50 protein-coding genes and 4 pseudogenes (1 of these 54 running past the window's edge) are annotated in these 55,922 nt (G+C 64.0%); 23 read left to right on the top strand and 31 right to left on the bottom strand.

Annotation, left to right across the window (positions count from 1 at the left end):
* On the top strand, positions 1-108 hold the 3' end of the coding sequence (locus tag IVB18_RS22305) for a peptide deformylase (RefSeq protein WP_247991098.1). 390 nt of this gene lie to the left of the window's left edge; 108 of the gene's 498 nt are visible here — the last part of the coding sequence; its start codon lies off the left edge, out of view; it ends in the stop codon at positions 106-108.
* A gap of 4 nt (positions 109-112) precedes the next feature.
* On the opposite strand, the gene IVB18_RS22300 is transcribed toward IVB18_RS22305, so the two are convergent.
* The 7 genes from IVB18_RS22300 to IVB18_RS22270 all read right to left on the bottom strand — a co-directional run bounded on the left by IVB18_RS22300 (position 113) and on the right by IVB18_RS22270 (position 8,752).
* Complete coding sequence (locus tag IVB18_RS22300; RefSeq protein ID WP_247991097.1) at positions 113-1,309, bottom strand: hypothetical protein; 1,197 nt, start codon at positions 1,307-1,309, stop codon at positions 113-115.
* A 215-nt stretch (positions 1,310-1,524) separates the two neighbouring features.
* Positions 1,525-2,403, bottom strand: coding sequence for an AraC family transcriptional regulator (locus IVB18_RS22295; RefSeq protein WP_247991096.1), 879 nt, complete (start codon positions 2,401-2,403; stop codon positions 1,525-1,527).
* A 262-nt stretch (positions 2,404-2,665) separates the two neighbouring features.
* On the bottom strand, positions 2,666-3,925 hold the full coding sequence (locus IVB18_RS22290) for a serine hydrolase (RefSeq protein ID WP_247991095.1): 1,260 nt from the start codon (positions 3,923-3,925) through the stop codon (positions 2,666-2,668).
* 195 nt (positions 3,926-4,120) lie between these two features.
* A complete protein-coding gene (locus IVB18_RS22285) occupies positions 4,121-6,625 on the bottom strand; it encodes a DEAD/DEAH box helicase (protein WP_247991094.1) in 2,505 nt (834 codons plus the stop codon).
* 71 nt (positions 6,626-6,696) lie between these two features.
* Positions 6,697-7,101, bottom strand: a complete 405-nt coding sequence (locus IVB18_RS22280) for a type II toxin-antitoxin system VapC family toxin (RefSeq protein WP_247991093.1) — start codon at positions 7,099-7,101, stop codon at positions 6,697-6,699.
* Positions 7,098-7,340, bottom strand: coding sequence for a ribbon-helix-helix domain-containing protein (locus tag IVB18_RS22275; RefSeq protein WP_247991092.1), 243 nt, complete (start codon positions 7,338-7,340; stop codon positions 7,098-7,100). The genes IVB18_RS22280 and IVB18_RS22275 overlap by 4 nt, the downstream gene beginning before the upstream one ends.
* A gap of 521 nt (positions 7,341-7,861) precedes the next feature.
* A complete protein-coding gene (locus IVB18_RS22270; protein ID WP_247991091.1) occupies positions 7,862-8,752 on the bottom strand; it encodes a LysR family transcriptional regulator in 891 nt (296 codons plus the stop codon).
* A gap of 276 nt (positions 8,753-9,028) precedes the next feature.
* Here IVB18_RS22270 and IVB18_RS22265 point away from each other — a divergent pair, with 276 nt between their 5' ends.
* On the top strand, positions 9,029-9,763 hold the full coding sequence (locus IVB18_RS22265; protein ID WP_247991699.1) for an SDR family oxidoreductase: 735 nt from the start codon (positions 9,029-9,031) through the stop codon (positions 9,761-9,763).
* 41 nt (positions 9,764-9,804) lie between these two features.
* Positions 9,805-10,404, top strand: coding sequence for an NAD(P)-binding domain-containing protein (locus IVB18_RS22260; protein ID WP_247991090.1), 600 nt, complete (start codon positions 9,805-9,807; stop codon positions 10,402-10,404).
* Between the two features lie 263 nt (positions 10,405-10,667).
* Here the strand turns inward: IVB18_RS22260 and IVB18_RS22255 are convergent.
* A pseudogene (locus IVB18_RS22255) lies at positions 10,668-10,991 on the bottom strand (GMP synthase (glutamine-hydrolyzing)); the annotation flags it as partial.
* 68 nt (positions 10,992-11,059) lie between these two features.
* Here IVB18_RS22255 and IVB18_RS22250 point away from each other — a divergent pair.
* Positions 11,060-11,173: pseudogene (locus IVB18_RS22250) on the top strand (DUF3363 domain-containing protein); the annotation flags it as partial.
* 4 nt (positions 11,174-11,177) lie between these two features.
* On the opposite strand, the gene IVB18_RS22245 reads toward IVB18_RS22250, so the two are convergent.
* Positions 11,178-12,092 carry a LysR family transcriptional regulator gene (locus IVB18_RS22245; RefSeq protein WP_247991089.1) on the bottom strand — a complete coding sequence of 305 codons (915 nt, stop codon included), beginning with the start codon at positions 12,090-12,092 and terminating at the stop codon, positions 11,178-11,180.
* 213 nt (positions 12,093-12,305) lie between these two features.
* Here IVB18_RS22245 and IVB18_RS22240 point away from each other — a divergent pair, with 213 nt between their 5' ends.
* Positions 12,306-13,526: a carboxymuconolactone decarboxylase family protein gene (locus IVB18_RS22240; protein ID WP_247991088.1), complete on the top strand. Its 1,221-nt coding sequence runs from the start codon at positions 12,306-12,308 to the stop codon at positions 13,524-13,526.
* Positions 13,527-13,540: 14 nt separating this feature from the next.
* Here the strand turns inward: IVB18_RS22240 and IVB18_RS22235 are convergent.
* The 3 genes and pseudogenes from IVB18_RS22235 to guaA form a co-directional block, all read right to left on the bottom strand.
* A pseudogene (locus tag IVB18_RS22235) lies at positions 13,541-14,382 on the bottom strand (IS5 family transposase).
* Between the two features lie 161 nt (positions 14,383-14,543).
* Complete coding sequence (locus tag IVB18_RS22230; protein ID WP_247991087.1) at positions 14,544-15,443, bottom strand: HNH endonuclease; 900 nt, start codon at positions 15,441-15,443, stop codon at positions 14,544-14,546.
* 74 nt (positions 15,444-15,517) lie between these two features.
* Complete coding sequence (gene guaA / locus IVB18_RS22225; RefSeq protein ID WP_247991086.1) at positions 15,518-17,116, bottom strand: glutamine-hydrolyzing GMP synthase; 1,599 nt, start codon at positions 17,114-17,116, stop codon at positions 15,518-15,520.
* A 173-nt stretch (positions 17,117-17,289) separates the two neighbouring features.
* Here guaA and IVB18_RS22220 point away from each other — a divergent pair, with 173 nt between their 5' ends.
* Both IVB18_RS22220 and IVB18_RS22215 read left to right on the top strand, forming a co-directional pair.
* The gene (locus IVB18_RS22220) at positions 17,290-17,622 is read left to right on the top strand and encodes a DHCW motif cupin fold protein (protein WP_247991085.1); all 333 of its coding nucleotides are present in this window, start codon (positions 17,290-17,292) and stop codon (positions 17,620-17,622) included.
* A 265-nt stretch (positions 17,623-17,887) separates the two neighbouring features.
* Positions 17,888-18,097 carry a cold-shock protein gene (locus IVB18_RS22215; protein ID WP_045000506.1) on the top strand — a complete coding sequence of 70 codons (210 nt, stop codon included), beginning with the start codon at positions 17,888-17,890 and terminating at the stop codon, positions 18,095-18,097.
* Positions 18,098-18,324: 227 nt separating this feature from the next.
* Here IVB18_RS22215 and IVB18_RS22210 read toward each other — a convergent pair whose 3' ends face one another.
* A complete protein-coding gene (locus IVB18_RS22210) occupies positions 18,325-19,626 on the bottom strand; it encodes an RsmB/NOP family class I SAM-dependent RNA methyltransferase (protein WP_247991084.1) in 1,302 nt (433 codons plus the stop codon).
* A 10-nt stretch (positions 19,627-19,636) separates the two neighbouring features.
* Positions 19,637-20,059 carry an MAPEG family protein gene (locus IVB18_RS22205; RefSeq protein ID WP_247991083.1) on the bottom strand — a complete coding sequence of 141 codons (423 nt, stop codon included), beginning with the start codon at positions 20,057-20,059 and terminating at the stop codon, positions 19,637-19,639.
* A 156-nt stretch (positions 20,060-20,215) separates the two neighbouring features.
* Here IVB18_RS22205 and IVB18_RS22200 point away from each other — a divergent pair, with 156 nt between their 5' ends.
* The 10 genes from IVB18_RS22200 (at position 20,216) to IVB18_RS22155 (ending at position 28,842) form a co-directional block, all read left to right on the top strand.
* Positions 20,216-20,839: an acriflavin resistance protein gene (locus IVB18_RS22200; protein WP_247991082.1), complete on the top strand. Its 624-nt coding sequence runs from the start codon at positions 20,216-20,218 to the stop codon at positions 20,837-20,839.
* Between the two features lie 42 nt (positions 20,840-20,881).
* Positions 20,882-21,721 carry a metallophosphoesterase gene (locus IVB18_RS22195; protein ID WP_247991081.1) on the top strand — a complete coding sequence of 280 codons (840 nt, stop codon included), beginning with the start codon at positions 20,882-20,884 and terminating at the stop codon, positions 21,719-21,721.
* 142 nt (positions 21,722-21,863) lie between these two features.
* Entirely contained in the window at positions 21,864-23,159 is a 1,296-nt protein-coding gene (locus tag IVB18_RS22190) for an amino acid deaminase (RefSeq protein WP_247991080.1), read from the top strand.
* 11 nt (positions 23,160-23,170) lie between these two features.
* The gene (locus tag IVB18_RS22185; RefSeq protein WP_247991079.1) at positions 23,171-23,830 is read left to right on the top strand and encodes an amino acid ABC transporter permease; all 660 of its coding nucleotides are present in this window, start codon (positions 23,171-23,173) and stop codon (positions 23,828-23,830) included.
* A gap of 11 nt (positions 23,831-23,841) precedes the next feature.
* Entirely contained in the window at positions 23,842-24,492 is a 651-nt protein-coding gene (locus IVB18_RS22180; protein ID WP_247991078.1) for an amino acid ABC transporter permease, read from the top strand.
* A complete protein-coding gene (locus IVB18_RS22175) occupies positions 24,479-25,207 on the top strand; it encodes an amino acid ABC transporter ATP-binding protein (protein WP_247991077.1) in 729 nt (242 codons plus the stop codon). Before IVB18_RS22180 ends, IVB18_RS22175 begins: the two co-directional genes overlap by 14 nt.
* A 35-nt stretch (positions 25,208-25,242) precedes the next feature.
* Positions 25,243-26,040 carry a transporter substrate-binding domain-containing protein gene (locus IVB18_RS22170; RefSeq protein WP_247991076.1) on the top strand — a complete coding sequence of 266 codons (798 nt, stop codon included), beginning with the start codon at positions 25,243-25,245 and terminating at the stop codon, positions 26,038-26,040.
* A gap of 54 nt (positions 26,041-26,094) precedes the next feature.
* A complete protein-coding gene (locus IVB18_RS22165; RefSeq protein WP_247991075.1) occupies positions 26,095-26,439 on the top strand; it encodes a RidA family protein in 345 nt (114 codons plus the stop codon).
* A gap of 62 nt (positions 26,440-26,501) precedes the next feature.
* On the top strand, positions 26,502-27,530 hold the full coding sequence (locus IVB18_RS22160; RefSeq protein ID WP_247991074.1) for a succinylglutamate desuccinylase/aspartoacylase family protein: 1,029 nt from the start codon (positions 26,502-26,504) through the stop codon (positions 27,528-27,530).
* Between the two features lie 247 nt (positions 27,531-27,777).
* The gene (locus tag IVB18_RS22155; RefSeq protein ID WP_247991073.1) at positions 27,778-28,842 is read left to right on the top strand and encodes a LacI family DNA-binding transcriptional regulator; all 1,065 of its coding nucleotides are present in this window, start codon (positions 27,778-27,780) and stop codon (positions 28,840-28,842) included.
* A 9-nt stretch (positions 28,843-28,851) separates the two neighbouring features.
* Here IVB18_RS22155 and IVB18_RS22150 read toward each other — a convergent pair whose 3' ends face one another.
* From IVB18_RS22150 to IVB18_RS22135, 4 genes are all read right to left on the bottom strand, one after another.
* The gene (locus IVB18_RS22150) at positions 28,852-29,118 is read right to left on the bottom strand and encodes a hypothetical protein (protein ID WP_247991072.1); all 267 of its coding nucleotides are present in this window, start codon (positions 29,116-29,118) and stop codon (positions 28,852-28,854) included.
* Positions 29,119-29,264: 146 nt separating this feature from the next.
* Positions 29,265-30,287, bottom strand: coding sequence for an NADP-dependent oxidoreductase (locus IVB18_RS22145; protein WP_247991071.1), 1,023 nt, complete (start codon positions 30,285-30,287; stop codon positions 29,265-29,267).
* A gap of 239 nt (positions 30,288-30,526) precedes the next feature.
* Positions 30,527-32,020, bottom strand: a complete 1,494-nt coding sequence (gene guaB, locus IVB18_RS22140) for an IMP dehydrogenase (RefSeq protein WP_247991070.1) — start codon at positions 32,018-32,020, stop codon at positions 30,527-30,529.
* Between the two features lie 187 nt (positions 32,021-32,207).
* On the bottom strand, positions 32,208-32,456 hold the full coding sequence (locus tag IVB18_RS22135) for a hypothetical protein (RefSeq protein WP_247991698.1): 249 nt from the start codon (positions 32,454-32,456) through the stop codon (positions 32,208-32,210).
* Between the two features lie 154 nt (positions 32,457-32,610).
* Between IVB18_RS22135 and IVB18_RS22130 the strand changes: the two genes are divergently transcribed.
* A complete protein-coding gene (locus IVB18_RS22130) occupies positions 32,611-34,101 on the top strand; it encodes an MFS transporter (RefSeq protein ID WP_247991069.1) in 1,491 nt (496 codons plus the stop codon).
* 12 nt (positions 34,102-34,113) lie between these two features.
* Here the strand turns inward: IVB18_RS22130 and IVB18_RS22125 are convergent, their stop codons facing one another.
* Together IVB18_RS22125 and IVB18_RS22120 are read right to left on the bottom strand one after the other, a co-directional pair.
* Positions 34,114-34,797 carry an RlmE family RNA methyltransferase gene (locus tag IVB18_RS22125; RefSeq protein ID WP_247991068.1) on the bottom strand — a complete coding sequence of 228 codons (684 nt, stop codon included), beginning with the start codon at positions 34,795-34,797 and terminating at the stop codon, positions 34,114-34,116.
* A gap of 1 nt (position 34,798) precedes the next feature.
* Positions 34,799-35,878, bottom strand: a complete 1,080-nt coding sequence (locus IVB18_RS22120) for a Ppx/GppA phosphatase family protein (protein WP_247991067.1) — start codon at positions 35,876-35,878, stop codon at positions 34,799-34,801.
* A 209-nt stretch (positions 35,879-36,087) separates the two neighbouring features.
* On the opposite strand from IVB18_RS22120, the gene IVB18_RS22115 reads away from it, so the two are divergent.
* Positions 36,088-38,457 (top strand): xanthine dehydrogenase family protein molybdopterin-binding subunit, encoded by a 2,370-nt coding sequence (locus IVB18_RS22115; protein ID WP_247991066.1) that lies wholly within the window; start codon positions 36,088-36,090, stop codon positions 38,455-38,457.
* 163 nt (positions 38,458-38,620) lie between these two features.
* Here IVB18_RS22115 and IVB18_RS22110 read toward each other — a convergent pair.
* A pseudogene (locus IVB18_RS22110) lies at positions 38,621-39,422 on the bottom strand (hypothetical protein).
* 106 nt (positions 39,423-39,528) lie between these two features.
* Here IVB18_RS22110 and IVB18_RS22105 point away from each other — a divergent pair.
* The 3 genes from IVB18_RS22105 (at position 39,529) to IVB18_RS22095 (ending at position 42,986) form a co-directional block, all read left to right on the top strand.
* Positions 39,529-40,026, top strand: a complete 498-nt coding sequence (locus IVB18_RS22105) for a YaiI/YqxD family protein (RefSeq protein ID WP_247991065.1) — start codon at positions 39,529-39,531, stop codon at positions 40,024-40,026.
* 2 nt (positions 40,027-40,028) lie between these two features.
* Positions 40,029-41,840, top strand: coding sequence for an ATP-binding cassette domain-containing protein (locus IVB18_RS22100; RefSeq protein WP_247991064.1), 1,812 nt, complete (start codon positions 40,029-40,031; stop codon positions 41,838-41,840).
* Positions 41,841-41,906: 66 nt separating this feature from the next.
* Positions 41,907-42,986: a D-TA family PLP-dependent enzyme gene (locus tag IVB18_RS22095; RefSeq protein ID WP_247991063.1), complete on the top strand. Its 1,080-nt coding sequence runs from the start codon at positions 41,907-41,909 to the stop codon at positions 42,984-42,986.
* Positions 42,987-42,992: 6 nt separating this feature from the next.
* On the opposite strand, the gene IVB18_RS22090 is transcribed toward IVB18_RS22095, so the two are convergent.
* From IVB18_RS22090 to IVB18_RS22045, 10 genes are all read right to left on the bottom strand, one after another.
* Positions 42,993-44,327: a hypothetical protein gene (locus IVB18_RS22090; protein ID WP_247991062.1), complete on the bottom strand. Its 1,335-nt coding sequence runs from the start codon at positions 44,325-44,327 to the stop codon at positions 42,993-42,995.
* 65 nt (positions 44,328-44,392) lie between these two features.
* On the bottom strand, positions 44,393-45,013 hold the full coding sequence (locus IVB18_RS22085; protein ID WP_247991061.1) for a hypothetical protein: 621 nt from the start codon (positions 45,011-45,013) through the stop codon (positions 44,393-44,395).
* A gap of 190 nt (positions 45,014-45,203) precedes the next feature.
* Positions 45,204-46,448 carry a TIGR03862 family flavoprotein gene (locus IVB18_RS22080; RefSeq protein ID WP_247991060.1) on the bottom strand — a complete coding sequence of 415 codons (1,245 nt, stop codon included), beginning with the start codon at positions 46,446-46,448 and terminating at the stop codon, positions 45,204-45,206.
* 149 nt (positions 46,449-46,597) lie between these two features.
* The gene (locus tag IVB18_RS22075) at positions 46,598-47,515 is read right to left on the bottom strand and encodes an SDR family NAD(P)-dependent oxidoreductase (RefSeq protein WP_247991059.1); all 918 of its coding nucleotides are present in this window, start codon (positions 47,513-47,515) and stop codon (positions 46,598-46,600) included.
* A 238-nt stretch (positions 47,516-47,753) separates the two neighbouring features.
* Positions 47,754-48,233, bottom strand: a complete 480-nt coding sequence (locus IVB18_RS22070; RefSeq protein ID WP_247991058.1) for a MaoC family dehydratase — start codon at positions 48,231-48,233, stop codon at positions 47,754-47,756.
* 161 nt (positions 48,234-48,394) lie between these two features.
* Positions 48,395-50,113, bottom strand: a complete 1,719-nt coding sequence (locus IVB18_RS22065) for an AMP-binding protein (protein ID WP_247991057.1) — start codon at positions 50,111-50,113, stop codon at positions 48,395-48,397.
* A gap of 52 nt (positions 50,114-50,165) precedes the next feature.
* The gene (mmsB, locus tag IVB18_RS22060) at positions 50,166-51,053 is read right to left on the bottom strand and encodes a 3-hydroxyisobutyrate dehydrogenase (RefSeq protein WP_247991056.1); all 888 of its coding nucleotides are present in this window, start codon (positions 51,051-51,053) and stop codon (positions 50,166-50,168) included.
* Positions 51,054-51,079: 26 nt separating this feature from the next.
* Complete coding sequence (locus tag IVB18_RS22055; protein ID WP_247991055.1) at positions 51,080-52,147, bottom strand: enoyl-CoA hydratase/isomerase family protein; 1,068 nt, start codon at positions 52,145-52,147, stop codon at positions 51,080-51,082.
* On the bottom strand, positions 52,147-53,289 hold the full coding sequence (locus IVB18_RS22050; protein ID WP_247991054.1) for an isobutyryl-CoA dehydrogenase: 1,143 nt from the start codon (positions 53,287-53,289) through the stop codon (positions 52,147-52,149). The genes IVB18_RS22055 and IVB18_RS22050 overlap by 1 nt, the downstream gene beginning before the upstream one ends.
* A 120-nt stretch (positions 53,290-53,409) precedes the next feature.
* Complete coding sequence (locus IVB18_RS22045) at positions 53,410-54,906, bottom strand: CoA-acylating methylmalonate-semialdehyde dehydrogenase (protein WP_247991053.1); 1,497 nt, start codon at positions 54,904-54,906, stop codon at positions 53,410-53,412.
* Between the two features lie 97 nt (positions 54,907-55,003).
* Between IVB18_RS22045 and IVB18_RS22040 the strand changes: the two genes are divergently transcribed.
* Positions 55,004-55,912 (top strand): LysR family transcriptional regulator, encoded by a 909-nt coding sequence (locus tag IVB18_RS22040; RefSeq protein WP_247991052.1) that lies wholly within the window; start codon positions 55,004-55,006, stop codon positions 55,910-55,912.
* Positions 55,913-55,922: the final 10 nt, after the last annotated feature.

Genomic DNA, 55,922 nt, shown 5'->3' with positions numbered 1-55,922 from the left:
CACCAGCACGAGATCGATCAGCTCGACGGAATGTTCTGGATCAACCGGCTGTCGCGGCTGAAGCGCGAGCGGCTGGTGAAGAAGTTCGAGAAGATGTCGCGGGGGTGACCGCTCACGGTGCGAGTAGCACGCCCCACATGAACGCGAATGTCTGCGATCCCGCCAGGACGGCCGAGATCGGCTTTCCCGTCGGATTGAACGGAAGCATGGGGGTGACGGTGGGTTTTCCCGCAGGCCCGAACGAGGCATAGGCGTGGCAGGTGATGCAGGACGATGCGGCGATCGTCCCGTTGCCCACGATGCCCTCGATCACCGAATTGCCCAGCACATAAGGCGTTCCGTCGGCCGTCGTGTAGTCGACCTGGGTCGATTTCAGGCAGTAGTTCTCCCAGACCGGCGACAGATGCGCGCCCGCCATCAACGCCTTCAGGGCCGGCGTCTTGAGACACGTACCATACTGCGAGTTGAACGCGGTCTTGTTGGGCAGGACGGCGGGAATCTCAGCGCCGAAACTGTCGAAACATCCCATGAAGTCGCAGCGGCCGGGATTGAGGTGGTGCTCGAACGTGCCCCAGACCCAGTTCGGATTCTGCCGGCTGCTGACATGTAGCGACACCAGCGCGTACTCGACGGAATCGACCGTCGCCGTGTGATAGAGTCTCGCGACGTTGCCGGCGCCGCCGATGCTCGGGATCCATTGCAGCAATGTCGGCACCGGAACCCAGTCGCCCTTCACCGCGATCGACTCCGGCGGCATTTCCACCTTGAACGATTTGGCGAATGCGTCGGCGAGCCCCGCCTGCGTGTTCAGACCGTTGGTGACGATGTAATCGAACATCGGCCGGTTTCGCTTGGTCTGCTCGCCGATGCAGGGTTTTGGGTTGCCACTGGTCGGGAAGCCGCCGACCGGCGCATTGCCGGGCGTGGCGCAGGGAACGTCAATTGGGAGATGAGCGTTCGCAGCATCCGGAGTCACCGCCTTGAAGGTGGCAAGCGCGCTCGCGTGCAGCCGCATCGGGGTGCCCGCTTCAGGCCAATGCGGCGTCTTCGAGAAGGTGTCGGCATCCGACGCCCAGGTTTCAAAGACGACGGGCGAGGCTTGCGTGCTTGAGACGGGCGCGGCGAATTGCGTGAGCAGGCGCCAGATGAACGCGTCGGAGTTCTCACTGACGCCATCGACCGCGCCGCCCCTGGCGGGCTCCGCGACGATAACCGGACTCTGCGCGTGGACTGATACCAACCCGAGAACAGCGACGGCAAGCTGGACGAGAACAACTGAAAACAATCTGGTCAGGCGACAGCCCTCCATGAGGACTCTAATTGAGTGCAGCAAGTCGCAATGAAGACCTGCCGGAGACGTGCTTTATTCTGACATATCACCCTGAAGTTGTAAACGACTTTCACTGACACGCGCGGTTTGAGCGCAGACCCTATAGGGCGGACTAGGGACGCTAATCCGCCATCTATCAGCGCGGCACGGCGAGAGAGGTGGCGGATTACGCCTTGCGGCTCATCCGCCCCACATCATTTCAGCGGCAAGAAAACGTCCGCGACCGCCTCATGCTCCGGCACCTCCGGGAACAAGCTCAGCCGCTGGCAATAGATCGGGAAGTCGCGGGCTTCCTCGCCGCTGGCCGGAAGCCAGTCGCGATAAAAGTAGAGCGCGGCGGGCTCCAGATTGTCGGTATTGCCGACGACGCGCAGCACCGCACAGCGTCCGCCAGGGATCTCGCCGGCCTTGATCTCGTCGCCGTTTGCCTCGATCGGCTGGTCGGTCCCAACGCAGAGGTCCGTGCTGTAATCGGCAGGCGATGCAGGGCGCCGCTCGGAACGCCAGACATTGAAGGTCGGACTTGTCCTGGGGTGCAGGCCAGCGGCCCTGCGCCAGGCGATGAATCGCTGAATGGTGGCGCCGAGCGTCGCAGGGCTCCCCCGATGCTCCATGATCGCGACCTTCGTGGGTGGCACATCGCGTATCGTCACGTCGTCAGTGGTAAACGTCTTCATGAGCTTGCTCCTCGCGTTGTCGAGAGGCCCGAAGGCCGCAAGCCACGGCTCCCAGTCGGGAGATTTCCGGAATGACGAAGGCGATTGCCCGAACCGTTGCCGAAAGGCGCGGGCGAAGGCGTCGGGTGCATCGTAACCGGCATCCATCGCTATGTCCGTGACGCTTTGGGCGTCACTGTAGGCCAGCCGGTGCGAAGCGCGCTTCAACCGGGCAAGCTGGACATCGCGATGCACTGACAACCCGAAGGTCGCCGTAAACTGCCGGTGGAAATGAAACTTCGAGAAGGCCGCAACACCGCTCACCGTTTCCAGGTCCAGATCACTGTCAAGATGCCGGTCGATATGGTCCAGCACCCGCCGCATCCTGTCCTGATAGTTTTGCAACGCCGCCTTCATCGTCCCCTCCGTGGCGGCTCCAGATAGTCGCGGACGGCGATAATTTGCTCGACCGATCTTGCGGTTTGGCATGGATCGACCACGACCGCTTTCAGGCATGTCTGTTTGCATCCATGCAGAATCCGTAGCCCGGATGGAGCATAGCGTAATCCGGGATTCGTACCACGCAGGCAGTTGCGCGATGCGGTTGGTCCGTCCCGGATTGCGCTGCGCTCCATCCGGGCTACGAGGATGCCAGGTGATCGCCGGGCACCCCACGCGTTTACCCGCCAGCCGTCAGCTCCCTCGCCAGCGCCATGTAGGCCGGCAACGTCACGGGGTCGTTGGCGGCGTTCCCGGCAACCGGATGCGAGGCGTAGCGTGCGATCACCATCTCGGCTTTGGGATCGACATAGATGCCCTGGCCATGAACGCCGCGCGCCATGTAGGCGCCGTGCGCATTGTGCGTGACCCACCATTGATTGCGGTAGGAGGCGCCGGGCAACGTGGTGTAGCCGGCCGGCTTGAACTTCTGGGGATCGCCGCCGCGCGCGATGTCCTCGACAACAGATGACGGCACGATCTGGCGGCCGTTGAACCGGCCGTGATTGCGCATCGTCTCGCCGAAGCGGGCAAGATCGCGCAAGCTGGTGGACAGGCCGCCACCGCCGCTTTCGGTGCCGATGCGGTCGACATGATAATGCGCGTCCTCCTCCGCACCCATCGGGGCCCAGATGCGTTCCGAGAGAAGGTCGGACAGCGTCATCCCGCTCGCGCGCCGGCAGATCCAGGCAAGCACGTCGGTGTTGACGGTCTTGTAGGCAAAGGCCTTGCCGTGCTCGCCCTGCTTCGTCTGCGCCATGAGGAAATCGAAGATGGTGGTCGGGCCGTCATAATCAGGCGGAATCGGCGCCATGCCATTGGCACGCCGCAGGCCCCACACGTGCGAGTTCTTGTCGGTGTAGACTTCGGTGTATTCGAGCCCCGTAGTCATATCCATGACCTCGTGCACGCGCGCATCGCCGAACGCGCTGGCCTTCAGCTCCGGCACATAGTCCGCCACCTGTGCCTGCGGATCGATCCTGCCCTCCGTAACCAGAATGCCGGCGAGCACGCCGGTGAAGGATTTCGTGACCGACATCGCGATATGCGGCTTGTGCGGCTTCAGCGCACCGAAATAGCGTTCGTAGATCAGCTTGCCCCGATGCAGCACGGCGATGCCGTCCGCATAGGTCTCCTCCAGCATTTTCGCGAACGTCATGGGACGGCCATCCATGGTGATCGAGGCCGACGCGCCGATGTCATGGTCTTCACGCTGCAGCACCGACGCGGGCCCTGCCCCGCGCCAAACGTTCACGGTCGGCACCAGCTGGCGGATGTTGCTCCAGGCCCAGCGCAACTCGGGGAAGCTGCGGAAGGAGCCGTTCTGGAAGGTGATGGTGCGATCGGGTGCCGGGGGGAAGCCCCTCATCCAACCAAGCGCTTCCGGATCGGTCTCGGTGGCGGTTGCGGGTGGTTGGCTGGGGGAGGTAGCAGCGGACATGGGGCGGCTCCGAAGGGGCGATGCGGAGGTCGTATCATGACGTCGCACGGCCGACATCCCGCGTTTGCGCCGGGTACCTGCGCCGGTCGGGACGACGGCATTGGCTGGCCGTTCTCAACCAGCGATTGGCCTTATGGTATTGAGTGTCACCGTAATTCCCCGTAATTCCCAAGATGTTGGCGAAACGACGCATCGTCACGCAATCTTGCCGCGCAGGCCGTCCGCGAGTGCAGAAAGTGCATTGGCAAGTTGTCGCGCGGTCTCCGGTGAGGGCAGCGGCATTTTGAGGCTTTGCGCGCCAGTTGCCGGATCGCGCTCGATCCAGGGATGAGCCACAGTCTTGGGGTCAGCCTTGGGGTCGTTGGCAGCCACCAGTGCGGCAACAAACTGCGCACCGACCTGCACCAGGGCTTGCCACGGATCGGAAGCCGTATCGCGCGATGAAGCTCCAGCCCCATCAGCCTGCGCGATCGCCGTCTCGCCAGCGCCATCGTTCACATCCACATTTATATCTTCCCCGGACCCGGTGTCATCAGCAGTGACGATATTCCTGATTTCCTCAGCCGGCGTCACGGCCTCGCTCTCACCCATGCTTCCGGTGACGCTTTCCACGTCCTTCATGAAGCGGTTGAGGCGCGAACCGCCGAGCGAAATCTCACCACTGCCACCGTCGAGAATTCCTGCCGACAACGATCGCTTGAACGCCAGCACCGAAAGCATGCCCTCCTCGATGGTGCCCTTTGCCACGAAATTGATGACCCGCACCGGCCGCGCCTGGCTCATGCGATGGATGCGTGCGATGCGCTGTTCGAGGATTGCCGGATTCCACGGCAGGTCCATGTTCACCAGCGTCGAAGCGTGCTGCAGATTGAGGCCCGTGCTGCCGGCATCGGTGGACAGGAACACCCGGCAAGCGGGGTCGTCGCGAAACCGCTCGATCAGTGCCGGCCGCTTCTCTGACGGTACACCGCCGTGGAAGCTGACATAGCCGTGTCCATGCGCTTCGAGACGGCGGATGACGATGTCATGGGTCCGCGTCCACTGCGAAAACACCACCGCCTTGGCCTCGGGATCGGCGAACAATTCGTCGAGCAGTGCCGCCAGTTCGTCGGCCTTGACGCCATGGTCGGTTTCCTGGTCCAGCAGATAGGTGCTGTTGCACGACATGCGCATGTTCTGCAGGGCAATCATCAGTCGCCGCTGATCCATCTCCGACAGAAACCTGGTCTTGCGCCAGCGCCGAACGATTTTCGCCACCTCGTCGGCGTTTTCCTGATGGTAGTCCATTTGCATTTGGGTCATCGGCACCAGCAGGTTCTGGTCGGTCCGGGCGGGCAATTGGCGCAGCACCTCGGATTTGCGGCGGCGGATCATAACCGGCGCTAGCGTTTGGCCGATCTTATCCAGCCCGGTATAGCCGGTGACGCGCCCGGCTTCGTCCTTGACCTGATGCTCGTGCAGCAGCTTCCAGGTTGGTCCCAGCCGATGCTGATCGACGAACTGGACGATGGAGATCAGTTCCTCGAGCTTGTTTTCCAGGGGCGTACCGGTCAGCACGATCGCATAGGGGCTATCGATACGTTTCAAGGCGCGTGCCGCAATAGTGTTCCAGTTCTTCACCCGTTGCGCTTCATCGACGATAACCAGTTCGGGCGACCATGCGGCGATCAGGTCGAGATCGGGCTTGAGCTTCTCGTAGTTTGTTATCTTGCAGAAGTCGTCCAGGGCATAGTCCTTCTGCCGCTGCGCGCGGCCGCCGCCGATAACGCGTGCCGCATTCTTGCTCTTCCGTCCCGAGAAGCGCGCAATCTCGCTTTGCCACTGATATTTGAGGGAGGTCGGGCAGATCACCAGAACTTTCGAGACGCCAAAATGCCGTGCCAGTATTTCCGTCGCGGCGATTGCCTGTATGGTCTTGCCAAGTCCCATGTCGTCGCCGATCAACGCCCGACCGGCCCGCACCGCAAACAGCGCGCCCTCGGCTTGATAGGTATAAAGCGGGACCTTCAGAAGCGCCCGCAGCTTTGCATCGGCTGCGCCGCGCGGGAATAGCTGCTCCAGCTTCGAGGCCCGGCGATCCGCGTCCCGTCTTCCCGCGACAAAATCGAGCGCGTCGTCATAAGCGCGCAGCTCATGACCGCACTTCGACGCCATGGCCATGAAGCGTTCCAACTCGCCGAAACGCCCCTCCGACAGCATCCCGCCGCGTTCGGCGTCGAACAGGCCGGCGGCGGCCTCCTTTACCGCCGGCGGGCAATCCGTTCCTGCGCGAAAATGCACGCAGCGTTTGCCTTCATTGCGCAAATACAGTTCAGAAAATGCAGGCTGATAGCCGCGCGTGAACGCCGCCTTTGCGCCGCGCTTTTTCTCCAACCGCGCAAGCGTGAATTCGAGGTGCTTGCAGGTCCCCAGCTCGCTCGTGGCATAATCGGGGCAAGAACAGAAATTGCCGCCCGGCCCCAAGCCTCGAATCGCGACGCGATAGCTGGATTTCGACGCTGGATTGCTGACCCGAAACTCGGAGAAAAACGGTTCGCCGGTCAGATTTTCAAGCCCGAAGGTCTGCTCGCGGCCAAACTGTCGGCGCAAACCGCGTTGCCAGTCCAGCGGCGACAGATCCGCTGGAGCATGGGTGCGGGAGAGCTTGGGTTCCCTGTTCGGCTTGGCAACGAGATTCGGTTTTCGGTGCGTGGATTTCATCGAGACTCATTCCGTTCACAAAAGGGTCTCGGGAGAGAGCGACCCTTCCAAGGCAGATTGCGGGGCGGAGATTACGGGCTATGCCAATCCTCAAGCCCGAGCCCGCCGACGCGAACGAATTCCCGCGCATTGTGCGTCACGATCTTGAGCCCCCGCCGCAAGGCACAGGCCGCAAGGAGCAGGTCATACGCTCCGATGGGCGTCCCCTGGCTGTTCAAGCTTGCACGCAATTGCGCCGCTACACGGGCATCTTCGCGCTCGAACGGCAAAACGGAGATCGTGTTCAGAAGCATCCGCATGGCTTCTCGCACGCGAGGTGTCAGATTGGGATTGCGCGCCAAACCATACTCGACTTCCAACTCCGTGATCACCGAAGCGGCCAATTGCTGCGGCGCTTCCTGACGGAGCCGCGCCGTTACGGCTCGTTCGCCGCGCGCGAAGTCGCTCAGCACATTGGTGTCGAGGAGATACTTCACGAAAAGTCGTCTTCAAGCGGTGACAGCAATTCGCCGCGATACGATTCGAATGGTGGCACGTCGGGAACGCCCTGCCACTCCAGGATCAGCGATGGCCAGCCGGGACTGCCGAGTGTCTTCTTGTCCAGCCATTCGCGCAGCGCCTTGCGGATCAACCCACTGCGCGTCTCGCCCAGCTTCTTGGCCGTTTGGTCCAATTCCTTGGCGGTTTGATCATCGAGATAGAGGTTGAAGTTCACGAGAAATCACCCGAGAGTGAAGTATAACCTACATCAGGTTATAACCGGAAGCCGATTGTGGCAAGCGCAGGCAGGACAGCTTGGTCCAAATCTTTATGTCGTAGCTGGACTGCGACAGGCTATGTCTTCCCCCTACTCCCACTCGATTGTTCTGAAGCATCATAACGCATTGATCCATCGAGGAAAATCTTTCCGCTGACGACGAAGAACCGTATCCCGGATCCGTCAGAAATTCTTGCTCTTGAATTCAAAGGAGAATTTCGGCGATCCGCGATTTGCTCGGTTTCAAAGACTATCGATATCGGTTGGTCTATTTTCCTCGGAGTTCTCCGCAAAAGCGGCGTCTCCAGCCTGCCAAAAAGACCGTCAGCGATGGTGAAGTCCGTCGCCGTCAGTGGTGTGGCCCCTCGCGCCGGTTGCGATACGGCGCAACATTCGCGGATTGAACGACGCCGCTTCAAGCGATCACAGCTCGGCTTCCGACCGGATTACGGCAAGCGTCGCCGGCGACCTGCCGGGCGTCAGTCGCGCGATATGGACAGCCCCGCGAGAAGCGGAGCGTACGCGGAGAGCCTGCGGGATACGAACTCGGTGAAGAGCCGCACGCGCTTCGTCTTGCGTGTCTCGCCCTGTGTGAGAAGCCAAACCGTTCCGTGCATGTGCAGGTCTGTACCCGGCACCCTCACCAGTAGGGGGTCGGCATCTCCGACGAAACACGGCAGTGTCGTCATCCCGAGCCCTTGCCGTACAGCAACGATCTGCGCCTCGCCGTCCGTGGTCCTGAATGGAACCCCCGTGGTGCGAACCTCGCGGGCCCAATCCGGGATTCCATGACTGCTTATGACAATCCACCGGATGGGATCAGGCGCGGCCGCACGCCACGCGGTTAGTCGATCCCGGGACATGTAGACGCCTCCGAACAACTCCGGTCCCTTCAGGCCGTGAAGATTGAGCGGCAGGGTTTTGCGGTCGTAGACGACGCGGATCGCGACGTCGGCCTCTCGGTTGGTCAGATTTGCCAGCTCGCCGGACGACAAGATTTCCATCTCGATGTCCGGATGCAGATGCGCGAAATCGGCGAAGTCCGGCATGAGCAGATGTGTCGCGAGGGGCGGCGCCAGCGTCACCCGCAGAAGCCCGCGCACGCTCTGGTCGCGCCCGAAGACGCGCGTCTCCAGCAGGTGCGACGACGCTTCCATCTGGTCCGCGAACTCGAGGACCTCCTCGCCCGCAGCCGTCAGGCGGTAGCCCGAAGGCAGCTTTTCAAACATGTGCACCCCGAGGCGTTCCTCGAGCTGGGCGATGCGTCGCAGCACGGTCGCGTGGTTCACACCGAGGCGCTCGGCGGCAGCCCGCACCGAGCCTCCGCGCGCGACGGCAAGAAAGTAGCGAACGTCATCCCAGTCGATCATGGTGCAATCCCGCACCGCGCGGTGCGCCTTCCAAAGCCCGTATCTAACACATCGAACAGCAGTACGCGCGGTCATCATAGCCTATGCCGACAAGCACGGCCCAATTCCGAACGGCGGATACCGATCATCGCGGGGCTGGCGTCAGTCGTCCAGCCGGATCGATTTCGCACCACCGATGTGCGCGTTTCCGCACTCAACGCCTGGCGCCGGCGGACCCATGTTGAGGTTCTCGGGAGCATCCCCGAACAACCAAAGACGGAGTCTGAAAGAGAAATCATGAGAAAGCTTGAGGGTAAGGTTGCAGTCATCACGGGTGGATCGAGCGGTATGGCGCTGGCGAGCGCCAAGCGGTTCGTTGAAGAAGGCGCCTATGTTTTCATCACGGGCCGGAGGCAGGAGGCGCTGGACGAGGCCGTCAAGCTGATTGGCCGGAACGTGACCGGCGTGCGCGGCGACGCGGCCAATCTCGACGACCTCGACCGCCTGTTCGATACGGTCAAGCGGGAAAAGGGCAAGATCGACGTCCTGTACGCGAGCGCAGGCATGGGCGAAGCCGTCCCACTGGGCGAGATTACCGAGCAGCATTTCGATGCGGCCTTCAACCTGAATACGCGCGGCACGCTGTTTACGGTTCAGAAGGCGTTGCCGCTGTTCAACGATGGCGGATCGATCTTCATGACCGGGTCAGTTGCCTCGGTGAAAGGTTTTCCTGGTTACGGCGTGTATTCGGCGAGCAAGGCGGCGTTGCGCTCATTCGCACGCACTTGGCTCAACGAACTGAAGGGCAGGAATATCCGGGTGAACGTGCTGAGCCCGGGGCCGATCGCCACACCGATGCAGGACCAAGTTCTCACCGAGGAGGCGAAGCGGATGTTCGAATCCCTGATCCCGCGGGGAAAGATGGGGCGTCCTGAGGAAATTGCGGCGGTCGCGCTGTTTCTTGCTTCAGACGATTCGAGCTTCGTGAATGGGGTGGAGTTGTCTGTCGACGGCGGCTTCTCGGCCATCTGAAGGGCCGGGGAATCAATATCAAGACGGATCGGAGAAGTATTATGAGCTATGCGATTGTAGGATTCGGTGCGGTAGGCCAGGCTCTCGCCCGGGCCTTCGCCCGTAAGAACATCAAGGTGGCCGTCGCGAGCCGCCGGCCGCCCGAGGCGTTGGCGCCGCAGGCTCGGGCGATTGGACCCACCGTCGTCGCCAAGTCGCTGCGGGACGCAGTCGAGGCCGACACAATCATCTTGGCGGTCCCTTTCGGGGAGCATCGCGAGGTTGCGAAGGCCCTGCCGAGCTGGAAAGGCAAGACAGTCATCGACGCGATGAACGCGTTTCCAGTCCCTGAAGAGCTGGACGGCCTCCCGTCCTCCGCCTTCGTTGCGAAGTCGTTCACCGGCGGCAAGCTCGTGAAAGGTTTCAATCATCTGATTGCAGCCACCCTGGCTACCGATCCGGTCGTCGACGGCGGCCACCGGGTCGTCTTTCTGTCTGGTGACGACGAGGACGCGATCGCTCCCGTGGCGGCCTTGGCCAAACAACTCGGGTTCGCACCCGTCAAGCTGGGAAAGCTCAACGAGGGTGGCGCGCTGGTGCACGCACGCGGCCGCGTTTGGGGCCCGCTCATCTTCCAGGATTTGTTCAAGCAGGAGCAGTAATCGATCTACGACCGTGTGATCGACGCCGAGAACTGGTCGCGCGCGCTAACTGTTTCGAGCAGCGCGCGACCGGATATTTGAAGGCCACAAAGTCGCGAAGGTTGGGGTGGGCCTGACGGCGTATGGGCGCCGTTCGAAGAGCGGGGAGACGCCCGACAGAGCGGCAGATCTGCGGGTCGCCTAGAATCTATCGACTGCTATCGATGGCCTGGGATTCGCTCGAGTGTCCTCTGCTATCCGATACGACTCCACGGTACTCCCGTTCACTCCCACTCAATCGTCCCCGGCGGCTTGCTGGTCACATCGTACACCACCCGGTTCACGCCCTTCACCTCGTTGATGATGCGCGTCGCGGTCTCGCCCAAAAACTTCATGTCGAACTGGTAGAAGTCCGCGGTCATGCCGTCGGTGGAGGTCAAGGCGCGCAGGCCCACTACGAAATCATACGTGCGGCCGTCGCCCATGACGCCGACCGTCTTCACAGGCAGCAGCACCGCAAAGGCCTGCCAGATGTCGTCGTAGAGGCCGTGCTTGCGGATCCGGTCGATGTAGACGGCGTCGGCCTTGCGCAGGATATCGAGCTTGTCAGGCAGGCGCCTGGACCTGGTGGGGCCTGGGTCAGGCATTGCAAGTTTTATGCACTGTCACCGTAATTCTGGTCCCATGGCGGCCGGTGATCGACCGCCAGCTTGGCAAAGAGGTGACGGGAATCGTCCAAGGTGGATCGGTATCGTGGCAGTTGGGGCGCCCAAGGGGATTGGCCTTGTGACTGATCAGGCCCACTGGCCCACTTCACGTATCACCTGCCGGACCCATTGATGACCGGGGTCGGTATCGTATCGGGCGTGCCAAGTTTGAACGACCCGGAAGGGCGGTATCTCAATCGGCGGAGGGAGGAGCGTGAGCGGTAGCCGACCCGCAAGCGATCCGAAGAGACGGCGCGGCTCGGTCGCGACAAGATCGGATGCATCAACAAGCATCGGCGCCATCAGGAAGTGTCCGACCGTAACGGCAACATTACGCTTCACCCCCCTTTCCGCCAGAACCGCGTCGACATAGCCGTGGGGATTTCCTTTCATCGAGACCTGCAGGTGTCGAAGGGACAAATAGCGGTCGAGGTCAAGGGAACCGTCGAGGCTAGGATGATCGCCCCGGGCCGCGCAGACGAAGTCCTCCTCGTAGAGGAGTTCTTCCCGCATGTGTGTCGGCGGCTCCGGAAAATTGCCGGCAATGAGCTCGACCGCACCGTCGTCCAACATCGCCAGGCCGACGCTGCGGCTGGTATTGCGGATCGTGAGCGATACGCCGGGCGCTTCACGATCGAGGCGGGCCGTAAGTCGCGGCAGCAAGACAAGCGCAGCGTAGTCTGAAAGCCCGAGGACGAATTGTCGGGTGCTCTCCGGTGGATCGAAAGCGCGGCCACCCCGAAGCACACTCTCGACCTGTTCAAGAATCGATCGGATTGCGGGCGCCGCCTCCAGTGCCGCCGGGGTCGGCACCATGCCGCGCGGAGATCGAATAAAGAGTGGATCGCCGAAAAGCACCCGGAGACGATTGAGCGCGTGGCTAACGGCCGGCTGGGTAAGACCGATGCGCTCGGCGGCCCGGGTTGCATGGCCCTCGGAGACCAGAGCGTCGAACACCACGAGAAGGTTGAGGTCGATATTTGCGAGATGAACGCGCTTCATGACGATTATAGTAATTATGCATTGGATTTATCGCAATCGCCGCAGCAGAGTTTCGAACGAAAGTGAAGTGGGGACGGAAGGCAGAGCTGGAGAGTTTGGGATGTCAGGTTCGGATGCCGTTGCGAAAGAAGAAATGCGTCGCGGCGGCGCCTCATTGAGACAGCTTTCTTTGCTGCAACAAGCTCTTTCGTCATCAGTAGGAGTAACTATGCCATGGCGTCGGAATCTCGTGGGGATCGATTTTCGCGCGGTCTGGAGATACTTCGCCAGATCGGCGGGGAAAATTTTGACGGGCCGATCAATGCTCTCGCGGAAACCTCCGCCGATCTTTCGCGCTTCACCGTCGAATACCCGTACGGCGATGTGCTATCCCGCCCGGGCCTTGATCTCCCGCTAAGGCAGCTATGCACCATCTCCATGCTGCTGGCCGATGGAAGCGCCCAGCCGCAACTGAAATTTCATATAGCCGGCTTTCTCAATGCTGGCGGTGAGCCTAACGCGATCGTTGAATTGCTCTTCGTATCGGTTGCAATCCTGGGCTTCCCGGCCACCGTCAATGCCGTAGGAATCGTTCGGTCGGTGTTCGCCGAACGAGAGCTATCGTTTCAACCCATCGAACCTAAGACAGGTGATGGAGTGGGGCGCGGATGGACCGGACAGGACATGCTGGACCGGCTCGTAAGCGGCGATGCGCAGGACTATTTCGACCGCTTTGCTGGCACCGCGCCCGACCTCGCGCAGCTTTCGATCGATTTCGCGTTCGGAGAGGCGCTGGCCCGTGAGGGACTCGACCATCAGGCCAAGCTGCTCGCAATTATCGCGATGCTAGCCGCGAGCGGTAACCGCAACGACGCGCTTCGCCTTCATCTGGCCGGCGCCTTTGCAAATGGCGTGATACGCGAAGAGATCATCGAGCTTCTGATCCAGCTCAGCGTTTACCGTGGCTTCCCGTCAGCTCTGAACGCATTCTCTATCGCTCAGAATGTCTTCGCGCTCGGAGTCCTGCCGCTTAAGGTCGATATCCCCACGCCCGTCGATACAGAGAGCCGCTCGGATCGACTAGAGCGGGGGAAGGTTCTGCTTGCGAAAACCTCGGCATCGTCAGGCGATGCCGTGGTCCGTAGTTTTGACGACATCGCGCCGGACCTAGGGCGCATGATCGTCGAGCATTCCTATGGTGAGGTGTTCTCGCGCAAAGGAATCGATCTGAAGACTCGTGAGCTCACCGCCTGCGCGGCTTTGGCAGCCATCGGTTCCGCGACGACGGAAACTCCTTTGCGCGTGCACATCAACGCCGCCTTGAACGTCGGTGCAAGCCACGAAGAGATCGTCGAAACGCTGATCAATCTCATAGCCTACAGCGGTTATCCCGCGACACAGCAGGCGATCCGTATCGCTGCGGAAGAGTTCGCCAAACGCGACCAATCTGCCTAAGAGTCTGTCCGGGATCATGCTGTTTTTTGGCAGAGCTTTCGCAGCATGAGGCGGATTGAGGCGAGGCGCAAGAACGCCAATGCCTTTCGGTTGAGGCACTCCCAATCCTTGGCCAAACGGCGGCAGCGGTTGAGCCAGGCGATGGTGCGTTCGACGATCCATCGCTTGGGCAAGATCGCAAAACTCTTTGCTGTATCGGAGCGCTTGACGATCTCGACGTCGATTTGCCGGAGGATTTTGCGAACGGCGGACTGAAAGATCGGCCCCTGATAGCCGCCGTCAGCATAGAGCTTCAGCAGGAATGGATGCAGGCCAAACAGCGTGGCCATCACCAGCACCCCACCGTCACGATCCTGGATGTCCGCCGAATGCACGAGGGCGTGGAGCAGCAAGCCTTGAGTATCGACTAGGATGTGGCGCTTCTTGCCCTTGATCTTCTTGCCCGCATCGTAGCCATGCGGGTCGATCCACGCCCCCCTTTTTCCGCGCTCTTGACGCTTTGACTGTCGATGATGGCGGCGCTCGGGCTGGGTTCTCGGTTGGCCAATTCTCGACATTGTACATAGAGCGCGTGATGGATGCGATCGAGCGTGCCGTTCCAAGCCCACAAGTCAAAATAGTCGTGCACCGTGCTGCGTGGCGGCAGGTCCTTCGGGATCGCTCGCCATTGGCAACCGGTGCTCAGCACATACATCAGGCCATTGATCACCTCGCGCACATCGACCGTGCGCTTGTTGCCGCCTCGCTTGGCTGGCGCAATCAGCGGCTCCACCAACGCCCATTCCTCATCAGTCAAATCGCTTGGATAGCGTAGCCGGCTTCGGTCGTAACGACCGCGGTTCTCCTTCGTCCACATGGGCGCCCCTTCGAATCGGACCGCCACCCTTGAATCATAAATGATTCCGATGATTCAAGATGTTCCCGGACAGACACTAACAGCGGAAGGAAAAGACGAATGATCGACCGACGTTCAATACTCTCCGCAATCGTCGCAACTGTGCGGGAGATCGCCGTCGGCTATTGCTTGAAACAATGATCGCGATGCCGCCTTAGAAAATACGGATGTGGACGATCCGATATGCGCCGCGGTTCAAGCGCGCGACCGGTCTTGTTGATGATTGATCGCACTCCTTCCAAATCGTTGGTTTGACGCGAGATCAAGATTTCCAAATCGTCCGCCAAGCTGATGAGACCTCGATCAAACATCCAATGCGCGGTGCCCGACAGAGCGATCCCATTGCTAATGATATCCGGCCCGCTCGCCTCCACTGGCCGTATGTGAGCCGCCGCTACCTCTGCCCGCCCCTTTCCATTGATGAGCTTCAGTCCCGTGATTGCGCAACGCTCATCATAGGCACGCAGTACAATCCGACGAAAAACGCGATCGCGCAAAACCCTCGATACTGTGAGGCTAACGCGGTCGCGCTGCTGGTCGAACCTGAACGGTGTCTGCTCCTCATCAAAATGAGGCGACTGAACGTCATCATCGAGCCGGGGCAACAAAGGTGCCCCTTCCGCAAAACCAAGTTCGACTATTCTACTGAAATCGTCGGCAGAGATTGGGCGGACTGCTGATTGAGCCCGTCCCGAAATTCGGCCTTGCTCATTTAGGACGCCGCGCTCTACCGGCCCGGTCACTCCGTTGAACGGAACGGGACTGGCGAAATCGAGATAGCTTCCCGGCTCGACAAGCGCGAGATACATCCCGGAAGTTCCGGGGTCGGGAATAACTTGCTGAACCCTTGCAATCGCAAAGTAGCCTCGCGTTTCAGCGACCTTGCTCGGTTCATAGTAGATAATCCAGTCTCCGACGCAGGCTTCAACGCGACGCAAGTACTGAGCGGGAAACTGATATCGTTCAGCGGGACTGTCATCATAGATCGAATCCAAGCGATGGATGAAGACCCCGAATCCCATGACTTATTCGGCGCAGCCCCTCAACTTCGATCTCCCCAATTCGAACAATGCGACTTACCGCAGGAGCACGCCCCCTACTCCCACTCAATCGTCCCCGGCGGCTTGCTGGTCACGTCATACACCACCCGGTTCACGCCCTTCACCTCGTTGATGATGCGCGTGGCGGTCTCGCCTAGGAACTTCATGTCGAACTGGTAGAAGTCCGCGGTCATGCCGTCGGTGGAGGTGACGGCGCGCAAGCCCACGACGAAATCATACGTGCGGCCGTCACCCATGACGCCGACGGTCTTCACCGGAAGCAGCACGGCAAAGGCCTGCCAGATGTCGTCGTAGAGGCCGTGCTTGCGGATCTGGTCGATGTAGACGGCATCGGCCTTGCGCAGGATGTCGAGTTTTTCGCGGGTGATGTCGCCGGGGCAGCGGATGGCAAGGCCGGGCCCCGGGAACGGGTGGCGGCCGACGAAGATTTCGGGAAGGCCGAGCTCGCGGCCGAGCTTGCGCACCTCGTCCTTGAACAGCTCGCGCAAGGGCTCGACGAGCTTCATGTTCATGCGCTCAGGGAGGCCGCCGACATTGTGGTGCGACTTGATCGTCACCGAGGGACCGCCGGTGAAGGAGACGCTCTCGATCACGTCGGGATAGAGCGTGCCTTGCGCGAGGAAATCGGCGCCACCGATCTTCTTCGCCTCCTGCTCGAACACCTCGATGAAGAGGCGGCCGATGGTCTTGCGCTTGGTCTCGGGATCGGTGACGCCTTCGAGCTCGCCCAAGAATTGTTTCGAGGCATCCACGTGCACGAGCGGGATGTTGTAGTGGTGGCGGAACAGGTCGACCACCGTCTTCGCCTCGTCGAGGCGGAGCATGCCGTGGTCGACGAACACGCAGGTCAGCTGCTCGCCGATGGCTTCGTGGATCAGCACGGCGGCGACAGCCGAATCGACGCCGCCGGAAAGACCGCAGATCACCTTGCCCTTGCCGACCTGGGCGCGGATCTTCGCGATCTCCTCCTCGCGGAAGGCGCGCATGGTCCAGTCGCCGGAGAGGCCTGCGATCTTGCGCACGAAATTGCGAATCAGTTTTGCGCCGTCAGGCGTGTGCACCACCTCGGGGTGGAACATCAGGCCATAGTATCTGCGCGTCTCGTCCTGGATGATCGCGAACGGCGCATTCGGCGAGGTGCCGGCGACGGAAAAGCCCGGCGGCATCTTGGTGATGCGGTCGCCATGGCTCATCCAGACCTGATGCTTGCCGCCGAGCGACCAGGTGTCCTCGAACAGCTTGCTCCCGGCCTTCACCTCGACGTCGGCGCGGCCGAACTCGCGGTGATGGCCGCCCTCGACGTGGCCGCCGAGCTGCGCCGCCATCGTCATCTGGCCGTAGCAGATGCCCATCACCGGCACGCCGGAATCGAAGATCGCTTGCGGCGCGCGGGGCGAGCCCGCCTCGTGCACCGACTCCGGCCCGCCGGAGAGGATCACCGCTTTCGGCTTCAACTCCTTGAAGGCCTCTTCGGCCTTATTGAACGGGACGATCTCGCAATAGACGCCGTCCTCGCGCACGCGACGCGCAATCAGCTGCGTCACCTGGCTGCCGAAGTCGACGATGAGAATCTTGTCGTGCGCCGAGGCCACGGAGAGCGTCGACGCGGAGCGGTCGTTCTGTGCTGCTGTCATGGCAAGCAAATACGCGACGCCGTCCCTCCCCGCAACCGCGCGGGCCGCGCGCCCACATCCTTCTTTGGGCATGGACAAATCGATATAGGTAAGTATCATTGACATAATATGGCGCGACCAGCTAGCTGTTCAGTCCGCTATCCCTCGAGGTCGGCGCCGAACAGGATCACCCCATGAAACTCCCCACCTCCCCCTTCACCGTCACCGACTGGAGCCAGGTTGAACCGACGGTGCATCCGGGCGAGACCGGGCAGGCGTTGTGGCGCACGCTGAACATCGGCGATCTCCGGGTGCGGATGGTGGAGTATTCGGCCGGCTACCTCGCCGATCACTGGTGCGACCGCGGCCACGTGCTCTATGTGCTGCAGGGTGAGCTCGACAGCGAGCTGCGCGACGGGCGCAAGTTCAAGCTCACGGCCGGGATGAGCTACCAGGTCTCGGACTTTGGCGACGCCGCGCATCGCTCCTCGACGGCGACGGGGGCGACGCTGTTCATCGTGGATTGAGGGCCCCCTGGGGGCGGGGGCTGTGTGCACCGCAAAATAGCAAAGTCCGCGGGGTTCGCGACCAGCGCGTGCCGTCTTGAAGTTGCCCCAATAATTCGCTAGATTGTGATCATCGATCCTTGGCCGAACGACTGGGCCGCTCCGCCTCATTTCCAATGGGTGAGCACGTTTCAGGTATTTCTCCAAAATCGACCAATCGGGACGATGGGCGCAAAACATTGCGTTCTAGTCCCCCTGAATGCATCCTCAATGAAGGGAAATGACTATGGCAATGGGCACAGTGAAGTGGTTCAACAACCAAAAGGGTTTTGGTTTCATCCAGCCGGATAACGGCGACAAGGACGTTTTCGTCCACATCAGCGCGGTTGAACGCGCTGGTCTGAGCACCCTCAACGAGGGTCAGAAGGTTTCCTTCGACATCGTCGCGGACCGCCGCAGCGGCAAGTCCTCGGCTGACAACCTCCGCGCCGGCTAGTTCGTCGCGCATCTCGCGATCTGACCACGGACGTACCGGCAGATCGTAGGACTATCCAAGCCCCGCCACCGAATTTCGGTGCGCGGGGCTTTGTTTGCGCGGGATGGTGGATGAGGTCGTCATTCCGGGGCTCGCGCAGCGAGAGCCCGGAATCCATGGAACCACAGAGAACGCCGCGCAATGGATTCCGGGCTCGCCCTCCGGGCGTCCCGGAATGACAGCTGGGGTCAGCCAGTCTTCTTCAGCACCGAGACGAAAAACCCGTCCGTGGCGGTCCGCCGCGGGGTCATCAGCCAGCCCTCGTCGGATTGCAGCGCGGCCTGCGCGAAATCCTCGGCCTTGTCCCAGAGCACGCTCGCGGTCTGCCCGGGCGGGACGACCGAGAATTCGGGATGCCGCGCGACGAACGCCCTCACCTGCTCGCCATTCTCCTCCGGCAGCACCGAGCAGGTGATGTAGGCGATGCGGCCGCCCGGCTTCACCAGCGGCACGGCGCGCTCCAGCACCTCGGCCTGGTCTTTCAGGCGGATCTCCAACGCGCCGGGACGCATACGCCATTTGGCGTCGGGATTGCGGCGCCAGGTGCCGGTGCCCGTGCAGGGGGCGTCGATGACGACGAGATCGGCCGAGGCGTGGATGTCCTGGAGCGGATCGGCCTCGCCCTTGGGCGTGCGGACATCGGCATTGTGGACGCCGGCGCGCGACAGCCGCTCGTGGATCGGCGCGAGCATGCGCTTGTCGCTGTCGGTCGCGATCAGCCGGCCCTTGCCCTGCATCATGGCGGCGAGCGCCAGCGTCTTGCCGCCGGCGCCGGCGCAGAGATCGATCACCTGCTCGCCGGGTTTTGCCGCGGTGAAGCTGGCTGCAAGCTGCGATCCTTCATCCTGCACTTCAACGCCGCCCTTGATGAAATCCTCTTCGGCCTGGATGCCGGGATTGCGCGCATCGGCCGAAAGCTCGATGCGCAGGCCGGTTGCCGACCACGGCGTCGGTTTCGCATGAAGATGAGCCAACGCGCGCAGCACCTTGTCGCGATTGGATTTTAGCGTGTTGACGCGCAGATCGAGCGGGGCCCGGCTCGCCATCGCGGCCGCCTCCGCCGCGCGGTCCTCGCCGAACGCTTTTGCCAGATGGGAATCGAGCCATTCCGGATAGTCACCGGCGACCGCGGCGGGTGCGTCCTTCAGGGAACGGGAGGCGAGTGCGGCCTGCTCGGCCTCCGTCAGGGGCGCGGGCGCGAACCGGCTGCCATCGAACAGTGCGGCCATGGTCGCCGCATCCATGTTGCGCTCGAGGCGGAGCATGCCGATCAGCCGGGCGCGCGCGGTGTCGGCGTCCATCAGGAACGCACTCGAGGCATAGCGGCGCAGCACGTCCCAGACGAGACCGGCAATGGCGGCGCGATCGCCGGAACCGGCAAAGCGGTGCGCGGTGCCCCACTCCTTCAGCGCCTTGGCCGCGGGCACGCGGTCTTTCTCGATGGTGTCGATCAGTTCGATGGCCGCGGACAGCCGGGCAGCGGGGGTCATTTCAAATCTTTCAGATCAGCAAAAACATCTTCAGCGCGAAGTAGATCCACATCGCCAGCAGCACGAGCACGCCGGCAAGCCAGATCATGGAGCGCCGGCCGAGATCGTTCGAGGAGACGAAGACGCCGGCATGGGCAAAGCGCGTCACCACGAACACCCAGGACATCAGCACGATGAAGAGGTCGGCATGGCGGAGCGGCAGCGCCAGCGCGATCAGGGCGTAGAACAGCACCGGCAGCTCGAACTGGTTGCGGTAGCAATTGGCGAATTGCGTGGCGCCGTCCGGCCAGTTCGGCTCGCCCAGCGCAACGTCGCGGCTCTTGGTCTCACCCGAGACCAGCGAGCGCCGGCGCGCCAGCGCCATCCCGATCAGGAGCGCGAAGGTAAGCCCGACCTGCACGAAGACCGGCAGCAAAACCATTTGAACGGACATCGGTACTTTCCCGCAAGGCGAAATGCCGCTGACCGTCATTAGCCGCGACTATTGACGCTGACAATGAACGAGTTGAACCACCGTTCCCGATCCGGCGACTAACCGTCGATAGTTAAAGCGATTTCGGCCTTCCGCAGGCCCGGGCGAGATACCGCCATGAACACCCTGTCCAACCTGGTCAACCTCTTCATCGAATCGCCCGACGGCCGCCTCGGCATCCTGATGTCGGCACTGGCCGGCATCGCCGCCGCGCTTGCGGTCGCGCTGACGATGACCGTCTATGTCCGCACCGGCTACCGGACCCGGCGCGACGTGCTCAGGCATGGCCTGGCCGCGCTCGCCGCGGCCGTCCTGTTCGTCTTCGTCGCCTACGACATGCGTCACGCCGCGCTTGCCTATCTCGGGCTCAACCCGTCCAAGCCCGCGGTCGAGTTCGAGATCCGCATGCCCAAGGAGACCCTCACGGCCGTTGCGGATACCCAGATCGAGCTGCACACCGACCGCAACCAGACGCTGGCGCTGGTCGACAGCGTCAGTGACCTCGCCGACGGACGCGCGCTGCTGCGCGGCGCGGTGGCGCTCAACTACCGCACCGCGGACCGGGTGCTGGTCGTCAACCTGCCCGGAAAAGGTACCTTCGAATTCCGCCTTCGCCTGCCCGCCGAACCCCATCGCTCCGAACAGTTCGGGCCCTGGCACCTCGCCGACCGCATCGCCACGCCGCTGGCCGGCAGCGTCGCGCCGCAGGACGCCTACACGATCCGCTATCGCGTGCTGTAGCTGCGTCATCGTTCCGACGCCTGATCAGGGTATGCTTGCACCATGCTCGAATTCCGCCTGACCCAGATTTCCGACACCCATCTCGGCCGGCACTTTCCCGGCCTGATCGCGAATTTTCAGGCGATCAGCGAGCACATCGACGCCTCAAGGCCTGATCTCGTCGTCAACACCGGCGACGTCTCCTTTGACGGGCCGACCAGCCGTGACGACGTCGCGTTCGCCAAGAGCCTGCACGACGCCCTGCCCGTCGGCTGCCGCTACCTTCCGGGCAATCACGACATCGGCGATAATCCCACCGCGATCGGGCCGGCGCCGACGCCGCCGGTCGAGGAAGCGCACCGCCAGCGGTTTTGCGACATCATCGGCGAAGACCATTGGTCGTTCGAGGCGGCGGGCTGGCGCTTCATCGGTCTGAATTCGCTGGTGATGAATTCAGGGCTGGCTTTCGAGGCCGAGCAGTTCGACTGGCTGGCCTCGGAAATCGCGCGCACGAACGGCAGGCCGGTCGCGCTGTTCGTGCACAAGCCGATGTTTCTCAACCTGCCTGACGATCCCGAACTTCCCGAAACCTCGATCCGCTACGTGCCGCAGCCGGCGCGGGCGCGGCTGATCGAGATGTTCGGGAACGTCGATCTGCGCCTGATCGCCAGCGGTCACGTGCACCAGCGGCGTGACTTCACGTTCCACCATACCCGGCACATCTGGGCACCATCGGCCGGCTTCGTCATCAACGACAAGCGCCAGGACCGGATCGCGATCAAGGAGACGGGTCTCGTCGAGTACTGTTTCCAGCCTGACAGTTTGGAGGTTCGCCACGTCCGGGCGGCCGGCCAGATCGATATCGATATCGAAGAGCTGCTCGCCCAGATGGGCGCGCATTAGCCTCGTCCACGGGCACTCGTCCTTACCTTGATACCTGAATGCATCGATTTTGGGCCATGAGTGGCTAATAGACGCTAATGACAACGTTGTCATTTCCCCATATCCTCGCTGCTGGCGGTCGAGGGCCGCAGGTGGAGCGACGATGCAGTCCTTGTCCGCGTGGGATAGCCAACGCCTGTCGACGACCATTCGCGGCATCCCCCTGGTCGACGGCCTGCCTGCCGAGGAAATCGGCAACCAGCGCTGGTCACCGGCGCAGGGCGATCTTGCCCTCCCCGCCCTCACCCTCGACGAAGCCGTTTTCGCGGCCAATCGCGACCTTTTCCTGCAATGGTGCGAGAGCGCCGGCGTCACCGTCGCGCCCCATGCCAAGACGCCGATGTCGCCGGAGCTCGCGCGTTCGCTGCGCGCGGCCGGCGCCTGGGGCACAACGGTCGCCAACGTCCAGCAGGCCGCGGTGCTGCTTAGCCATGGCGAGCGTCGCTTGCTGCTGGCCAACGAGATCGGCGGGCTTGCGGCCGGCCGGCGGCTCGGCACGCTCCTCGGCGCGTGCCCCGATGTCGAATTTCACGCCTTCGCGGATTCGCCGGCCGCGGTCGCAGCACTGGCGGAGGCGGCGCGGGTTGCGGGCCGCAACGAATTGTCCGTGCTGGTCGAGCTCGGCGCAGGCCGGGCCGGCGCGCGCGATCGCGCCGCGATTGAGGCGACCATCGCAGCCGTGCGCGCCGCCGATCGGCTGGAGCTCGGCGGCGTCGCCACCTACGAGGGCGCAGCCGCAACACCCGATACCGACGAGACCATGCGGGCGATCGCGGCGCTGATGGAACGCACCATCGAGACTTTTGCGCTGGTGCGCACTGCTGCCCCGCGCCGCAAGCTGATCATCAGCGCGGGCGGATCGGCCTATTTCGATGTCGTGGCGCGGGCGCTCACGCCGGTCGCGCAGGCTGACCGCAATGCCAGCGTGATTCTGCGCTCCGGCGCGCTGTTCTTTGCCGATCACGGCATCTATGCGCGCGCCTTCGCCGAGATCGACCGGCGCGGCGGTCTCGTCATCAACGGAACGCGACACTCCGCGGCCGAAAGCTTCCGCCCCGCGCTGACACTGTGGGCCGAGGTGCTGTCGCGGCCCGAGACCGGGCTTGCGATCGCAGGCTTCGGCATGCGCGATGCCTCCTTCGACCAGGGACTGCCGGTGCCCTTGCGCGTTTTCCGCGACGGCGTCGAGCAGCAGGGCCTCGTAGCGACACTGTCGGTGACGCGCCTCAACGACCAGCACGCGTTCCTGTCGCTCGCGCCCGATAGCGCGCTTGCGGTCGGCGACATCATCGCCTTCGGCATCTCGCATCCCTGCACGTGTCTCGATCGCTGGCGCGTGATCCTCGGCCTCGACGCCGGTGGCATCGTCACGCGCGCCCTCCCCACCCAGTTCGGCTGAGAGTGGGCACCATGAATTTTCTGCCGCTGTGGCGCTATCAGAACCAGCTCATCGACGGGGCCATCGTCACGCTCAAACTGACCGTGATCGCAGCACTGTTCGGGCTTCTGATCGGCGTCGCCGGCGCGGTCGCGCTGAAGGGCCGCATCACGCCGCTGCGCTGGCTCGTGCGCGCCTACATCGAGCTGTTCCGCAACACGCCGTCGCTGATCCAGATCTTCATCGTCTTCTTCGTGCTGCCGAATTTCGGCCTGAAGCTGCCGGCCTTCGAGGCCGCCGCCGTCGCCCTCTCGCTCTACTTCGGAGCCTATTCGGTCGAGATCATCCGCGCGGGCCTGGATTCCATTCCGCGAAGCCAGGTCGAGGCCGGCCAGTGCCTCGGCCTGTCCGGCTGGCAGGTTTTTCGCCACATCGTGCTGCCGCCGGCGCTGCGCAACGTCTATCCGGCCGTGACCAGCCAGTTCGTCCTCCTGCTGCTCGGCACCTCGCTCGCCTCGCAGGTCGCGGCCGACGAACTCTTCCACGTCGCGGGCTTCATCGAGAGCCGCACCTATCGCAGCTTCGAAGTCTACGCGGTGATCTGCGCCGTCTACTTCGCGATGGCGATGTCGTTCAAGGCGCTGTTCGCCATCGTTGGTGCCGCGGCCTTCCGCTGGCCGCGCCGGCGCTGAGGGAGAAAGCGATGCGATCCTTCTCCTTCATCGATCTCGTCTCGCTCGTCGCGGCGCTGCGCTGGACCATTGCGCTCGTCGTGCTCGCGCTCGCCTTCGGTGCGCCGCTGGCGCTTGGGCTTGCCATGGGCCGCATCAGCCGCTTAGCGGGCTTGCGCTGGGCGATGGCCGCAAGCATCCAGGTCGTTCAAAGCGTGCCGCTGCTCGGGTTGCTGTTCTTCTTCTATTTCGGCATGCCGGTGTTTTTGGGCATCCAGGTGCCCGCGACCGTCGCGGTGACTGCGGCCTACACGCTCTACACGGCCGCCTTTCTCGGTGAGATCTGGCGCGGCGGCCTGGAAGCCGTGAAGCAGACGCAATGGGAAGCCGGCGCCTGCCTCGGGCTGTCGGGCTGGCAGCAATTTCGTCACATCATTGCGCCACAGGCGCTGCGCCTGTCGCTGCCGCCGACGGTCGGCTTCCTGGTGCAGCTCATCAAGGGCACCTCGCTCGCCTCGATCCTCGGCTTCGTCGAGCTTGCCCGCGCGGGCCAGGTGGTGAGCGCGGCGACGTTCCAGCCGCTCCTCACCTATGCGCTCGTCGCCGCGATCTATTTCGCGCTGTGCCTGCCGCTCACGCTCTGGTCCCGTTCCCTGGAGGCCCGCCTCGATGGCTCTCGTTGAAATCCGCGACGTGCACAAGACATTCGGCCGGGTCGAGGTGCTCAAGGGCGTCTCGCTCGACGTCGAGGAAGGCGAGATCGTCACCATCATCGGCCGCTCCGGCTCGGGCAAGTCGACGCTGCTCCGCTGCATCAATGCGCTGGAGAGCGTCGATTCCGGCGAGATCCGCGTCGAGGGCGAGAGGGTCCACGCCGGGATGCCCAACCTCAAGCAATTCCGTCAGCGCGTCGGCATCGTGTTCCAGGCCTTCAACCTGTTTCCGCATCTGAAGGTCGAGCGCAACATCACGCTCGCCCCGCTCCTCACCGGCCGCGTCGACAAGGCGAAGGCGCGCGCACTCGCAGAGGACGTGCTCACCCGCGTCGGCCTCGCCGACAAGATCGACGCCTGGCCGGAGCAGCTCTCCGGCGGTCAGCAGCAGCGCGTCGCAATCGCGCGTTGTCTCGCGATGGCACCTCACCTGATGCTGTTCGACGAAGTAACCTCCGCACTCGACCCCGAGCTCGTCGGCGAAGTGTTGAAGGTGATGGAGGCAATGGCGAAGCAGGGCATGACCATGATCCTGGTCACCCACGAGATGGGCTTTGCCCGCAACGTCGCCAACCGCATCGTCTTCATGCACCAGGGCCGCGTCTGGGAACAGGGCCCGCCGGCAAAACTGTTCGCAAGCCCCGAGACGCCGGAGCTCGCAAACTTCATCGCGTCCTCGAAATGAACATCGTCCACCAAATCCGCCACCAGGAGAGAGCCATGAGAAAGTTGAAGTCCCTCTTCACCATCGCAGCCGCGGCGCTTGCCGTTCTCGCCGCACCGAACCTCGCCAAGGCCGACAAGCTCCAGGACGTGCTCGGCTCGGGCAAGCTGCGCGTCGGCATCCTCACCGATGCCGCGCCGTGGGGTTTCAAGGACGACAAGGGCGAGATCGCAGGTCTCGACGCCGATCTCGCCCGGCTGATCGCCGCCGACATGGGCGTGAAGCTCGAGCTCGTGCCGGTGACGGGCGCGGCGCGCATCCCGAGCCTGCTCTCGGACAAGATCGACCTGCTGATCGCGGGTCTCGGCGCCACGCCGGAGCGCGCCCAGCAGGTGATGTTCTCGCAGCCCTATGCGGTGGTGAATCTCGGCGTCTACGGCGCGAAATCGCTTCCCGCCGCCACCGGCAAGAAGCCCGACAATCTCGATGGACGCAGCGTCGCCGTCGCGAAGGGCTCGACGCTGGACATCTGGCTCACCGACAACGCACCGAAGGTGAAGCTGGTGCGTTTCGAGGACACACCGGCGGCCCTCGCCGCCTATCTGGCCGGCCAGGCCGACACGTTTGCGGAGAACAGCGCGATCGCGCTGAAGGTGCAGGAGCAGAACCCGACCAAGGAGGTCGAGCTGAAATTCCTGATCCGTCAGTCGCCGGCCCATGTCGGCGTACGCCAGGGTGAGCAGAACCTGCTCAACTGGATCAACACCGACGTCTTTACCAACAAGCTCAACGGCAAGCTCGGCGCGCTGCAATTGAAGTGGTTCAAGGAAGAGCAGTCGCTGCCGACGCTGTGAGTTTCAGACAGGCCCCCGCGTCACGCGGGAGCCACCTTCACAAGGAGAATTCGAATGATCAAACGTTACGTCGTCGGCCCACGTATGAGCCAGGCCGTCGCCGGCGGCGGCATGGTGCACATCGCCGGCCAGGTCCCGGACGACCGCAAGGCGGGCATTGTTTCGCAGACCCAGCAGGTGCTCGCCAAGATCGATGCGCTGTTGAAGGAAGCCGGCTCCGACCGCTCCAGGCTGGTCGCGGTCAACGTCTTCCTGCCGCACATCACCGACTTCGACACCATGAACTCGGTCTATGACGCCTGGATCGATCCGGCCAATCCGCCGGCGCGCGCCTGCGTCGAAGCCCGCCTCGCCGATCCCGACCTTCGCGTCGAGATGACCGCGGTCGCCCTGCTCTAAAGGCGCCGCCATCCTTTCAACCTTCGGCCGGCGTCGACAACGACGCGGCCCCGAGGCAAGCCATGCATACCGGACTTTTCCACGAGATCGATTTCGAGAAGGACCAGAAATGGTCCGGCCATCTCGGTATTCCCTTCTCGATCGATCGCTCCCCCTACTACCAGCTCAAGATTCCGATCTTCCGGATCAAGAACGGCGCCGGCCCAAAACTTCTCTTGATGGCGGGCAATCACGGCGACGAATATGAGGGCGAGATCACGCTGACGCGTCTGTATCGCCGGCTCGATGCGGCGGCGGTCAAGGGCGAGATCACGATCCTGCCCTTCGCCAATCTGCCGGCGGTGATGGCGGCCCGCCGCCGCTCGCCGCTCGACGAGGGCAATCTCAACCGCGCCTTCCCCGGCGATGCCGGGGGAACGCCGACGTTTCGTCTGGCGCACTTTCTCGAGCATGAGCTGTTTCCGCGTCACGAAATCGTCTTCGACATTCACTCCGGCGGCACCTCGATGGCGCATGTGCCTTGCGCGCTGATCGAGCGGCAGGGCACGCCCGAAATGTTCGGCCAAGCGCTACGCCTGATGGAGGGACTGGGCATGCCCTTCGCCTTCGTCGCCGAGAATGGTGCATCCGCGCCAACCTCGATGGCGGCCGCCGCGCGCGCGGGCGCGATCGGGTTGTCAGGCGAATTCGGCGGCGGCGGCACCGTCACGCCGCAGACGATGGCGCTCACGGCACGCGCCGTCGATCGGCTGCTGCTCGCGCTCGGCGTCGTCCAGGCACCGGTGCTGGGGCCTCACGCGCCGGTCGAACGCGCCACCGAGTTGCTGGCGCTGCAAAGCCATGCGCAGGCGGTGTTCGCGACGCGGCGCGGCTGGTTCGAGCCGGCGGTCATGGTCGGCGCGCGGGTCAAGGCCGGCGATGTCGCCGGCTGGTATCATGATTTCGAGCGCCCGGAGCTGACGGAAGAGGTGCTGCGCTTCCCGGCCGACGGCATCGTGATCTCGCAACGCCTGCACACCGACAGCCAGAGCGGCGACTGCCTGGTCCAGGTCGGCCGCGCGCTATCCCGCGACGAGGTGTCGGCGCGATGAACTCGCGCCGCACACTCGCTGCACCTCTCCCGCTTGCGGGAGAGATCGACGCGCGCCGAGCGATGCGAAGCATCGTCCGGAGCGCGGCGGGTGGGGGCTCTCTCCATACGGGGAGTATCTTCATCGCGGAGATACCCCCACCCCAACCCTCCCCCGCAAGCGGGAGAGGGAGCGCACCGCCGCGGCGGTTGCAATCCGATCTGATTTCACCATGCTCTAACCCCACGTCGCTCTCTCCAGGGATTCGATGGCCGATCCGGTGAAGCCGACTTACGACGACGTGGTGCGCATTCCGGCGCCGCCCGGCCGCACCAGCGCGACCGGGCGGCCGCCGCGCATCGAGGAGGTGGCGGAGCGCGCGGGCGTGTCGCCGATTACGGTATCGCGGGTGCTGCGCCATCCCGAGAAGGTCAATCGCGACACCCGCGACCGCATCCTCGAAGTGATCGAGGCCACCGGCTATGCGTCCAACCCGCATGCGCGGGCGCTGCGCTCGGGGCGGTCCAATGTGGTGGTGGCCTTCGTCTCCAACATCCTCAGCCAGCAGTTCGGGCTTGCCGTGCGCAGCTTCACCGCCACGCTCGAGCCGCAAGCTTTCGAGGTGCTGGTCGGCCAGACCTCCTACTCCTATGCCAAGGAAGTCGCGATGATCCAATCGCTGCGCGGCATCCGGCCCGCCGCGGTGATGTTCACCGGCGTCATCGAGCTTGAGGAGAACCGCGCCGCGCTCGAAGAGCTCGGCATTCCCGTGATCGAGACCTGGGCGTTTCCGCGCGACCCCATCGACATGCTGGTCGGCCTCTCCAACGCGGATGCCGGCGCGATGGCGGCACGCCGCCTTGCGGACGCCGGGCATCGCCGTGTCGCCTTCATCGGACGCAGCGTTGGGCGCGGTGCGCTGCGCCGCGACGGTTTTCGCGCGGCAGCGGCAGAGCTCGGGCTCGAGATCATCCACGAGATCGGCGTCGGCGAAATCACGGGGCTCGTCGATGGCCGCGCCGCCTTCACCGCGCTGCTCGACCGCGGCGACCGCGTCGATGCCGTGTTCTGCGCCAACGATCTGCTCGCGACCGGCGCGCTGATCGAGGCCCGCGCCCGCGGCCTGTCGGTCCCGCGCGACCTTGCGCTGCTCGGCTTCGGCGACAACGACGTGGCGGATCAGATCACGCCCGGTCTCACCACCATCTCCTTCGATGCGGCGGCCGTGGGGCATACAGCGGGCGAATTGCTTCTGGCGCGCCTTGCCGGTGCGCCGCCGGCCGAACAGCGGCTTGCGGTCGAACTCTTCCTTGTCGAGCGCGGCAGCGTCTGACTGTGCGGCTTACGCGACGTTCTTCAAATCCTGCTGAATCGCTGCGAGCAACGATTGCAGGGCCGCGCTGTCCACGGGCTTCGCCGTCTCCCTGGCGGGCTGCACAGCACGGACCGGGCGCTTCGGAAAGGACGGCGGCGCCGCCATCGCCGCGAGCCCCTCGTCGGCGTGAACGAACTTGCCATGGATGACGTCGTCGCGACGGCCCATGACGAACATGGTCGCCCAATAGCCGGCAGCCAGCAGGATTACGCAGAAAATACCGATCTCAAACATCATCGCACCTGAAATATGCGCAATGATTCAATGCCTTCGCCGGCCCGTCAATGAACCGACGGTCACACCTGCGGCTTTTGCGGGCAGGTGTGGCCGATCGGTGACTCCTGTTAACCATCTCCGTCCGGAGAGTGGCCCAGGTGCAACTAGGCCTTGTCCGGCCCGACCCGGACCAGCTGCTTGCCGAAATTGGCGCCCTTCAACAGGCCCACGAAGGCACCGGGCGCGCTCTCCAGGCCCTCGGTGACGAACTCCTTGTATTTCACCTTGCCGTCGCGGACCCAGCCCGACATGTCGCGCAGGAAGTCGCCATGGCGAGCGGCGAAGTCAGAGACGATGAAGCCGCGGAAGGTCAGCCGCTTGGTCAGGGTCGCGCGCATCATGCTGGCGGCCCATTTCGGCGGCTTGGCCTCGGTGTCGTTGTAATGGGCGATCAAGCCGCAGACCGGCACGCGCGCAAACTGATTGAGCAGCGGGAACACCGCCTCGAACACCGCGCCGCCGACATTCTCGAAATAGACGTCGATGCCCTTCGGACAGGCGTCCTTCAGCTTCGCCGCGAGGTCGGGATCGCGGTGATCGAGACAGGCGTCGAAACCGAGCTCCTTCACCACGTAGTCGCACTTGTCCTTGCCGCCGGCGATGCCGACCGCGCGTGCGCCCTTGATCTTGGCGATCTGGCCCACGGCAGAACCGACCGCGCCGGAGGCACCGGCAACGACGACGGTTTCGCCGGGTTGGGGCTTGCCGATGTCGAGCAGGCCCGTATACGCCGTCATGCCGGGCATGCCCAGCACGCCAACGGCCGTCGAGATCGGCGCAAGTTTCGGATCGACCTTCGCGAGCCCCTTGCCGTCCGAGATCGCATGGGTCTGCCAGCCCGCGCGCGAAAGCACGATGTCGCCCTTGGCGAAGTTCGGATTGTTGGAGGCGATCACCTCGCAGACCGTGCCGGCTTCCATCACGCCGTTCACCGGCACCGGCGTCGCGTAGGACGGACCGTCGCTCATGCGACCGCGCATATAGGGATCGAGCGAGAGCCAGATGGTGCGCAGCAGGACTTCGCCCTGCCCAGGCGTCGGCACTGCGAATTCCTCGATACGGAAATCAGACGGCTTTGGCTCACCGACGGGACGTGCGGCGAGAACGATGCGTTTGCCTTGGGACATGATGGCTTCCTCCGGAGTTTCTTCGTCGGCGCGAGCGAAGCGGAGGGAGCGGAGCGCGTCAATATAAAAGCGGGGGAACGCGCTGTCGCGCGTTTGTCGACTGGCGAGTTTGAGAAAGCTGACACCTCATTCTCCACCGTCGTGCCCGGGCTTGACCCGGGCATCCACGAGCCAAACGGCGAGACGCCAGACGTGGATGGCCGGGTCGAGCCCGGCCATGACGAAGGAGAGAGCGGGGGCTAGCCCCCGCCCGGATAGTTCGGGCTTTCGCGTGTGATGGTCACGTCGTGGACGTGGCTCTCGCGCAGGCCGGCGCCGGTGATGCGGACGAACTGCGACTTGGAATGCAGCTCGTTGAGGTCGCGGGCACCGACATAGCCCATCGCGGCACGCAAGCCGCCGGCGAGCTGATGCATGACGTTGCCGACCGGGCCCTTGTAGGGCACCTGGCCCTCGATGCCTTCGGGCACGAGCTTGAGCGTGTCCTTGATGTCCTGCTGGAAGTAGCGGTCGGCCGATCCGCGCGCCATCGCGCCGACGGAACCCATGCCGCGATAGGCCTTGTAGGAGCGGCCCTGCCACAAGAACACCTCGCCGGGCGTCTCGTCGGTGCCGGCCAGCAGCGAGCCGACCATGGCGATGTCAGCGCCGGCGGCGAGCGCCTTGGCGAGGTCGCCGGAGAACTTGATGCCGCCGTCGGCGATCACGGGGATGTCCGACTTCTTTGCCGCTTCCACCGCATCCATGATCGCGGTGAGCTGCGGCACGCCGACGCCGGCAACGATGCGCGTGGTGCAGATCGAGCCCGGGCCGATGCCGACCTTGATGCAATCGGCGCCCGAATCGATCAGCGCCTGCGTACCCTCAGCTGTCGCGACGTTGCCGGCGACGACCTGCACCGAATTGGACAGGCGCTTGATGCGGTTCACGGCGTGAAGCACGTGACGGGAATGGCCGTGCGCGGTGTCGACGACGACGAGGTCGACGCCGGCATCGATCAGCCGCTCGGTGCGCTCGAAGCCGGTATCGCCGACGGTGGTGGCGGCGGCGACCCGCAGGCGGCCCTGCGCGTCCTTGCAGGCGAGCGGATGGGCGACCGCCTTCTCCATGTCCTTCACGGTGATCAGGCCGACGCAGCGATACTGGTCGTCGACGACGAGCAGCTTTTCGATGCGATGCTGGTGCAGCATCCGCCTCGCCTCGTCCTGGCTGACATTCTCACGCACGGTGACGAGACCTTCGTGCGTCATCAGCTCGGAGACTTTTTGCTGGCGGTCGGTCGCGAACCGCACGTCGCGGTTGGTGAGGATGCCGACCAGCTTGCCCGGCGTCGACTTGCCTGCGCCGGTGACGACGGGAATGCCGGAGATGCCGTGATCGCTCATCAGCTTCAGCGCATCGTCAAGCGTAGCATCGGGGCTGATGGTGAGCGGGTTCACCACCATGCCCGACTCGTATCGCTTGACCTGCCGGACCTGGGCGGCCTGCCCTTCCGGGTCGAAATTGCGATGGATGACGCCGATGCCGCCTGCCTGCGCCATGGCGATCGCCATGCGGGCTTCGGTGACCGTGTCCATGGCGGACGCCATGATCGGGATGTTGAGCGGAATGGCGCGAGTGACGCGGGAGCGGATGTCGACTTCGCCCGGCATGACGTCCGACAGGCCCGGCTTCAACAGCACGTCGTCGAACGTAAAGGCTTCGCGGATGCCTTGAAGTTGCACCGTGGCCATATGCCAACTCCTTCCTGCGGCCATGCCGCAAATAGCTATGGATGAGCGCCGCCCTCGGCCTGCCTTGCAGCAGTGCCGTCGAATCGGAGCCCATCGGTGGGGTTGACGCGGGTCGATAGCACGGCCGGATGACGAATCAAAGCAATTCGGACCGCTGGCCAGCCATGCACAGGCTTTTTAGGCAAATTCAGCGCGGATAGCCCGGCGGCGGGCCGTGCCGGCGGATCGCGTCGACGACCTCCCGGTGCCGCCGATCCTCCCGCTTCATGTGCACCGCGATGAGGGCATGGGCCGACGGCACCAGCAGCAGGACGTGGAAGACCAGGCCGAAGATCAAACAGACGACGCACAGCGCGAGGTTGAAGATCGCCGAAAACGGCTGCCCGTTCAGGAGCAGCCCGATCGGCGGCAGAAGCGTGGCAAGGATGTAGATCATCATGGGATCTCCGGCATCCGGTGCAACCGCTTTGGGGTCACACCGTTGTTACGCAGGATTTAGGTGCTATGCATCGATCCACAATGGTCCCGGCTCAGTGGCGGTGATAAGCCGCGACTCCACCCTTCCTTCTGATTTCCATTACCAATCTGTCATGCTCGACAAGCAACGCGTCATTCCGCTGATCGTGGCCACCGCCCTGTTCATGGAGAACATGGACTCGACGGTGATCGCCACCTCGCTGCCGGCGATTGCGGCCGACATCGGTACCAGTCCGCTGACGCTCAAGCTCGCGATCACCTCCTATCTGCTGTCGCTCGCGGTGTTCATCCCGGCGAGCGGCTGGACCGCCGACAGGTTCGGCGCGCGGATGGTGTTCGCGATCGCAGTCGGCGTGTTCATGGTCGGCTCGGTCGGCTGCGCGCTCTCGACGTCGGTCACCGATTTCGTGTTCGCACGCATCCTCCAGGGCATGGGCGGGGCGATGATGACCCCGGTCGGACGCCTCGTGCTGCTGCGCTCGGTCGACAAGAGCGCGCTGGTCAATGCCATGGCCTGGGTGACGGTCCCTGCCCTCATCGGTCCCGTGATCGGGCCGCCGCTCGGCGGCTTCATCACCACCTACGCGTCCTGGCACTGGATCTTCCTGATCAACATCCCGATCGGGCTGCTCGGCATCTTCATGGCGCTCCGTTTCATCGATCCGATCAAGAGCGAGGAACGAGAGCCGTTCGATCTCTACGGCATGGTGCTCGCGGGAATCGGGCTCGCCGGCATCGCGTTCGGGCTGTCGGTTGCCGGCCTCAATCTGTTGCCGTGGAGCACGATCGTCGCCCTGGTCGCGGGTGGATCGATCTCGATGACGCTGTATGTCCTTCACGCCCGGCGGACGGGATCGCCAGTGCTGGACTTTACGCTGCTGAAGCTGCCGACACTGCGCGCGGCCATTTTGGGCGGTTTCCTGTTCCGGCTCGGCATCGGCGCGCTGCCGTTCCTGTTGCCGCTGCTGATGCAGATCGGCTTCGGCCTGTCGCCGTTCAAGTCCGGCCTCGTCACGTTTGGCTCTTCGCTCGGCGCCATGGGCATGAAGGCGCTCGCCGCGCGCATCATCCGCGCCTTCGGCTTCCGCAACCTGATGACGGTGAACGCGATCATCAGCGCGGTTTTCCTCGCCGCCTGTGCGCTCTTCACGGTGACGACGCCGCTGCTCATCATCATGATCATCCTGGTGGTGGGCGGCTTCTTCCGTTCGCTCGAGTTCACCGCGATCAATACGGTTGCCTATGCAGAGGTCGAGACCGCGCAGATGAGCCGCGCCACCACGCTCGTCAGTGTCAACCAGCAGCTCGCGGTCTCCGCCGGCGTCGCCGTCGGCGCCGCGTCGGTGGAGACGACGATGTGGCTCAGCCACGTCAGCGAGCTCAACGCCACCGTGTTCGCGCCGGCCTTCGTCGTGGTCGCGCTGACCTCGGCGGCATCGAGCTGGTTCTTCTGGCAGATGCCGGACGACGCCGGCCACGAGATCTCCGGCCGCAAGGCGGTGGAGATCGCGAGCCGCAAGGGTGCGGCGAAGAGCGCGGCGAGTGCCGCCGTCAAGACGGCGACGGAGGATACCCAGGACGCGCGGGATCAGCGGCTGGGGTAGTGCCCCACCGCGTCATTGCGAGCCGCCCCGGAATCCCGTCGCGAGCACGTAACGCTCCGACGAGTCCTGCCGGCTGGCGGCAGGCTTGACGTGGCGCACCGTCGCAAAATCGCGCTTGAGCTGGGCGAGCAGTTCGGCGTCGGCGCCGCTCTGGAAAGTCTTGGCCAGAAACGCCCCGCCCGGCTTCAGCACGTCGCAGGCAAAGGCAGCTGCGGTCTCGATCAGGCCGACGATGCGGAGCTGGTCGGTCTTGCGATGGCCGGTGGTGTTGGCGGCCATGTCGGACATCACGACGTCGGCGCCGCCGCCGAGCATGGCGTTGAGCTTGTCCGGTGCGTCATTGCTCATGAAATCGAGCTGCGCGAACTCGACGCCGGGAATCTCCGGCATCTCCAACAGATCGATCGCGACGACCTTGCCCTTGCCGTCGACGGAACCGACGCGCTTGGCCGCGATCTGGCTCCAGCCGCCGGGCGCCGCGCCGAGGTCGACCACGGCCATGCCAGGCTTCAGCAGGCGAAACTTGTCGTCGATCTCGAGCAGCTTGAACGCCGCGCGCGAGCGATAGCCCAGCGCCTTGGCCTTGACGACATAGGGATCGTTGAGCTGCCGTTCCAGCCAGAGCTTTGACGACAATTTGCGCTTGCCGCCGGTCTTGACCTGGACGTGCAAGCGGCCGGTGGTGTCCTTGGCCATCTCACCAGCTCCTGAGCGCGCCGTCCTCGCGCATCATCTCGACCAGCATGCCCTCGCGCAGGCCCCGGTCGGCGACGCGCAGGCGCGGCAGTGGAAAGGCGCGGCGGATCGCGTCGAGAATGGCGCAGCCGGCGAGCACGAGATCGGCGCGCTCGAAGCTGATACAGCTGTTGGCCGCGCGCTCCTCGTAGCTCATGCCGAGCAGCTTGCTGATGGTCGCGGTGATGTCGGTATCGTTCATCCAGATGCTGTCGATGCGGCGGCGGTCATATCGCACGAGGTTGAGATGAATGCCGGCAAGCGTCGTCACGGTGCCTGACGTACCCAAGAGATGCGTGTCGGCGAGATCGCGGCCATGCTCCTCGGCAAACGGCGCGACATGATTCGCGACCTCCTGCTCCATCGCGGCATAAATCTCCGGCGTCACGTTACGGCCGCCGAACTGCTCGGCGAGCGTGACCACGCCGAGTGGGATCGACATCCAGCCCTTTATCCGCGGCTCCGGATCCTCCCCCGTCGGATCGCGCTCAATGCGCACCAGCTCGGTCGAGCCGCCGCCGATGTCGAACAGGATCGCACCACGTCCTCTCTGGTCGACAAGCGGCGCGCAGCCGAGCACGGCGAGTGCAGCCTCGGTCTCGCGGTTGATCACCTCGAGCTCGATCCCGGTCTCGGCCGCGACGCGGCTGCGAAAGCCTTCCGCGTTCGAGGCCGCGCGACAGGCTTCGGTGGCGATCAGCCGCAGCCGCCGCGCTTTCCGCAGATTGATCTTGTCCCGGCAGATGCTGAGCGCCACGATGGCGCGCTCGATCGCGGCCTCGCTGATGCAGCCGGTCGCCGAGACCCCCTCGCCGAGCCGGATGATGCGCGAGAAGGAATCGACCACGCGAAAGCCGTCGTCGGTCGGACAGGCGATCAGGAGCCTGCAATTGTTGGTGCCGAGGTCCAGCGCCGCATAGACGCCGGTTCCCGCCGCCTGCGCGGGGACGGCCGGTTCGGCGGCGAATGCCACCGCCGCCATCGACCCCTCGAGCTCACCGTGCGGCACATGGCCATCGCGGAGCCGCGTGTGGTCATTCATACAAACTGTCTTTCCGCGGCCGGTTGGGCCGATCTGGAATTGCTTTTTCGCCTGAAACATTAGCAGCGCGGCAGGCCTGCGCAACAACGCATCACATGGGACCATGCCCATTCGTGCGTTGTCGTGAACGGGTCGGTGGGTTATTTGAAGGGATCCGGTCCCCGAAGCGCCCACAAAACGCGCAATTGCCGGCTTTTCAGGTCATTTCCATGCAAGAACACACCAAATCATCCACGCTCGAAAACGCTATCGCGCTGCAAAAATATGGCGTCGGGCAGCCGGTCCGCCGCAAGGAGGACGACACCCTGGTGCGCGGCAAGGGCCGCTACACCGACGATTTCAACCTGCCCGGCCAAGCCCATGCCGTGGTCGTCCGCTCGACCCATGCCCATGGCGTCATTCGCGGCATCAACACCGACGCCGCCAAGGCGCTGCCGGGCGTGCTGGGGGTATGGACCGGAACCGACCTCGATGCCGCCGGCTATGGTCCCTTCACCTGCGGCCTGCCGCTGAAGAGCCGTGACGGCTCGCCCCTGCTCCAGACCAACCGCCAGCCGCTGGCGACCGACAAGGTCCGCTTCGTCGGCGATCCCATCGCCTTCGTGGTGGCGGAGACGTTGGCCCAGGCGCGCGATGCGGCCGAGGCCGTCGAAGTCGACATCGACCCGCTGCCGGCCGTGACTGATCCTGAGGAAGCCGCCAAGCCGGGCGCGCCGCAACTCTATGATCACATCCCGAACAATGTCGCGCTCGACTATCACTATGGCGACATGGACAAGGTCGACGCCGCCTTCGCCAGCGCCGCCCATGTGACCAGGGTCGACATCGAGAACACCCGTGTCGCCGTGGTGTCGATGGAGCCGCGCGTGGGACTTGCCTCCTATGACAAGAAGGCCGAGCGCTACACTCTCCAGGTGCCGACGCAGGGGGTGGCGGGCAACCGCGCCAATCTCGCCAAGAACCTGAAAGTGCCGAACGAGAAGGTGCGCATTCTCACCGCCAATGTCGGCGGCTCCTTCGGGATGAAGAACATCAACTATCCCGAATACATGTGCATCCTGTACGCGGCGAAGGCACTTGGTCGCCCGGTGAAGTGGCTCGACGAGCGCTCGACCAGCTTCCTGTCCGACAGCCATGGCCGCGCCCAAAAGATCCATGCCGAGCTTGCGCTCGATGCCGAGGGACATTTCTTGGCGGCCAAGCTCGAAGGCTACGGCAATCTCGGCGCCTACATCACCGGCGTTGCACCCGGCCCGCTCTCGCTCAACACCGGCAAGAACTTTTCCAGCGTCTATCGCACGCCGCTGATGGGCATCGACATCAAGACGGTCTTGACCAACACCACACTGATGGGCGCGTATCGCGGTGCCGGCCGGCCCGAGGCGAACTATTACATGGAGCGGCTGATCGACCGTGCCGCCGACGAAATGGGCATCAACCGGCTGACCCTGCGCAAGCGCAACTTCATCAAGCCGAACCAGATGCCGTTCCCGGCCTCCTCCGGCGTCACCTATGACAGCGGCGACTTCCAGGCGGTGTTCAACAAGGCGCTCGAAATCTCCGACCATGAGAATTTCGCCAAGCGCAAGAAGGAGAGCAAGAAGGCCGGCAAGCTGCGCGGCATCGCGGTCGGCTCCTATCTCGAGGTCACCGCGCCGCCGAGCGCCGAGCTCGGCAAGATCGTGTTCGACCCTGATGGCAGCGTGCAGCTCATCACCGGTACGCTCGATTACGGCCAGGGTCATGCGACCCCGTTCGCGCAGGTGCTGTGCGCGCAGCTCGGCGTGCCCTTCGAGAGCGTCAAGCTGGTGCAGGGCGACAGCGACATCGTCCACACCGGCAACGGCACCGGCGGCTCGCGCTCGATCACCGCGACCGGCATGGCGATCGTGGAGGCTTCCAAGCTCGTGATCGAGAAGGGCAAGCGCGCCGCGGCGCATATGATGGAAGCGTCCGAAGCCGACATCGAGTTCGAAGGCGGCAGCTTCACCATCGCCGGCACCGATCGCAGCATCGACATCATGGAGCTCGCCAAGCGCCTGCATGACGGCAAGGTGCCGGACGGCGTGCCCGATACGCTCGACGTCGATCACACCAGCGAGCCGGTGCCGTCGGCCTTCCCGAACGGCTGCCACGTCGCCGAGGTCGAGATCGATCCGGACACCGGCGTGGTTCAGATCGTGCGCTACAGCGCCGTGAACGATTTCGGCACGGTGATCAACCCGATGCTGGTCGCGGGCCAGCTCCATGGCGGCGTCGTCCAGGGCATCGGCCAGGCGCTGATGGAGCAGATCCGTTATGACGAGAGCGGCCAGCCGATCACGGGCTCGCTGATGGACTACGCGCTGCCGCGCGCGGAGGACGTGCCAAACATGACGGTCGGCGACCACCCCGTGCCGGCCAAGAGCAACCCCTTGGGCACCAAGGGCTGCGGCGAAGCCGGCTGCGCCGGCAGCATGTCGACGGTGGTGAATGCGGTGGTCGATGCACTCTCCGACTACGGCATCAAGCACATCGACATGCCGTTGACCCCGGAGCGCGTCTGGCGCGCAATCCAGGACGCGAAGGGGGCGGTGTGAGGGTCGCTCGCGGCCTCCTAACCCTCGCTGTCATCGCCCGCGAAGGCGGGCGATCCGGTACTCCGAGACGGCGCGGCTAAACCGAGAGGCCGCGGCGTACTGGATACCCCGCCTTCGCGGGGCATGACATTGTGATTTGGGGAAGCCGCCCGCCCCTCTCACGTTACGCCGCCGCCTGCTCGCGCGGCTGGTAGATCGCGATGTGCTGGCAATGCGCCAGCGGCGTCGTGCCGTTGGCAACCACCAATGCGTCGAGCTCGACGAAGCGGTGGACTTTCTTCTCGTAGTTCGCGGTGACTTTTGCCCGCGCCGTGATCTCGTCACCGGCACGGCCGGCTGCGAGCAACTGCATGCGGCTGCCTACATGAATCCACGGCCCGAGAATGGTGTTGTCGACCAGCACGCGGTTCATGACCCGCTGGATCAGGCCGGGATGGCCAAGCCCCTCGCGCGCGAAGATCGGATCGGTCTCCCTGATGTCGGCGAGATAGTCGGCCGCCGCCTGACCGGCCCAGCGGCGTGGCTCTGTGCCCAACCATTTGCCGGTTTCGAAAGTCGCCGGGCTGACCGGCTTGCGCTCGGCAGCCGCGGGGACTTCGACGAAATCGCTCAATGAAACCGCGGGCGCTGCCGCCGGCAGCGCCGCCGTCCCCATGGCGCAGAGCTCACCGCGGCTGAACACCTCGATCGTCAACTCGCCATTGTGCTCGGTCGCATCGACGTCAGCGGTCTCGCCGTCATAGACCGGCTTGACGAAGCGCCCCTCGATCCGCCCGCGCGTGAGGAAATCGCGGCCCCACCGCGCCACCGGCACGTGCATCATATAGGCGAAAGACATCGACGCCCGGAACCAGCCCGCCGGAAAAGCCGAAGCGGCGCGCCACCGTGTCGTCATGCATCTTGTTCTCGGATTGCTTGGCGGTGTTGCAGGCCTCGACACGGTAGGTTTCGAGCCGGTTCGGCATGGTCGGCCTTCCCAATATTCTTGTTGTTTCGGGCCGATGGTAGGCCTTGAGGAACCGCGGTCAATCCCCCTCGCCTTTGCGGCCCGAATGGGGTACCACGCCGCCGATGGCTGACACCCCGAACACCACCCGCATCTATGTCGACGCCGACGCCTGTCCCGTGAAGGATGAGATCTATCGCGTCGCCAGCCGGCACGGCTTGCCCGTCAGCGTGGTTGCGGGGAATTTCATTCGCGTACCCCCCGATCCCCTGATCGAGCGCATCGCCGCCGGTGCCGGCATGGATGCCGCCGACGACTGGATCGCGGAGCGTGCCGGTCCCGGTGACGTCGTCGTCACCTCTGACATTCCGCTCGCCAGCCGCTGCGTAAAGGCGGGCGCCGACGTGATCGCGCCGAACGGCAAGCCATTCACGGAACAGTCGATCGGCATGACGCTCGCGGTGCGCAATTTGATGACAGATTTGCGCTCGGCGGGCGAAGTGACCGGCGGCCCGAGATCGTTCGCGCCGCGCGACCGCTCGGCATTTCTTTCGGCGCTCGACCAGACGCTGCGCCGGATCCAGCGCCGCCGCGCCGATCAGGCTGCAACGAGTCAGGGCTGACGATGGCGCCGCCGCTGATTCAACTGAAAGACATCAAGCTGACGTTTGGCGGCACGCCGCTGCTGAGCGGCGTCGAGCTCAACGTCGCAACTGGCGAGCGGGTCTGCCTGATCGGCCGCAACGGCTCGGGCAAATCGACGCTGCTGAAGATCGCGGCCGGCATCGTCGAAGCCGACGGTGGCACGCGCTTCGTTCAGCCAGGGTCGACGGTTCGCTATTTGCCACAGGAGCCGGACTTCGGCGACCACAAGACCACGCTCGCCTATGTCGAGGCGGGGCTTGCGCCCGGCGACGACCAGCACCAGGCCCACTATCTGCTGGAGCAGCTTGGGCTAACCGGCAACGAGAATCCCGCAAACCTCTCCGGCGGCGAGGCCCGCCGCGCGGCGCTGGCGTGCGTGCTGGCGCCCTCTCCAGACATTTTATTGTTGGACGAGCCGACCAACCATCTGGATCTTTCCACGATCGAGTGGCTGGAAAAGGAGCTCGACAGCCGCCGCAGCGCGCTGGTCTTGATCAGCCACGACCGCCGCTTCCTCACCAATCTCTCCCGCTCGACCGCCTGGCTAGATCGCGGCAGGATCAAGCAGATCGACCGTGGCTTTGCCGCGTTCGAAGCCTGGCGCGACGAGGTGCTGGCGGAGGAAGAGCGCGACCAGCACAAGCTCGACCGCAAGATCGTCGACGAGGAGCACTGGCTGCGCCACGGCGTCTCCGGCCGGCGCAAGCGCAACGTCAAGCGGCTCGGCAATCTGCACGCGCTGCGCGACCAGCGGCGCGACTATCGCGGCACCGCCGGCAGCGCCAATCTCGCAGCCGCCGAAGCGGAGCAATCCGGTAAGCTGGTGATCGAGGCGAAGGGCGTCACCAAGGCCTTTGGCGAGCGCATGATCGTCGACAATTTCTCGACCCGCATCCAGCGTGGCGACCGGCTCGGCATCATCGGGCCAAACGGCGCCGGCAAGACCACGCTGGTCAATCTTTTGACCGGCGCGGCGGAGCCGGACTCCGGCACCGTGCGGCTCGGCGCCAATCTGGAGATGGCAACGCTCGACCAGCACCGCGAGAGCCTCGATCCCAAAACGACGTTGGCGGAGGCCCTGACCGGCGGCCGCGGCGACCAGATCATGGTCGGCGGCAAAGCCAAGCACGTCGTCGGCTACATGAAGGATTTTCTATTCGCGCAGGAGCAGCGCGGCACGCCACTGGAAGTGCTCTCGGGCGGCGAGCGCGGCCGGCTGATGCTGGCGCGCGCGCTGGCGAAACCATCGAACCTGCTGGTGCTGGACGAGCCGACCAACGATCTCGACCTCGAAACGCTCGACGTGCTCGAAGACATGCTCGGCGACTACGAGGGCACGGTCATCCTGATCAGCCACGACCGCGACTTCCTCGACCGCGTCGTCACCTCAGTGATCGCGCCCGAGGGCAACAGCAAGTGGATCGAATATGCCGGCGGCTACAGTGACATGCTGACGCAACGCGGCGCCGACCTCACGCGCGAGACGGCGAAGGCGCAGCCGGCTGCGGAGAAGAAAGAGGATCGGCCCACAGCTCCCGCTGCCGCGCCAAAACGGCGCCTGAGTTTTAACGAGAAGCACGCGCTCGAAACCCTCCCGAGGAAGGTCGAGACGCTTCACGCCGACATCGCCAAGCTGCAGCGCGTGCTGGACGATCCCAATCTCTATGCCAAGGATCGTAAGAAATTCGACGACACGTCGGCAGCGATCGCCAAGGCACATGAAGAGCTTTCGGCTGCCGAGAACCGCTGGCTCGAACTGGAAATGCTCCGCGAAGAGATTGAACAGGCCTAGCGCGCATTCCGCAAAAGTGGGCACCGGTTTTGCGATCAGAATGCGCGCCAACGAAGAGACTCTCCCATGACAACGACTCTTGCCGCCAAAATCGCCCGCGAATACGGCACGCCTTGCGCCGTCATCGACATGGACAGGGTCGAGCGCAACATCGCGCGGATTCAAAAAGCCTGCGATGACGCCGGAATCGCTAACCGGCCGCACATCAAGACGCACAAGAACCCGACGATCGCGAAGATGCAGGTCGCAGGCGGCGCCAAAGGCATCACCTGCCAGAAACTCGGCGAGGCCGAGATCATGGCCAATGCCGGCATCGACGATATCCTGATCAGCTACAATCTGCTGGGCGAAGAGAAGATGGCGCGGCTCGGCGCACTGCAAGCGAAGGCCAACATGACGGTGGCCGCCGACAATTCGACCGTGGTGACCGGCCTGCCCAAGGCGGCCGCAGCCTCGGGACGCCCGCTCTCTGTCGTCGTCGAATGCGATACGGGGCGCAAGCGCGCCGGCGTCGAGACGCCGGCCGAAGCGATTGCGCTCGCGCGCGAGATCGCCGCATCCAAGGGGCTGCAATTCGCGGGCTTCATGATGTATCCGACCGAGACCGGCTGGGCCGACGCGCAGAAATTCTATGACGAGGCGCTTGCCGGCGTCCGCGCCCACGGACTCGACGCCACCATCGTCTCCACCGGAGGCACGCCGAACCTCGTCAACCTCGGCAAGCTCAAGGGCGGCACCGAACATCGCTTCGGCACCTATATCTACAACGACCGCATGCAGGTCGCGGCCGGCGTCGCCACCTGGGACGACTGCGCGCTGCACATCTATTCGACAGTGGTGAGCCGCGCCGCGCCCGAGCGCGGCATCCTCGACGCCGGCTCGAAGACGCTGACGTCGGACACCGGCGGGCTCGACGGCCACGGCCTGATCCTGGAGCATCCCGAAGCCAGGATCGCGCGCTTCGCCGAGGAGCACGGCTTTCTCGACCTCTCCCGCAGCAACACGCGGCCGAATGTCGGCGACGTCGTGCGCATCGTGCCGAACCACGTCTGCGTCGTCGTCAACATGATGGACGAGGTGGTGATGGTGCGCGGCGAGGAGATCATCGGCACGCTGCCGGTCGCGGCACGGGGGAAGCTGCGGTAGGCAGGCTCAGTCAAACTTGGCGAGCGTTGGGGCGTCCACGGTCAACGCTCGCGCATGAAGTGGACTTGCCCTTGTCACTCTCAATCTCTTCATGTCGCTCGTTCGTCCCTGCCTGACAATCGGGCGCTTTACGTCTGTGCCTGACGTTGAATCGACCCCCATGGCATAGAGACTGCCTGGGAAGCCACGGTAGGTTCGATCGACTCTCATTCGGTCGAGAGACGCCGCGAGTGGCGAAGTGGCGTCTTCATCCGTCTCTGGCGCAACATAAGTACTTGGACAACGAGGAAGCCGGTCTGGAATCTGATAGTCCAGCTGTTGCCCATTTCGACCGTATGTCATCCGAACCATTTCGCGCGCAAGCGCGGGCATATTGTGCAGTGTCGCGGCGCCTGCAGGAAGCAGTGCGTTGAAAACAACGGTCCGCACACAAGCCGATGACGGCTTTTTCGGTCGCAACAGCTCGAGCGCCTCCCCGCTCTGATAGACTTGATCGATTTCGGCGTAGGCATTTTGCTTTCGGATACGCTTATCGACGTAGGATACGCCCACGACCGGGGATGCATCGAATGCAAAGACCTTGACGATCCGCGGACGGGCCGGATTGTTGGCGAGTGCCGAAAATTGTGCCAGCCCGGCGCCTAGCGAATGTCCGACCGATACGATCTGTGGGTTCCGCGCCTTCCTGTAGCATTCGAGCGCGGTTATCTTCTTGATGATGGCATCGATGTTACGTCGCAGTTGACGATAATGGTCATCGGCAACGTATCCGGTCACGGGGTCCAGGTTGGTGATCCAATCGGCGGTTGAGGGCGTGCTCCCGCGAAAAGCGATACTGACCTCGCTACAGGCAGCTCCCTCCTTCCGGGTTGCCCGCGTACGGGCCCAGACTTGAAACGTTGGCCCGCCGGAGATCGGCAAAGTCCAACGGTCCTTGCTGATTGCCTTGAGGCAATCGGGATCCGCTTCGAAGCAGGTCAGATAGCCTTCGCTGCCGAATTGATATTGCCAGGATTGGAGATACTTTGTCGCAGCTTGAATTATCTTCGGGTCGTCGGTCGGTATCGCGGCCACCGCGAGCTTGACGTCGGAGCCATCGAGTGCGGGCAGCCCGGAGGGACGGCGCGTCGCATTAAACCTGTCGACATCGGTGTAGGCTGCTGCTGCCTGGATTGCGTAAGGTGCGTAGTATCGAGCAACCCACGTCGCAAAGCTTCCCGTCACGTAGTCGGCGGTGTCGCCACCAAGGGGCTGCGCAGAGGCCGCCTGAGCGCTCAGAACCGCCACGCATGATGCCGCCGCAATCCAGCGGCAGGAAATCAAAAAAAACAAATTGCGCATGTCGCTGCCCCCAGCTCAATGCCTGAAAACAGGCACGATACAACCTTTTGCCGGAAGCTGCAACCTCACCGAGAAGAGCGGGAGCGGCCCTCACGCCTCGCGACAAAGCCCGCTCTCGCGGCAACAAACACCGCAAAGGCGACAAACATTCCGAGAGCCAGAAGCGGTCCAGAGTCGTGGGCAGGCAAATCCTGCATGTTGAGCGCCGCAAAGGCTTTCTCGACTTTTTTGCCAAAAAGCGGGCAGCCGGTACTCTGCGGCTTGCAAAGCCTCTCGTCCGCGAACATCCTGACGGTCCACAGCGGGGCCCAATACGGCAGCACGGCAAGAACCAGAGTGATGGCCGCGCCGATGACGAGCCGGGTTTGCAGGCGCGTCCAGGCGAAGATCAACACGACATAGCAGACGAACAGCCAGGCCCCCAGGATGAGATGGAAATAGGACCGGCGCGCCGCGGAGCCGACGATGTCGACACCTCCGAGCCACAGCGCCCAGTCGATGACCTCGCTGGCGGGCAAAGAACTTACGATGCAGGGAGATTCCTGATCGACCCGGCAGCCCGTGAAATACGCCAGCGCGGCGACTGCACAAATGGCAAGCTCCGGAAGGAATGGGATCACGAGGAGCAACAGAAGCGCCGCCCGTGCCCAGTGCCGACGAGAGGGTTCAGGAGATTGGTCGGCCATGTGAGTGCCGGTTTCTCATATCCCGTTTAGAGCCAATGAAGGTCGCGCCGGCCGGGTCCAAGGTTGCCTAGCATCGTCGCGCGGCTATGCTGGCCTACCCTCAGCGCCGAATCCAACTTCTAGCAAAAACTGACACGGCTTCACGCTACAACCTTGACGCAGCTCAAATGCTGCACCAAGACTTTGCGATTCACAATAGTGGTCCCCGCTCCACAAGCCACTTCAGCACACCCCTTCCTGCGGCAACACCGGTCGCGAACGAGCCCTGCAGCAGATAACCGCCGGTCGGTGCCTCCCAATCCAGCATCTCACCGGCAGCGAATACGCCGGGCAGCTTGCGGATCATGAAGTCGGCATCGAGCTCGTCAAAGCAAATGCCGCCGGCGCTCGATATCGCGCGCACAATTGGTGCGACGCCTGTGAGCATGACGGGCACGGCGTTGATGAGCTCTGCCAACCGCTCAGGCGGCATACCCGACAACGACTCGCCTGCCTGGATAGCGGCTTCCTGCAGCAGCCCGACCGCGACCGGAGAAAGCTGCGCGGCCTTGCGCAGGAAGTTGGAGAACGATTGCTTGCCACGCGACGCTGACAGGCGCTTGACGAGTTCGGCCTGATCGACATCCGGACGCAACGCGACGTGCAAGACCGCCTCACCCTTCGCGATAATCGCCTCGCGCAGCTCCGCCGACAATGCATAGATCGCCCCACCCTCGATGCCGGCCCGCGTGACGATCGCCTCACCGCGCAGGCTGTGCGGGCCAAAGCTCAGCGCAATGCTCTTGAGTGGCTGACCTTCGAAGCGCGAGCGGAAGACATCGGACCAGGCGACGGTGAAGCCGCAGTTCGCAGGCAGTAGCGGCGCGACCGCGACGCCTTTGTCGGCGAGGATTGTCGTCCAGCCGCCATCGGAGCCCAGCCGCGGCCAGCTAGCGCCGCCGAGCGCCAGTACGGCAGCGTCGGCGGCAACAGCGGAAGGGCCATCCGGTGTCTGAAATAGTAGCCGCCCTTCACTGTCCCAGCCAATCCAGCGATGGCGAAGGGCGAACTGCACGCCCGCTGCATCGAGCCGGCGCAGCCAGGCACGCAGCAGCGGCGAAGCTTTGAACGCTTTCGGAAACACGCGGCCGCTTGTCCCCACAAATGTCGGCTCGCCGAGCGCCTCGCTCCAATCGCGCAAGGCATCGGGCGGGAATGCGTCGATGGCGGCTTTCAGTTTCGGCGCCGCCTCGCGATAGCGCGCGAGAAACTGCGGCAACGGCTCGCTATGGGTGAGATTGAGTCCACCGCGGCCTGCCATCAGGAATTTGCGGCCGGCAGACGGCATTGCGTCGTAGACGGTGACGCGAGCGGCGCCCTGCGCGAGCACCTCGGCCGCCATCAGCCCGGCGGGCCCTGCGCCGATGACGGCGACGTTGATTGAGCTTTCAGACATGCCACGACTCTAGGCCAGACCGTGCCACAAAACAGGTCGTCATGCCCGGGCTTGTCCCGGGCATCCACGTCTCTCCTCGTGCGCTGTGGCACGTGGGTGGCCGGGTCAAGCCCGGCCATGACGGCGGAGTGTAAGGCAGCTCCGGAGAGCTACAGCTTTATTCCCGCCCTCGCCGCCGCCTGTGCCACGTATTTCTGCGTCTGCTCGAAGGCGCCCGTCAGTGCCCTGGCCTTCGACATGTCGCTGATCTCGGCGAAATGTGCCGCAACCGCATCCGGCGTCCACTCAGCTTCCGGCAGGTTGATGCCCTCGCTCTCGATAATCTTGATCACCGCGAAGGAGCCGGCGCCGGCGCCCATGATGGTGCGGGTCGGCGCATCCTCGCTCAGCATGTATTCGACCGCGGGTGTGATCGCGTTCGGCTTCATCAGTTGCAGCGCCTGCGGCGGCAGCAGCTCTTCGGTCATGCGGGTCGCCGCCGTCGGCGAGATGATGTTGACGCGGATGTCGGTCTTGCGGCCCTCTTCCGCGAGCACGTTCATCAGGCCGACCATGCCGGACTTCGCCGCGCCGTAATTGGCCTGACCGAAATTGCCGTAGAGGCCGGAGGACGAAGTCGTCAGCACGATGCGGCCGTAGTTGCGGTCGCGCATGCCGGCCCATGCCGCCTTGCAGCAATAGAAGGTGCCGACGAGGTGCACGTCGAGCACCTTCTGGAAATCGGCGGCCTCCATCTTGCCGAACGACTTGTCGCGCAAAATGCCGGCATTGGCGCACATCAGGTCGACGCTGCCCCACTCCTTGGTGGCGCGCTCGACCATCGCGGTGACCTGCTCGAAGTTAGAGACGTCGGCGCCGTCGGCCATCGCGGTGCCGCCGGCTTTCCGGATCTCCTCGACCACGGCTTCCGCGGGCGAGAGCGAACCGCCGCTGCCGTCGCGCGCGCCGCCGAAATCGTTGACCACGACTTTCGCGCCGCGGCTCGCCAATCCCAGCGCATGCGCCCGCCCGAGGCCATTGCCCGCGCCGGTGACGATAGCGACGCGTCCGTCAAACCTGATTGCCATGAGTAAGCTTCCTGCTTCTTCTTCCTTCTCCCCTTGTGGGAGAAGGTGGCGCGAAGCGCCGGATGAGGGGTTGTCTCCACAGGCGAGTCCGCGGAGAGAGACCCCTCACCCGGCTTCGCGTTCCGCGAAGCCACCCTCTCCCACAAGGGGAGAGGGTGAGAGTGCTCCGCGAGAGATTTGGAGAGCTTTTGAGCAGTGATGGATTGCCGGGTCAAGCCCGCCAACGACGGGCGCGAGCTTACGCGAAATAGATCAACCCAAGCCACTCGGCGACCAGCGCCGGCTTGTCCTCGCCCTCGATCTCAACCGTCACGTTGGTGCGCGACTGCAACTCGTTGGGCTTGCGCAGCCTGGCTTCCGCCAGGACGAAACGGCCGCGGACGCGCTTGCCTGAGCGGACCGGCGAGATGAAGCGCAGCTTGTCGAAGCCGTAGTTGACGCCCATCGTCGTGCCGGCAATGACCGGCATCACCTCGTAGGACATGATCGACAGCAGTGACATCGTGAGGAAGCCGTGTGCGATCGTCGTGCCGAAGGCGGTTTCCTTCTTCGCCCTTTCAGGATCGACGTGAATGAACTGGTGATCCTCGATCACATCGGCATAGGTGTCGATGCGGGGCTGATCGACCAGGTGCCACGACGACACGCCGACCTCCTTGCCGACCATGGCCTGATAGGCCTGAAGCGTAATCGGCGGCTTCTTCCAGACCTCGTTCATTGATAGCTCCAACCACTGTCATTCCGGGGCGACGCGACGGGACCGCGCAAGCGCGGCCCGGAGCGTCGAGCCCGGAATCCATCGGGCCACAGCGTCTGTTGCTGAATGGATTCCGGGTTCGCGCTCCGCGCGCCCCGGAATGACGAGCTCACTTCGTTCACTTAGGTCTCACTCCGTGTTTTCGGCAGCTCCGGAAAATCCTCTTCCCGGAATTCGCGACCGCGCAGGGGATCGTTGCGGTCGTCGTCGCGTTCGAGCCGTCGCAGCTGAACGCGGCGGATTTTTCCCGAGATCGTCTTCGGCAGCTCGGTGACGATTTCGATGCGGCGGATGCGCTTGAACGGCGCAAGGCGCGTGTGCAGATGCTTGAAGATCGAGAGCGCGGTCTCCTGCGAGCGCTCCGCGCCAGATGTCAGCAGAACGAAGGCCTTGGGGATCGCGAGACGGATCGGATCGGGGCTCGGTATCACCGCAGCTTCGGCGACGAGCTCGTGCTCGAGCAGCACGCTTTCCAGCTCGAACGGGCTGATGCGGTAGTCGGAGGATTTGAAGACGTCGTCGGAGCGGCCGACGAAGGTGAGATAGCCGTCGTCGTCCTCGAACACGACATCGCCGCTGCGATAGAGCGCGCCCTCCACGCCGGACAGCTCGCCGTCGTCGCCCTGATAGCCCTGCATCAGGCCGGCGGGACGCTCAGTGCCGAGCACCAGCGTCACCTCGCCTTCCGTCGAAGGGTTGCCGTCGGCGTCGCTAACCTGCACGCGATAGCCCGGCAGCGGACGGCCCATCGAGCCGACCTTGATTGCCTGCCCCGGTGAATTGCCGGCAAGCGCCGTGGTCTCAGTCTGGCCGTAGCCGTCGCGGATGGTGAGCCCCCACACCGCCTGCACCTGGTCGATCACCTCCGGATTGAGCGGTTCGCCGGCTCCGCAGACCTCGCGCAGGGCCACCTTGAACGACGCCAGGTTCTCCTGAATGAACAGCCGCCACACTGTCGGAGGCGCGCAGAGCGTTGTGACACCGCAGCGGCCGATGGTCGCGAGCAGTCCCTTAGCATCGAAGCGCGGCTGGTTGACCACGAACACGGTGGCACCCGCATTCCAGGGCGCAAAGAAACAGCTCCAGGCATGCTTGGCCCATCCGGGCGAGGAAATGTTGAGGTGGACATCGCCGGGCTTCAGCCCGATCCAGTACATGGTCGAGAGATGGCCGACGGGATAGCTGCGCTGGCTGTGCCGCACCAGCTTTGGTTTTGCGGTGGTGCCCGAGGTGAAATAGAGCAGCATCGCGTCGTCGGCGTTGGTCGGGCCATCGGGCGCAAAACTCTCCGAAGCCTTTGCCGCATCATCGTACGAAAGCCAGCCATCGGACGCCGCGCCGACCACGATGCGGACGATATTCTCCGCACCGAGGCTCGCGAACTTCGCGACCTGGTCTTGCGCCGCAACCACCGCCCTCGCCTTGCCGCGATCGAGCCGGTCGCGCAGCTCGTCGGCGGTGAGCAGCGTGGTGGCGGGGATCACGACGACGCCGAGCTTCATCGCCGCGAGCATCGTCTCCCACAACGGAACCACATTGCCAAGCAGAAGCAGGAGATGATCGCCGCGCTTCAGGCCCTGCGCGCGGAGAAAGTTCGCGACCTGGTTGGAGCGGCGCGATAGTGCCATGAAGGACAACTTGGTCTGCCGGTCCTGTGCGGCATCGACGATCCAGAGCGCGGGCCGGTCCTTGCTCTCCGCGCCCGCCGCAAGCTCGGCGTCGAACCAGTCGAGCGCCCAGTTGAAGAGAACCGGATCGGGCCAGCGGAAACCTTCGACCGCGGCCTCGTAATCCGTGCGGTTTTCAAGCAGAAACGCGCGCGCTTCCTGAAATGTCGTCATCTCAGGTCGTCTCCCTCCGCGCAGATCCGGGTCATCCAAGGATAGACGACCATTATTTCCCGGCCAGCCCCCTAACGTGCTTGATAATTCCGGAAAAATCCACCCCGCCTTGGCCGTCCCTGTCAAAGGCCTGGTAAATCTCCTGCGCATGCTGGCCGAGCGGCGTCGCCGCGCCCGCGGCCTTCGCGGCGTCCTGCGCCAGCGTCAGGTCCTTCACCATCAGCGCCGAAGCGAAGCCCGGCTTGTAGTCGTTGTTGGCGGGCGAGGTCGGCACCGGACCCGGCACCGGGCAATAGGTCGTCAGCGACCAGCACTGGCCCGACGAGGTCGAGGCGACGTCGAACAGCGCCTGATGCGAGAGCCCGAGCTTCTCGGCCAGCACAAACGCTTCGCTCACCGCGATCATGGAGATGCCGAGGATCATGTTGTTGCAGATCTTGGCCGCCTGCCCCGCACCGGCGCCACCGCAATGCACGATCTTCTTGCCCATCTTCTCCAGCACGGGCTTGGCGGCGGCAAAGGCCTTGTCGTCGCCGCCGCACATGAAGGTCAGCGTCGCGCCCTTGGCCCCGCCAGTACCGCCCGAGACCGGCGCGTCGACCGAGAGCACACCGTGCTTGGCCGCGAGCGTATGCGCTTGCCGCGCGCTTTCGACGTCGATCGTGGAACTGTCGATGATCAGCGCTCCCTTGTCCATGACGGGAACGACCTCGTTCCAGACAGCGAGCACATGCTTGCCGGCCGGCAGCATGGTGACGACGACATCGGCGTCTTTCACAGCGCCCGCCGCGCTCTCGGCGATGCCGGCGCCGTCCACCTTGGCCTGATTGCGGGAAGCTTCGGCCAGATCGAAGGCGACGACCTTGTGGCCGGCCTTGACCAGATTGGCCGCCATCGGGCCGCCCATGTTGCCGAGACCGATAAACGCGATCGTGGCCATCTTCGTTTCCTCCGCTTGTAGCGTTGTTAGTTGAACTTGAGTTCGTCGGTGCCTATCTCGGCGAAATACGGGGCAAGCATGTCCGGCGTCACATCCTCGATGCGCGGCGGCGACCAGGTTGGGTTGCGATCCTTATCGATCACCGCGGCGCGCACGCCGTCGCGAAAATCGTCGCTGCGGAAGACTTCCAGCGCGGCGCGATACTCGCGCACCAGGCACTCTTCCAGGCTCGAGGCGGCACGCGCAAGCCGCAGCAGCTTCAGCGTCACCACCATGCCGCGCGGCGATTTCTCGCCGAGCGTCTTCAATGTCGCCTGCGCGAAGTCAGAGCCGTCACGCTTGAGCGCGGCGAGGATGTCCTCCATGCGGTCGAAGCCGAACAGCGCATCGATGGTCGCCTGTTTTGCCGCCACCGGCCCCGCGGCATCGCTGGTCGCAAAGCCGTTGATGAGCTTGCTGACATCGGCCGCGGTCACCCCGGAGCGAACTTTCGTCAGCGCATCGCGTAGCTCCGGCAATTTCGCCGCCGGCACGACAGCATCGGCGAACTTCGCATGGATCGCGTCCGGCCCGTTCATGGTCTGGCCGGTCAGGCCGATATAGGTGCCGATCTCGCCCGGCGAGCGCGAGAGCAGCCAGGTGCCGCCGACATCGGGGAAGAAGCCGAGCCCGACTTCGGGCATCGCGAGCTTGGTGCGGTCGGTGACGACACGGTGGCTTGCATGCGCGGACAGGCCGACGCCACCGCCCATCACGATGCCGTCCATGAACGCGACATAGGGCTTCGGAAATGCCTTGATACGGGCGTTGAGAATGTATTCCTCCCGCCACAATATCTTGCCGAGATCGCCGTTGACCTTCGAGCTTTCCCAGAGCGCGCGGATGTCACCGCCGGCGCACAGGCCGCGCTCGCCGGCACCTTCCAGCAGAATCACGGCGACGGCGGGATCGGCCTCGAAGCGGTCGAGCGCCTTCTCGATGTCGCGAAACATCTCCAGCGTCACGGCGTTGATGGCCTTGGGACGATTGAGCCGGATCACGCCGGCCGCGCCTTCGACACGGGCGATCAGATCGCCCTCTTCCACTGCCGTCATCATGCACCCTCGATCAGTTTGCGCGCCACGATGAGCCGCATGATTTCATTGGTGCCTTCGAGAATCTGGTGCACGCGCAGATCGCGCACGATCTTCTCGATACCGTATTCGCTGAGATAGCCGTAGCCGCCGTGGAGCTGGAGCGCCTGGTTTGCGACCTCGAAACCGGCATCGGTGCCGAAGCGCTTGGCCATCGCGCAGAGCATGGTGGCGTCCGGATCCTTGCGATCGAGCGCGGCGGCTGCGCGCCACAGGAAGGTGCGCGCGGCCTCCAGCTCGATCGCCATGTCGGCCAGACGGAATTGCAGCGCCTGGAATTCGTCGAGCCGTTTGCCGAAGGCCTTGCGCTCCTTCATGTAGGCGCGCGCCTTGTCGAGCGCGGTCTGCGCGCCGCCGAGCGAACAGGCCGTGATGTTGAGGCGGCCGCCATCGAGGCCGGCCATCGCGATCTTGAATCCGACGCCCTCCTCGCTCAGCCGGTTGGCGACCGGCACGCGGGCGTTCTCGAACATTACCGCCCGGGTCGGCTGCGCGTTCCAGCCCATCTTGCGCTCATTGGTGCCCAAGGAGACGCCGGGCGTCTTGCCGTCGATCACCAGCGTCGAGATGCCGCCGGGGCCGTCGCCGCCGGTGCGCACCATCGCGACCAGCAGGTCGGTGCCGCCGGCGCCCGAGATGAACTGCTTCTGGCCGTTGAGGATGTAATGATCGCCGTCGCGCACCGCGCGGGTGCGCAGCGCCGCCGCGTCGGAGCCGGCGCCCGGCTCGGTCAGGCAGTAGCTTGCGATCAGCTCCATGGTGCAGAGTTTTGGCAGCCACTTCTGGCGCTGGCTGTCGCTGCCATAGGCATCGATCATCCAGGACGCCATGTTGTGGATGGAGATGAAGGCCGAGGTGGTCGGACAGCCCGTCGCCAGCGCCTCAAAAATCAACGCCGCGTCGAACCGCGTCATGGCGGAGCCGCCGACATCGTCGCGGATGTAGATGCCGCCCATGCCGAGCGTGGCGGCCTCGCGCATCACTTCGACGGGGAAATGTTTTTCCTCGTCCCAGCGCAGCGCATGCGGCGCAATCTTCTCCGCCGCAAACGCCAACGCCATGTCGCGAACCGCGATCTGATCCTCGTTCAGAGCGAACTGCATGCTAGGCTGCTCATTGTTCTCGTCATTGCGAGGAGCGAAGCGACGAAGCAATCCACTCTTTCTTTTCGCGGCGATATGGATTGCTTCGCTGCGCTCGCAATGACGGGCTGGGCTACAGCCCTACTTCATCAGCGGGATCGAGAACTCCGCACCTTCCTTGACGCCGGACGGCCAGCGCGAGGTCACAGTCTTGGTCTTGGTGTAGAAGCGGACCGAGTCCGGGCCGTGCTGGTTGAGATCGCCGAAGCCGGATTTCTTCCAGCCGCCGAAGGTATAATAGGCGATCGGCACCGGGATCGGCACGTTGATGCCGACCATGCCGACATTGACCTTGGCCGCGAAGTCGCGGGCAGCGTCGCCGTCACGGGTGAAGATCGCAACGCCGTTGCCGTAATCATGCTCGGACGGCAGCGCCAGCGCTTCCTTGTAGTCATGCGCGCGCACGACCGAGAGCACCGGGCCAAAGATCTCTTCCTTGTAGATCCGCATGTCCTTGGTGACGTTGTCGAACAGCGAGCCGCCGAGATAAAAGCCCTTCTCGTAGCCCTGCATCTTGAAGCCGCGGCCGTCGACGGCGAGCGTGGCGCCTTCCTTGATACCGATGTCGATGTAGCCCTTGACCTTCTCGACCGCCTCGCGCGTCACCAGCGGGCCGTAATCGGCCGAGGGATCGATCGAGGTGCCGATCTTCAGCGACTCGACGCGCGGGATCAGCTTTTCCATCAGGCGGTCGGCAGTGGGCTTGCCGACGGGCACGGCGACCGAGACGGCCATGCAGCGCTCGCCGGCCGAGCCGTAGCCGGCGCCAATCAAGGCGTCGACCGCCTGGTCCATGTCGGCGTCGGGCATGATGATGGCGTGGTTCTTGGCGCCGCCAAAGCACTGGCAGCGCTTGCCGGTCTGGGCTGCGCGCTCGTAAATGTACTGCGCGATCGGCGTGGAGCCGACGAAGCCGATGGCCTTGACATCGGGATCGTCGAGGATGGCGTCGACCGCTTCCTTGTCGCCGTTGACGACATTGAGGATGCCGGCCGGCAGGCCCGCCTCGATCATCAGCTCAGCGAGCATCATCGGCACGCCGGGATCGCGCTCCGACGGCTTCAGGATGAAGGCGTTGCCGCAGGCGATCGCGGGCGCAAACTTCCACATCGGGATCATCGCCGGGAAGTTGAACGGCGTGATGCCGGCGACGACGCCGAGCGCCTGGCGCATGGAGTAGATGTCGATTCCGGGGCCGGCGCCTTCGGTGTATTCGCCCTTCACCAGATGCGGAATGCCGCAGGCGAATTCTGCCACTTCAAGGCCACGCTGGATGTCGCCCTTGGCATCGGGCACGGTTTTGCCGTGCTCGCGCGCCAAAAGCTCGGCGAGCTTGTCGTAATCGCGCTGCACCAGCTCGACGAACTTCATCATCACGCGGGCCCGGCGCTGCGGGTTGGTGGCGGCCCATTCCGGCTGCGCGGCACGGGCGTTTTCCACGGCAGCGCGGACTTCAGCCTTGGACGCCAGCGCCACCTTGGCCTGGACGTCGCCGGTCATCGGCTCGAAAACGTCGGCCGTCCGGCCCGAGGTGCCCTTGACCTCCTTGCCACCGATGAAATGTCCGACTGAACGCATGGAATGATCTCCTTGAGGCCTGATCGCTTTGACAAATCCTATCAACCTGCATTTTATAGGATTCAAGTCTGAGATAATGCACCATAGATGTGCGAAAATGCTGGATCAAGGCACCATCGATTGGGACGACTTCCGCTTCGTGCTGGCCATCGTTCGGGGCGGCTCGGTCTCGGCTGCGGCAAAACAGCTCGGAGTCGATCATGCCACGGTGATCCGGCGCGTCGACCGGCTGGAAAGGCACCTCTCCGCCAAACTGTTTGACCGGCGCAAGACCGGCTATTTGCTGACCGAAGCCGGCCAGCGCGTCGCCGACAGCGCTGAGGCGATGGAATCGACCATCGTCGCCAACCAGGAACAGGTCGGCGGCTCGGTGGCACGGCTGACCGGCACGGTGCGGATCGGGGCGCCCGACGGGTTCGGCACGGCTTTCCTCGCGCCCCGCCTCGCGCCGTTCGCCGACCGGTATCCCGATCTCGATTTGCAACTTGTGGCCACCGCCCGGCTGTTCAGCCTCTCCAAGCGCGAGGCCGATATCGCCATCAGCCTGACCATGCCGAAGGAGGGCCGCATCGTCGGCCGCAAGCTGCTCGACTACCGGCTTGGGCTCTATGCCGCGCCCGCCTATCTCGACCGCTTCCCGGCGATCACCTCACGCGAAGTGCTGCCGCAGCACCGCTTCGTCGGCTACATCGAGGAGCTGTTGTTCACGCCTGAGCTCGACTACCTGCCGCAGGTCTCGCCGCGGATTTCGGCGCGCTTCCGCAGCGCCAATTTGATCGCGCAGCTCAACGCCACGCTCGCAGGCTTCGGCATCGCCGTGCTGCCGCACTTCATGGCGAGCGAATATTCTGGGCTCAGGCCTGTGCTGCCGGAGGAAGTTTCGATCACCCGCACCTTCTGGATGCTGATGCATGCCGACAGCAAGGATCTCGCGCGGATCAGGGCGGTGGCTGATTACATTTCGGAGATCGTCGAGCGCGAGCGGACGCTGTTTGCGGGACGGTGAATCGAGGGCC

It is taken from the genome of Bradyrhizobium sp. 186 (genome assembly GCF_023101685.1).
Lineage (GTDB): Bacteria > Pseudomonadota > Alphaproteobacteria > Rhizobiales > Xanthobacteraceae > Bradyrhizobium.
The sequence above is the reverse complement of the archived record's forward strand: the minus strand, read 5'-3'. Positions and strand labels throughout refer to the sequence as shown.

What these genes read in the sequence shown, in the direction of transcription:
- IVB18_RS22300 (WP_247991097.1), bottom strand. Translation starts at nt 1,309, where the DNA reads ATGGAGGGCTGTCGCCTGACCAGATTGTTTTCAGTTGTTCTCGTCCAG.
- IVB18_RS22295 (WP_247991096.1), bottom strand. Translation starts at nt 2,403, where the DNA reads ATGAAGGCGGCGTTGCAAAACTATCAGGACAGGATGCGGCGGGTGCTG.
- IVB18_RS22290 (WP_247991095.1), bottom strand. Translation starts at nt 3,925, where the DNA reads ATGTCCGCTGCTACCTCCCCCAGCCAACCACCCGCAACCGCCACCGAG.
- IVB18_RS22285 (WP_247991094.1), bottom strand. Translation starts at nt 6,625, where the DNA reads ATGAAATCCACGCACCGAAAACCGAATCTCGTTGCCAAGCCGAACAGG.
- IVB18_RS22270 (WP_247991091.1), bottom strand. Translation starts at nt 8,752, where the DNA reads ATGATCGACTGGGATGACGTTCGCTACTTTCTTGCCGTCGCGCGCGGA.
- IVB18_RS22265 (WP_247991699.1), top strand. Translation starts at nt 9,029, where the DNA reads ATGAGAAAGCTTGAGGGTAAGGTTGCAGTCATCACGGGTGGATCGAGC.
- IVB18_RS22260 (WP_247991090.1), top strand. Translation starts at nt 9,805, where the DNA reads ATGAGCTATGCGATTGTAGGATTCGGTGCGGTAGGCCAGGCTCTCGCC.
- IVB18_RS22245 (WP_247991089.1), bottom strand. Translation starts at nt 12,092, where the DNA reads ATGAAGCGCGTTCATCTCGCAAATATCGACCTCAACCTTCTCGTGGTG.
- IVB18_RS22240 (WP_247991088.1), top strand. Translation starts at nt 12,306, where the DNA reads ATGGCGTCGGAATCTCGTGGGGATCGATTTTCGCGCGGTCTGGAGATA.
- IVB18_RS22230 (WP_247991087.1), bottom strand. Translation starts at nt 15,443, where the DNA reads ATGGGATTCGGGGTCTTCATCCATCGCTTGGATTCGATCTATGATGAC.
- guaA (WP_247991086.1), bottom strand. Translation starts at nt 17,116, where the DNA reads ATGACAGCAGCACAGAACGACCGCTCCGCGTCGACGCTCTCCGTGGCC.
- IVB18_RS22220 (WP_247991085.1), top strand. Translation starts at nt 17,290, where the DNA reads ATGAAACTCCCCACCTCCCCCTTCACCGTCACCGACTGGAGCCAGGTT.
- IVB18_RS22215 (WP_045000506.1), top strand. Translation starts at nt 17,888, where the DNA reads ATGGCAATGGGCACAGTGAAGTGGTTCAACAACCAAAAGGGTTTTGGT.
- IVB18_RS22210 (WP_247991084.1), bottom strand. Translation starts at nt 19,626, where the DNA reads ATGACCCCCGCTGCCCGGCTGTCCGCGGCCATCGAACTGATCGACACC.
- IVB18_RS22205 (WP_247991083.1), bottom strand. Translation starts at nt 20,059, where the DNA reads ATGTCCGTTCAAATGGTTTTGCTGCCGGTCTTCGTGCAGGTCGGGCTT.
- IVB18_RS22200 (WP_247991082.1), top strand. Translation starts at nt 20,216, where the DNA reads ATGAACACCCTGTCCAACCTGGTCAACCTCTTCATCGAATCGCCCGAC.
- IVB18_RS22195 (WP_247991081.1), top strand. Translation starts at nt 20,882, where the DNA reads ATGCTCGAATTCCGCCTGACCCAGATTTCCGACACCCATCTCGGCCGG.
- IVB18_RS22190 (WP_247991080.1), top strand. Translation starts at nt 21,864, where the DNA reads ATGCAGTCCTTGTCCGCGTGGGATAGCCAACGCCTGTCGACGACCATT.
- IVB18_RS22185 (WP_247991079.1), top strand. Translation starts at nt 23,171, where the DNA reads ATGAATTTTCTGCCGCTGTGGCGCTATCAGAACCAGCTCATCGACGGG.
- IVB18_RS22180 (WP_247991078.1), top strand. Translation starts at nt 23,842, where the DNA reads ATGCGATCCTTCTCCTTCATCGATCTCGTCTCGCTCGTCGCGGCGCTG.
- IVB18_RS22175 (WP_247991077.1), top strand. Translation starts at nt 24,479, where the DNA reads ATGGCTCTCGTTGAAATCCGCGACGTGCACAAGACATTCGGCCGGGTC.
- IVB18_RS22170 (WP_247991076.1), top strand. Translation starts at nt 25,243, where the DNA reads ATGAGAAAGTTGAAGTCCCTCTTCACCATCGCAGCCGCGGCGCTTGCC.
- IVB18_RS22165 (WP_247991075.1), top strand. Translation starts at nt 26,095, where the DNA reads ATGATCAAACGTTACGTCGTCGGCCCACGTATGAGCCAGGCCGTCGCC.
- IVB18_RS22160 (WP_247991074.1), top strand. Translation starts at nt 26,502, where the DNA reads ATGCATACCGGACTTTTCCACGAGATCGATTTCGAGAAGGACCAGAAA.
- IVB18_RS22155 (WP_247991073.1), top strand. Translation starts at nt 27,778, where the DNA reads ATGGCCGATCCGGTGAAGCCGACTTACGACGACGTGGTGCGCATTCCG.
- IVB18_RS22150 (WP_247991072.1), bottom strand. Translation starts at nt 29,118, where the DNA reads ATGTTTGAGATCGGTATTTTCTGCGTAATCCTGCTGGCTGCCGGCTAT.
- IVB18_RS22145 (WP_247991071.1), bottom strand. Translation starts at nt 30,287, where the DNA reads ATGTCCCAAGGCAAACGCATCGTTCTCGCCGCACGTCCCGTCGGTGAG.
- guaB (WP_247991070.1), bottom strand. Translation starts at nt 32,020, where the DNA reads ATGGCCACGGTGCAACTTCAAGGCATCCGCGAAGCCTTTACGTTCGAC.
- IVB18_RS22135 (WP_247991698.1), bottom strand. Translation starts at nt 32,456, where the DNA reads ATGATCTACATCCTTGCCACGCTTCTGCCGCCGATCGGGCTGCTCCTG.
- IVB18_RS22130 (WP_247991069.1), top strand. Translation starts at nt 32,611, where the DNA reads ATGCTCGACAAGCAACGCGTCATTCCGCTGATCGTGGCCACCGCCCTG.
- IVB18_RS22125 (WP_247991068.1), bottom strand. Translation starts at nt 34,797, where the DNA reads ATGGCCAAGGACACCACCGGCCGCTTGCACGTCCAGGTCAAGACCGGC.
- IVB18_RS22120 (WP_247991067.1), bottom strand. Translation starts at nt 35,878, where the DNA reads ATGAATGACCACACGCGGCTCCGCGATGGCCATGTGCCGCACGGTGAG.
- IVB18_RS22115 (WP_247991066.1), top strand. Translation starts at nt 36,088, where the DNA reads ATGCAAGAACACACCAAATCATCCACGCTCGAAAACGCTATCGCGCTG.
- IVB18_RS22105 (WP_247991065.1), top strand. Translation starts at nt 39,529, where the DNA reads ATGGCTGACACCCCGAACACCACCCGCATCTATGTCGACGCCGACGCC.
- IVB18_RS22100 (WP_247991064.1), top strand. Translation starts at nt 40,029, where the DNA reads ATGGCGCCGCCGCTGATTCAACTGAAAGACATCAAGCTGACGTTTGGC.
- IVB18_RS22095 (WP_247991063.1), top strand. Translation starts at nt 41,907, where the DNA reads ATGACAACGACTCTTGCCGCCAAAATCGCCCGCGAATACGGCACGCCT.
- IVB18_RS22090 (WP_247991062.1), bottom strand. Translation starts at nt 44,327, where the DNA reads ATGCGCAATTTGTTTTTTTTGATTTCCTGCCGCTGGATTGCGGCGGCA.
- IVB18_RS22085 (WP_247991061.1), bottom strand. Translation starts at nt 45,013, where the DNA reads ATGGCCGACCAATCTCCTGAACCCTCTCGTCGGCACTGGGCACGGGCG.
- IVB18_RS22080 (WP_247991060.1), bottom strand. Translation starts at nt 46,448, where the DNA reads ATGTCTGAAAGCTCAATCAACGTCGCCGTCATCGGCGCAGGGCCCGCC.
- IVB18_RS22075 (WP_247991059.1), bottom strand. Translation starts at nt 47,515, where the DNA reads ATGGCAATCAGGTTTGACGGACGCGTCGCTATCGTCACCGGCGCGGGC.
- IVB18_RS22070 (WP_247991058.1), bottom strand. Translation starts at nt 48,233, where the DNA reads ATGAACGAGGTCTGGAAGAAGCCGCCGATTACGCTTCAGGCCTATCAG.
- IVB18_RS22065 (WP_247991057.1), bottom strand. Translation starts at nt 50,113, where the DNA reads ATGACGACATTTCAGGAAGCGCGCGCGTTTCTGCTTGAAAACCGCACG.
- mmsB (WP_247991056.1), bottom strand. Translation starts at nt 51,053, where the DNA reads ATGGCCACGATCGCGTTTATCGGTCTCGGCAACATGGGCGGCCCGATG.
- IVB18_RS22055 (WP_247991055.1), bottom strand. Translation starts at nt 52,147, where the DNA reads ATGACGGCAGTGGAAGAGGGCGATCTGATCGCCCGTGTCGAAGGCGCG.
- IVB18_RS22050 (WP_247991054.1), bottom strand. Translation starts at nt 53,289, where the DNA reads ATGCAGTTCGCTCTGAACGAGGATCAGATCGCGGTTCGCGACATGGCG.
- IVB18_RS22045 (WP_247991053.1), bottom strand. Translation starts at nt 54,906, where the DNA reads ATGCGTTCAGTCGGACATTTCATCGGTGGCAAGGAGGTCAAGGGCACC.
- IVB18_RS22040 (WP_247991052.1), top strand. Translation starts at nt 55,004, where the DNA reads ATGCTGGATCAAGGCACCATCGATTGGGACGACTTCCGCTTCGTGCTG.